Genomic DNA, 57,671 nt, shown 5'->3' with positions numbered 1-57,671 from the left:
GTCTGGAAAAGCGACGACTGTTCACATACTTACGCATCCGTCGCCTGCGCAAGAACTGCGAGGTCGCGCAGCCTTGCCACGCCGGACGTGCGTGAGCCTGGCGCCAACCCGGGCGCGAAACTACATGTGCGCGACTGCACGGTAATGCAGCGCGCGCTGCACCAACATCGACGCTGGCAGAACGCAAAGGGCGGCCATGGCGCGACCGGGGAAGACGGAGCTCGTGACCGCGGATTCCGAAAACACAACCGAGGATTGAGCGATGAGCGACCAGATTCTGGCAGCACTGATGAACGCCCCGAAGTGGGGGCAACTGTTTCGGCACATCGACGGCGGCATCTACCGCTTCGCGGGGTTGGCGCAGCACGCCCACGACAACTCACTGTTATATCTCTACTACCACGTCTGGCCGTTCGAGCGCCCGGCGATACCGTGGGCACGCCACTCAGACCAGTGGGGCTCGCACTTCACGCCCATCACTGAGCAGGACCTGGCGGAAGCCATGCGGCAGGACCGCATGCAAGCCCAGCAGGCCGTGCGCGGCGTCGATACCGACTCGCCCCGCGCGCCTGAGACACTCTAGATCACCGGCCGCCGCGCTCGACCGGCAACCACTAATCGACGACAATGATCGACGACCATGAAATGCGCTCCGCCCTCGCGGCGGGAACCGCTTGCTGCCTCACTCTTCGACACGACATACATCCCTGATGCCCTCTCTGCACGTCAACGCGCGCGCCTTCGACACAATCATCATCGGCGCTGGCTCGATGGGCATGGCTGCCGGGTATTACCTCGCCAAAGCCGGCAACCGGGTGCTCATGCTCGACGCCGGCGATCCGCCTCATGACATTGGTTCGCATCATGGAAGCACGCGCCTTATCCGTCATGCCTACGGAGAGGGTGCCGCTTATGTCCCGCTGGCGTTGCGGGCGCAGCAGCTCTGGACCGAACTGGAGCTCGAGACGGCTACTCCCCTCTTCGTGCGCACCGGTGTGGCCAACATCGGTCTGCCCGGCGACCACTTTCTGGATGAGGTCAGGCAAAGCGCCATCCGGTACGGGCTGACGCTGGAGACACTCGACGGCGCCGAGGCACGCAACCGATGGCCAGCATGGCGACTTTCCGAAGAGCATATCGTTCACTTCGAACCCGACGCTGGCGTGCTGTATTGCGAACGTGCGCTCAGCGCTTACCGGACACTCGCTTCCATGCATGGCGCGGCGCTGCGTACGAATGTGACGGTCAGCGGCATCGAATGGCGTGCGCCGGACAGCGTCGATGTCGTGACGCGCGAGGGAGAACGGTACTCCGCGCAAGCGCTCATCGTGTGTGCGGGCAAATGGACGCGTACGTTGCTGGCCCCGCTAGGCATGGCGCTTCCTGTGACTCGCGTACGCAAGAGCTTCGCCTGGTTCGAGCCCGCGCCGGACTTCGGCCCGGATCGTTTCCCCGGCTTCGCGGTCACATCGGCGACCGGCCAGTTCTACGGCTTCCCCGACCTGGGCGGCGAGGGACTCAAGCTCGGCAGGCATGACGGGGGACAGCACATCGCGGCAGACGCAGAGCTCAACCCGTTCGGGTCCGAACCGACCGATCTCGGTGATCTGCGGGCCTTCCTGCAGCAATTCCTGCCGGGAGCCGGAGCGCTTCGAACGGGAAGGATCTGCGAGTACGACGTCACACCGGACGAGCATTTCATCATCGATACCGTGCCTGCCTGCCCGAACGTCCTGGTCGCAACCGGCTTTTCCGGACACGGATTCAAGTTTGCCAGCGCTATCGGCGAGGCACTGGCCGAGCGCCTCACACAAGGTGTGAGCCGTGCGGATTTATCGCTTTTCTCATTCGATCGCTTCACTGGCGGCCCTGCATAACAACCGTAGCTGTCACCAACTACATGGGCAGCCTGAAGCGGTCCAATCGGACTTCCGCAGCGCTCGAACTAACCATACTATCGCGCGAAATCAGGCGATTCCTGGCGAACAGGTGGCGGCCGCTTCGCATGCGATCAGTTCAGCTTCGATTCGATCCGGTCCTTGGAGTCGGCCCCGCCGCCTGCGTGATGCCCTTCACCGCCCATGGGTCAGGAGGTCGTCTGGAACGAAGCAATCTTGTTCCGGCCGGTTGTCTTCGCGTCATACAACGCCTCGTCGGCCGCCTTGATCACCGCGCCGGCGTCGCCATCCTCTTCCGGCGTCCAGCTAGCCATTCCGATGCTGGCAGTCACGCGCCCATACTCGCTGCTCACGTGCTCGATGGCGAGTCCGCTGATCGCGGCCCGGATTTTCTCCGCGATCGCAAAGGCCCCGGTCATTGACGTGTTGGGCAGCAACACGACAAACTCCTCCCCGCCATAGCGGGCAGCGATATCGCCCGGACGGCGGATGCTCTCGCCGATGCACCGCGCGACGGCTGCCAGCGCATCGTCCCCTGCCTGGTGACCATACGTGTCGTTGTACGCCTTGAAGCGGTCGACATCGACAAACAACAGCGAAAACACGCTGCGTGCGCGACGCGCCCTGCGCCATTCCTGTTCGAGGATCTCGCCGAACGTGCGGCGGTTGTTGAGTCCGGTGAGACCATCGGTCCGGGCCAGCAGCACCAGTTCCGATTCTGCCCGCATGCGGCGACGCAACTGGACGCTCAGTAGCACGGACAGCGCAATAAGTGCTGCGCCAAACGCTGCCACCAGCAGGCCAATCGTCAGGGCGCGATGACGCCACGCTGCATAGATATCCTGTTCGGCTTCCGCGACCATGATGATCAATGGCAGATTCGGCAGGTTCTTGAAGTAGTAAAGCCGTCGAACGCCATCAATCGATGCCGTCTCGATAAACGTCCCTTCCGACGCGGACACAAAACGACGGAAGGTGCTCGCCTTGCTGATATCTCGCCCGGGAATGCGCGGGTCGTACGGCTGGCGCATGACCATGATGCCGTCCTTGCCAATCAACGACATCGAGCCATGCGGGCCTAGCGACAGGCCGGAGAACAGGCTGTGAAAATACTCGAGATTGATCGCCAGCAGCACAATGCCGGCAAACGTGCCGTCCGGATGCGAGAGTCGTCGCGACAGGGCGATGCTGGGTGTGCCGTTGCGTAGTCGCGAGTCGTACGGATCGCTAACATAGAGACCGACGTTCGGATTGTCGCGCTGGACCGTGAAGGATTTGCGGTCGGCAAAGTTGCCCTTGCGCGGCACGTCGTTGGCCGAATCCAGCACGATGTTGCCGGCGGCATCCATCACCAGCATCGAGCCGAGAAATTTGGCTGTCATCGCGTGATCGAACAGCACATCATGCCGCAAGTGCGGCGGCAACGCCATCACGTCCGCCCTTTGCAGCCCTTGTGCCACCTCCTGCAGCGACAGATCATAAAGCTCAAAGTTGCGCTCGATGTCGCGCTCGGCGACGAGACCGAGATTGCGCGAGGTTTCGCTCGCCCGGTCAAGCGCATCCTGCCGGCTTTGCAGCAACTGCAAGACGCAAAGGCCGACTAGCGCGCAGGCGATCAGGATGCCACCCACCACGATGGCGTAAGGGGCTGTTTCCCGAGTCTTCATTGTCTTTTACGGGCGGGGGAGCCTATGTGGCACTGGTTTCCGCATACTAAAAAGAGCGCGCCCAGGGTGCAAGCGGCTTCTCACCACGGAATAACGGTTCAAAACGGCCCGACCTTGAGGGGGCCACATCAGTCAACAGCAAACCAGGCGGCACCAGCTTCCCGCACGATTCCCGCTGCATGCCTTCGGGTTCGCGAATTGCTTCCGTCACGTGGCACTTTACAGGAGAGTCGGAATGCCAACTGGCCAACTTCCCGCCGGGGTCGTCCAGGCGCCCCATCCGGGGACGATTTTGCGTGACTGCGTGCTGCCAGGATTGAGTTTGACCATCAGTCAGGCCGCGCGGGAACTGGGCGTTTCGCGCCAATCCCTGCACCGCCTGCTCGGCGGCACGTCAGCGTTCACCCCGGGAACGGCTGCCCGTCTCGCGAGACTGTCCGGTGTGCCTTCGATGTATTGGCTACATCTGCAGTGCGAGTACGACCTTGAGCGCGCCCAGGTTTCGCTGGTGAACGTCCTCCCCGCGATACCGCGGCACCGTCTTTCCCCGGAAATCCTTAAACAGCTGGGAGCGATTGATGAACGCTGAGACGGAATGCGTGCGCAAAGCCCGGACCGGCGTCCCCGGGCTCGACGATGTTCTGATCGGGGGCTTCACTGAAGGACACCTTTTTCTTCTGGAGGGTGCTCCCGGGACCGGCAAGACGACAATCGCCCTGCGATTCGTCCTTACCGGTGCGCAAGCGGGCGAGCCGGGCCTCTACATCACCCTCTCCGAAACGGAAAAGGAATTGCGCAATGGCGCCCTCTCGCACGGATGGCGTCTGGGCGAGAACATCGAGGTGTTCGAGGTGACTCCCCCGGAGAGCCTGGTTGATGCCAACCAGCAGCAGAGTCTGCTGTACTCGTCCGACCTGGAACTGGGCGAGACCATCAAGGCAATCCTGGGCGCATTCGAACGCGTCAAGCCACGACGCGTTGTCCTCGACAGCCTGTCCGAGATTCGTCTGCTCGCCCAAAGCTCCCTGCGTTACCGCCGACAGGTCCTGGCCTTGAAGCACTATTTTTCGCGGTACGGCGCAACGGTTCTGTTGCTCGACGATTTGAGCTCGGAGGCTACCGATAGAACTGTCCATAGCATCGCCCACGGCGTTATCAAGCTGGATGAACTCGCGCTGGACTATGGAGCCGAGCGGCGCAGGCTGAAAATCTCGAAGTACCGTGGCCAGGCTTACCGCGGCGGCTATCACGACTTTGCGATCAGAACGGGGGGCGTTCGCATCTTCCCGCGCCTCGTCGCCGCCGAACATCGCAGCCGGCTCGCGCGAGAGAGCGTCAGCAGTGGCGTCGCGCAACTCGATACGCTGCTCGGCGGCGGCGTGGAACAGGGGTCCAGTACGCTGATTCTTGGGCCCGCCGGGGCGGGCAAATCGACCTTCGCGCTGCAGTTTGTGTGCGCGGCGCTTGAGCGTGGCGAAAAAGCCGCCCTGTTCGTCTTTGACGAGGAACTGGGGCTGCTGTTCGATCGCACCCGAAAGATGGGATTCGACCTGGAGACCATGTTCGAGGCGGGCAACCTGCACATCGCTCAGGTGGACGCGGCGGAGATGTCTCCCGGAGAGTTTGCCTGCAGCGTGCGCGCCGCCGTCGATGAGGCGCAGGCTAAAACGGTGGTGATCGACAGCCTCAATGGCTATCAGGCAGCCATGCCAGAAGAAAACGCGCTTGTGGTTCACATCCACGAGTTGCTGCAATATCTGAACCGCCAGGGTGCGACCACCTTCCTCACCGTTGCGCAGCATGGCCTGGTCGGCGACATGAAGGCCCCGGTGGAAGTCACCTACCTCGCGGATACGGTCATCCTCCTGCGCTACTTCGAGGCGCTTGGCCGGGTGCGCCGCGCGGTGTCCGTGATCAAGAAGCGCACCGGTCGCCACGAAGAAACGATCCGCGAGTTTCGCATCGGCCAGGGCGGGCTGACAGTGGGCGCCCCTCTAGAAGAATTCCAGGGCGTATTGCACGGCGTGCCGTCGTTCGTCGGAAACATCGGACCGCTGCTGAACCCCGGGCTCACTGGCGATGGCAACGTCTAAGCGAAATGGCTGTCCTGCGTTGATCCTGGCGCCGCTCGGGCGAGATGCAGCCGTCGCGGCTACCCTTTTGCAACAGTCCGGGATTGAGTCGATTGTTTGCCAGGATCTGCCGCAATTCGCAGCGCTGCTGGGCGACGGAGTCTGCTCTGCGGTCGTGACCGAAGAGGCACTGCGCGGCGCCGATCTCGCTGCCGTCACGGCCTGGGTGGCGGGGCAACCGAGCTGGTCGGATTTCCCGTTTATCGTCCTGACGCAGCACGGCGGATTTTCTGATCCGTACCCTGGCGCGGAAAGCCTCTCGAAGCGGCTCGGCAACGTCATCTTTCTCGAACGCCCGTTTCACCCGATGACATTTATCAGCGTGGTGCGAACCGCACAACGAGGACGTTCCCGGCAATACGAAGCGCGTTCCCTAATTGAAGAGCTGCACGAAGGTGAGGCACGACTGCGGACGGCGCTGACCGCGGGCCAGCTTGGCGCGTGGGAACTGGACCTGCCCATGTTCAGGTTGAGCGCGTCCGCAGCCTGCAGGGCCGTATTCGGCCGGCCGCCGGGCCGGTCCTTTACCTATGGAGACCTGGAGGCGAGCGTTCACAGCGACGACCGGGCCCGGGTGCGCGAGGCCGTGCGTCAGAGCATGGGGACGGGCTGTGACCTCGCTTGCGAATGCCGCAACTTTTGGCCTGACGGCACGCTCCATTGGGGGGAGCTTCGAGCCCGGCTAGTGCGTGACAGAACGAATAACGCCATGCGTCTCGTTGGCGTCTGCTCCGACGTCACCGCAAGAAAAACCGCTGAAGAACACCTGCGGCGCCTCAATGAGACGCTTGAAGCGAAGGTGCTCGAGCGCACGGCGCAACTCGAGCGCGCACATGAGGCCGTCCTCGAGGAAGCCCGCCAGCGCGAGCGCACGGAAGAAGCGCTGCGCCAGGTTCAAAAAATGGAAATGATCGGGCAGCTGACGGGTGGCGTGGCCCACGACTTCAATAATCTGCTCATGGCGGTGATGGGCAACCTCGAACTATTACGCAAGCAACTTTCCGGGGAAAGGATCGTGCGCCTGATCGATGGTGCGCTTCGGGGCGCACAGCGCGGCGCGTCACTGACCCAGCGTCTGCTCGCATTCGCCAGGCAGCAAGACCTCCGGATAGAACCGAGTAACTTGTCCAGCCTGATTCGTGGAATGACCGACCTGCTCGAGCGTTCTGTGGGGCCGGGCATCGAACTGAAGTTCGGGTTGCCCGACCAGTTGCCACTCACGCTTGTCGATGCCAACCAGATCGAACTTGCTCTCCTCAATCTGGTCGTCAATGCGCGTGACGCGATGCCTGACGGCGGGACGATCATGGTCCGCGTCGACGCGGTTTCGTCAACCGGTTGCGTGGATCTCACCGGGGGCGACTATGTGCGCGTCATCGTGAGCGATACCGGGTGTGGAATGGATGCGGAAACGCTCTCCAGGGCCACCGAGCCTTTTTTCACGACGAAGGAAGTCGGCAAAGGCACGGGACTCGGCCTTTCCATGATCCATGGCCTGGCGCGCCAGTTGAACGGCGCGTTACGGCTCAACAGCGAGGCCGGCCACGGCACACAGGCTGAGCTGTGGCTGCCGGTCACCTCGCGGGCGCCCTGCGCGCCGGAGCCCCCCGAAAGGGCCTCTCAGGAAAGTGCGCAGCTTGCTGGGCGCGCCACCATTTTGCTCGTAGACGATGATGCGCTGATCTCGACGAGTACCGCATATCTGCTCGAAGACCTGGGGCACGAGGTCATCGGCGCCAATTCGGGCGAGGATGCGCTGGACGTCCTCAGGAACGAGCAGAAAGTGGACCTTCTCATCACCGATTACTCAATGCCCAAAATGAATGGCGCGCAGCTGGCGCGCGCTGCACGTGAGCTAAGACCCGGTCTCCCGGTTCTCATCGCCACAGGATACGCAGATCTGCCACAGAACACGAACATGGATATTCCACGGCTGCGCAAACCTTATCAGCAGAAGCAGCTCATAGCGGAGATTGCCAAAGCGCTGTCCTTCGCACGATCTCGCTAACCTCATCAAGCGTGCAGGCCTCTCGCGACGTGAGGGATTCATGGCATGGATGGTCAACACTCCAGCGCCCGGCCCTGCCCCCTTCTTGATGAAGTTCTCCTCGCCTTTGAACCATACATGCTGAGTCCCAGAGCGACGCCACGAACTACACCGCTGAGTTCAAGGTAGCCGCCGTGCAACGAGTCAAGGACGGACAAGGCCTGAGCGCCGTATCCCGGGAATTGGGTATGTCGATGCACTCCCTGCGCAACGGGCTGAAGGCCTCCGGGCCGGCAAGCTCAATGGTCCGGGGGCGAAAGTCGTTACGGCGGAGCAAATGGAGCTCTCGCGGCGGCGAGCGGAGTACGGGTTGGGCATCGCGACCGCACATGCGAGGTTGTATCGCGATGTATCTGGCGCGCTCCGCGACACACGCTGTTTCGTGGGCGAGCGGGCCAGACATCTGCCCGATACACGTGCACCCCACTATGGTCGAACACTTCATCAAGGAGACGTCCCCATGTTCGATCGACTGAAGATTGCGGCGGCCCTCGCCACGTTCGCCGGGCTGGCCGCCACTGGTGCCTGGGCGGCTTTTGCATCCGACCCGAATCCCGAGTCCGAACCGGCGCCCGTGCAAACCGGCGCGATCGCGCCCGACTTCACTGGCACCGGCGCGTGGCTCAACAGCGTGCCGCTCGACCTCAAGCAATTGCGCGGCAAGGTGGTATTAGTCGAATTCTGGACGTTCGATTGCATCAACTGCGCGCACACGCTGCCCTATGTGAAGGACTGGTACGCCCGCTATCACGACAAGGGGCTAGTGGTGATTGGCGTGCATACGCCCGAATATCCGTTCGAGCGCGACACGGGCAATCTGAAGAAAGCCATTGCGCGGTTCGGCATTCAGTATCCGGTCGTTCAGGACAACCAATATGCGACGTGGAATGCGTATGGGAACCAGTATTGGCCCGCGCTTTATCTCATCGATAAAAGCGGCAAGGTGGCTTACAAGCGCGTTGGCGAGGGGCGCTACGACGAGACCGAGCGGACGATTCGGGATCTGCTGGGAGTGGATGGCAAACACGGGTGATACGTTATTCTGAAAGAAAAAGCACCGGCAACGGTGCTTTTTTTACATCCTTACGAATAATCGCGACGAACCCACATCACAAATGCGTCACTTGCAAAATAGCTTCGGCAAATGCCTTGGGTGCTTCCTGCGGCAAGTCATGACCAATGCCGCCGGCAATATCGCGGTGGACATACTTGCCCGTAAACTTCTTCGCATAAGCGGCCGGTTGCGGATGCGGCGCGCCATTGGCATCGCCTTCGAGGGTAATCGTGGGCACCGAAATAGTGGGTGCGGTGGCCAGTTTCTGCTCGATGCTGTCGTATTTCGATTCACCCTGTGCGAGGCCGAGACGCCACCGATAATTGTGGACGACGACCGCCACGTGATCCGGATTCTCGAACGCCGCAGCTGAGCGCGCGTAGGTCGCATCGTCGAAATTCCATTTGGGCGACGCCAGTTTCCAGATCAGCTTGTTGAATGCTTCACGGTTTTCCGCGTAACCCCGCTCGCCGCGTTCGGTCGCGAAATAATACTGATACCACCACTGAAGCTCCGCCTCCGGCGGCAGTGGCTTCTTGTTCGCCGCCTGGCTGCCGATCAGGTAGCCGCTCACCGAAACCAGCCCCTTGACCCGTTCGGGCCACAGCGCGGCGATGATGTTGGCCGTGCGCGCCCCCCAGTCGTAGCCGCCAAGCACGGCCTGATCGATCTTCAGGGCATCCATCAGCGCGACGATGTCGACGGCGGTCGCGGCCTGCTGCCCGTTGCGCGGCGTATCCGCTGAGAGAAAGCGCGTCGATCCGTAGCCGCGCAGATATGGCACGATCACGCGATAGCCTGCCCCCGCGAGCAGCGGCGCGACCTCGGCATAGCTATGGATATCGTATGGCCAGCCGTGCAACAGCAACACCGGAATGCCGTTCTCCGGCCCCACCTGCGCGTAGCCTACGTTGAGCACGCCGGCATCGATCTGCTGGATCGGCCCGAATGACACGCCGCTACCCGTGCGCGCGCCCGACGACTGCGCGCGCGCAATGCTGCTCATACCGAGTTCCGCGAGGCTGACGCTCGCCAGCGCGGTGCCAAGAAGGCGGCGACGGCGGACATTGACGGGATCTGACATGACTCACTTCTCCTTTTTGATGGTGTTAGAGGGCTGCAACGGATTTATAGCCGAGTCATAAGAGAACGTTGTATGCCAATGTATCTGCCTTATCTCTGTACACACAACGAATCAATAACGCCACGTTCAAGACCTGCTGGACTTTAAGAGGGCGTTGGAGATTCCAGCCGTAGAAGGCGTATTCGAGTCGCTCGTCACACGCGCAATCCGGTCGCCGAATCGAAGAAGTGCAAATGCTGCGGCTGCCATGCGACGTTGATCCGTTCGCCCGGCTGCGGCCGATGCGCCGCCGGCAGACGCCACACGATTTCCTGATTGCCGAACCGGCCGTGCGCGAGGTTGTCGGCGCCCAGCAGCTCGCACGTTTCGACCTCCACGGCGATCGACCGCAGGCCGGCAGCGGGCGTCATGTGCTCGGCACGCACGCCCAGCGTGTATTCGCCTCCAGGTACCAGCTTGGCGAGAACGGATGGATCCAGCTGAAACGCGCCTCCGTCCGCGCCGATCGGCAGGTGCGGACCGTTGCCCGCGACCTCGAAGCAGCACAGGTCGTTCGAAAGACGCCCTTTCAGCAGGTTCATTGCGGGCGAACCCATGAAGCTCGCGACGAATTCACTCGCTGGCGCCTCGTACACTTGGCTCGGCACGCCGATCTGTTCGATGTGCCCGCCGTTCATCACCACGATCCGCTGCCCGAGCGTCATCGCCTCGACCTGATCGTGCGTCACGTACAGGCTCGTGGTCTTCAGCCGCTGATGCAGCCGCTGAATCTCGAAGCGCATCTGTACGCGCAGCTTTGCGTCGAGGTTCGAGAGCGGCTCGTCGAACAAAAACACCGACGGCTCGCGCACGATCGCGCGCCCCATCGCGACCCGCTGGCGCTGGCCGCCGGAAAGGTCGCGAGGCCGCCGATCGAGCAGTTTGTCCAACTCGAGAATCTTCGCAGCGTTCGCGACGCGCTGCTCGATCAGCCCACGTTCGATGCCGCGGATCTTGAGTCCGTACGCCATGTTCTGCGCGACGCTCATGTGCGGATAGAGCGCGTAATTCTGGAACACCATCGCGATATCGCGGTCCTTGGGCTCCAGCGTGTTGACGACGCGATCGCCGATGGAGATCGTGCCGCCAGTCAGGCTCTCGAGCCCGGCGACCATCCGCAGCAATGTGGACTTTCCGCAACCCGAAGGGCCGACGAGGACCACGAACTCGCCATCGGCCACATCGAGGCTGACCGAGTGGAGCACCGTGTGCTTGCCGTCATAGCTCTTGTGCACGGCGTCGAGTGTCAGGGCCGCCATGCGTCGCCCTCCAGCGTCGATCGAACCATTGGAACGTCTGCCGCGAATCCGCTCATGCCCCTCCCTTTTGCACTCATTTTTCTGAATCGACCAACCCACGCACGAACCAGCGCTGCATCGTCAGCACCACGACGAGCGGAGGCAGCATCGCGAGCAGCGTTGCGGCCATCACGCGATGCCATTGAGTCGCGGCGTCCCCGCTCGCGATCATGCTCTTGATGCCAACGACCGCCGTCGTCATCGACTGCGAATTCGTAATCAGGATTGGCCACAAATACTGGTTCCATCCGTAAATGAACGTGATGACGAAAAGCGCCGCGATATTTGTCTTCGAGAGCGGCAGCAGCACGTCCCAGAAGAAGCGCATCGGACCTGCGCCGTCGATACGCGCCGCCTCGACCAGTTCGTCGGGCAACGTGAGAAAGAACTGGCGAAACAGGAACGTCGCGGTGGCCGACGCGGTCAACGGCAGCGTCAGGCCCGCGTAGCCATCGAACATGTTCAGCGTCGACACGACCTGAACGGTCGGAAAGATCCGTACTTCGACCGGCAGCATGAGCGTCGAGAAGATCACCCAGAACGACACCGTGCGCAGCGGAAACCGGAAAAACACGATCGCATACGCCGATATGATCGACACGGCGATCTTGCCAACCGAAATCACGAGCGCCATCACGAGGCTGTTGGCGAGCATCCGCCCGAACGGCGCGGCGGCATTGCCGCTGCCGGACGTCCACACCGAGACGATGTTCTCGACCAGGTGCGTGCTCGGCACCAGGCGCAGCGGCACGGAGAATACTTCCGACTCGTTCATCGTCGCTGCGCAAAAAGCCACATACACCGGAAACGCAATGATCGCGACGCCGCCAATCAGCATCGCGTGGCAGAACAGATCGAAGCCGCGCCGGTTCTCAATCATGAATATTTCACCTTGCGTTCGACGAAGCGGAATTGCACCACCGTCAGCCCGATGACGATCAGCATCATGACCACTGACTGTGCGCCCGAGCTGCCGATGTCGAGTCCCTGAAAGCCCTCGGTGAAAATCTTGTAGACGAGCGTCTTGGTGGCCTGTCCCGGTCCGCCGCCGGTCGCGGCGTCGATTACCGGAAGCGTGTCGAAGAACGCGTACACCAGGTTGACGACCAGCAGGAAGAAGCTGATCGGCGACAACAACGGCAGCGCAATACCGAAGAAACGCCGCACGGGTCCCGCACCGTCGATCGCAGCCGCCTCGATCAACGAGCGGGGAATGGCCTGCAGGCCCGCGTAGAAGAACAGGAAGTTATAGCTCACCTGCTTCCAGACCGACGCCACCACGACGAGCGCCATCGCCTGGCCGCCATTGAGCGCGTGATTCCACGTAATGCCCGCTTGTGCCAGCACGAACGTGACGATGCCGATGCTCGGATTGAACAGGAATCCCCATAAAACCGCGGCAATCGCGGGCGCGACCGCATAAGGCCAGATCAGCAATGTCCGGTAGACGAGCTTGCCGCGCGTGATGCGATCGGCCATCGCCGCGAGAAACAGCGACACCACGAGCCCAATCGCGGTGACGAGCGCACTGAAAACCAGCGTCGTGCGAAATGAAGCGAGGTACAGCGGGTCTGCAAACAGGGCTTTGAAGTTCGCGAGCCCGACAAATACCGTGGAAATGCCGAACGCATCCTGGGACGAGGTGGACTGCCAGAGCGCGACGCCCGCGGGCCACAGAAAAAATACGACCGTAATCGCGAGCTGCGGCGCTATCAGCAGCCAGGGTAGCCACCCCGCTCCAAAATTCGTCCGGCGTTCCATGTATCGAGGTATCCGCTTACGGGTTTGCTGTCTTCTCGAAGCGGCGCAGCAAGTCGTTGCCGCGCGAGTTCGCGCTGTCGAGCGCTTCCTGCGGCGTCTTCTTGCCTGCCCAGACCTGCTCCAGTTCCTCGTCGACGACCGTGCGGATCTGCGGCATGTAGCCCAGACGCAGGCCGCGCGTGTACGGCAGAGGCGGCTTGTTCAGCATCTGCCTGGTCGCCGTATCGGCGCCGGGATTCTTGTCGTAGAAGCCCTGCTGACGCGTCAGGTCGTAGGCCGCCCTCGTGACCGGCAGATAGCCGGTGTCCTGATGCCACTTCGCAGCAACGGGCGCCGACGTCAGATAGGACAGAAACTGCGCCACGCCCTTATAGGTATCGGCATTCTTGCCGCCCAGCACCCACAAGCTTGCGCCGCCGATGATCGCGTTCTGCGGCGCGCCCTTCACGCTCGGGTCGTACGGCATCATGCCGGTGCCGTACTTGAACTTCGCGTACTGCCGGACGTTCGCGAGTGCTCCCGACGAGCCCATCATGATGCCGCAGTCGCCGCTATAGAATTTGGCGGTGGCTTCGTCCTTGCGGCCCACGTAGGTGAAGGTGCCCTGCTTCGCCATGTTCTGCAGGAAGGCGATGTGGGCGACCTGCAGCGGCTTGTTGATTTCGAGCTGGGCGTCGGTTCCGTCGAAGCCGTTGTTGCGCGTTGCGATCGGCGCAGCGTGCCATGTGCTGTAGTTCTCGATCTGGATCCAGCCCTGCCAGCCGGTCGTAAAGCCGCAGGTCATCCCCGACGCCTTGAGCTTCGCGGCATCGTCGGCGAGTTCGGCCCAGGTCTTCGGCGGCACGTCCGGATTCAGGCCGGCCTTTTTGAATGCGTCCTTGTTGTAGTAGAGCACCGGCGTCGAGCTGTTGAACGGCATCGACACCAGATGGCCCGTCTTCGCGTCGCTGTAGTAGCTCGCGATGGTCGGCACGAACGCCTTCTCGTCGAACGCCACGCCGGCCTTCGTCATCACGTCGTACACCGGCACGATCGCCTTTTTTGCGCTCATCATCGTGGCGGTGCCCACTTCGTACACCTGCAGGATCGCCGGCGCGTCACCGCTGCGATACGCGGCAATGCCTGCAGCCATCGTCTGGTCGTAAGTGCCCTTGAAAACCGGCACGATCTTGTACTGGCTTTGCGACGCATTGAACTGCTGTGCGATCTCGTTCACGCGCTCGCCAAGCTGGCTTTCCATCGCATGCCAAAACTGGATTTCGGTTGCTGCGTGAGCGCCCTGCATCAGCCCGGCGAGCATCAGCGCCGCAGACGCCGCTCGCAAACCAACGCCGAACCGGCCATTGCGCTGTTGAGTGGTTTTCATGAGAGTCCTTTTATCCGTTGAGGCTTTATTGAAGAATGATGCGACGCACAACACGACAAGTGCTTCCCCGATCCCATGCATTCGGCCAGATGAACGCGCAGCCTAGCATGAAGCATTATTCCCGGCGCGCTGGACGCGCGCGCTGCGCTTGCGCGACGAAGCATACTTCATGCCATTCAGATGATATGCGGCAGTCATTTCGTGTTCGTGACACAAAAATCAATACGGCGGCAATTCACTTATTAAGGGTGCTCCAAGGCCATTTGAAGTGAGGCGAACATAATGTGTGCAATAAAAAAGGGCGGCGTGCATTTGCTGCACGCCGCCCTTTTAGCATCATTCCACCCGAATCCTAACCGCTCTTTACCACCTTCCCGCGTTGCAAGACCACCTCGACGCGCTCGCCATCGTTGGCCACCACCCCGATATCAGCGAGCGGATTGCCATCGAGCACGAGCACATCGGCAATCGCCCCCTGCGCGATCACGCCCAACTCGCCCTTCATGTTGACGATATCGGCGGCCACGCTCGTCGCGGAACGCAGCGCTTCCAGATTGCCGAGGACCTCGGCGCGAATGCGGAATTCGCCGCACTGGAATGCATGCATTTCACCCAGCAGATCTGAGCCGAAACCCATTGGCACGCCCGCCTTCGCGTAGATCTCCAGCGATTCGCGCCCCGCGCGCTGTACGCTTGCGACTTTCGCCACGGAATCGGGCGGCAGCCCGAACTGTGCGCCGTGTTGCGCGAGCGCGTCATAGGTGACGAGCGTGGGAACCACGAATGCGCCGTGCTCGTGCATGACGCGCGCCGCCGGCTCATCGACGAGATTGCCGTGTTCGATCGTCCGCACGCCGCACCGCACGGCACGCGCAATCGCACGCGCCGTATAGGCGTGTGCCATCACGTAGGTGTTGGCCGCCTCGGCCTCGGCAACGATCGCGCGAATTTCATCTTCGGAGTACTGGGTATTGGAGATGGGATCCACCGGCGAGGCCACGCCGCCCGACGCCATGATCTTGATCTGCGTGGCGCCCTTCTGGACTTCTTCGCGCACCGCCAGACGCACGCCTTCCACGCCATCCACCACTCGCGCAATCGCACCCGTGCGGAAGCAGCACGAGCAAGGTTCGAACAGGTCGCCGCGCGGACGAAAATCGCCGTGGCCGCCCGTTTGCGAAAGCGCCTTGCCGGACGGGAAAATGCGCGGCCCCGGCACGAGCCCCGTCTCCACGGCCTGCATCAGCGCCCAGTCGGCGCCGCCTGCATCGCGCACGCTCGTGAAACCGCGCGAAAGCATGGCCTGCATGATCGGCAATGCGCGAATGGCCGCCAGGATATTCGGCTGCCCGGCGTTGATGCCCAGATTCGCATTGGAGGCCAGCACGTGCACGTGACAGTCGATGAAGCCCGGCATCACGGTTTTGCCGCGCGCGTCGATCACGCGGGCGTTGGGATAATCGACCGGGCGATCCGTGACTTCGACAATCCGCTCGCCGTCGATCACCACATGATGATGGTCGAGCAGCACGCCGCGAATGAGGTCGAGTACGTTACCGCCGTGAATTACGGTTATGGACATATTCGTCATCCTTATTGAATTGCCGCGCCCGCACGTCCTGCGCTGTGCCGTACGTCCTTGATGAAAAACGTGCCGACCAGACTGATCGCCGCAGCGACGATCACGTACAGGGCGGGCGCCATGTTGCTGCCCGTGCGGGCGATCAGCCACGTGATCAGGAACGGCGCGAAGCCGCCGAAGATCGTGACCGCGAAATTGTAGGCAACCGAAAGGCCGGTCGAGAGCACCCTGGTGGGAAAGAGCTCGGCGAAAGCCGCGAGAATCGGCCCGGTGTAAGCGGCGATCAACACGCCGAACACCGTCTGGAACACGAGCATCGACATCAGTCCCAGCGCCCGGTTGATCCACGTGAACATGGGCCACGCGAGCACCAGGATCGCGAACGCCGAGCCGCAAAGAAACACGCGGCGGCCCCAGATATCGGCAAGCTTGCCGACCACGGGCGAGCAGCACATGATCATGAGGCCGCCCATCATGCCGGCGAAAAAGCCCGTCGATTGCGGCAGGTGCAACGTGCGCACCGAATAAGTCGGCATATAGAAGAGCAGCACGTAGGTGCACACGGTCCAGAGAATCACCATCGAAAAACTCGCGAACGTCTCGCGCGGAAAGCGCGCGAGCACTTCCTTGAGCGGCGAATGCTCCTTGCCCTGCTCCTCGATGGCGCTGAACGCGGGCGTTTCGTCCATCTGGCTGCGGATGAAATAGCCCACCGGTCCGACCAGAATGCCGAGCAGGAAAGGCACGCGCCAACCCCAGCCATAGAGGGCCTGGGTGTCGAGGAAGGTAGTGGCGAAGGTGCCCGTGGCCGCGCCCAGCAGCACCGCGAAGCCGATGCTCGACTGGATCCAGCTCGAGTAATACGCGCGCTTGCCGGGCGGTGCGTACTCGGTGAGAAACGCCGTGGCGCCGCCCATTTCGCCGCCGGCGGAAAAGCCCTGCAGCAGCCGCGCAACGACGATCAGCAACGGCGCCGCGAGGCCCGCCTGGTCGTAGGTGGGCGCGAGGCCGATGATGGCCGTGCCCAGCGCCATCAGCAAGATGGTGAGCGAGAGCGCGGCCTTGCGGCCTGCCTTGTCGGCGTAGACGCCCAGCACGATGCCGCCCACCGGGCGCATGACGAAGCCCACGCCGAAGGTCGCTACGGTGAGCAGCACGGAGCTCAGCTCGTTGCCAGTTGGGAAAAACAGCTTCGCGATGATGACGGCGAAGAAGCTGTAGACAGTGAAGTCGAACCATTCGAGGCCGTTGCCCAGCACGGTCGCGATAATGGCGCGGCGGCGCTGCCGCGCGGCTATGTGGACTGAGGGCGCCGTTCCCTGAGAAAGCGTTCCTTGCATCGTCTCCTCCCTTTTTGATCGAAGCGGGGGCTTGCCCGCATGGAGGACATGCTAAGGACACTCGCGCTTATCTCCGAACGAAAGATTCGCATGCATGCATGCGCCAGGCGCATGCGAGAAGTTTCTACGCCGTGCTCATTTGGGGCGACTGCGCCGGCATTTGCGCTTGGGCCTGCTCGAACAGCCAGCGTGTGAACAGGCGCGCCGCCTGGTTCTCCGCGCGATCGTTGGGCGAGAGCACGTAGTAGCCGCCGCCGTGGCTGGCCATTGCCGGCGAGACCCTCGTGAGCAGGCCTGCGTTCAGGCACGCGTCGATCATATAGCGCCAACCGAGCGCGATTCCCTGGCCCAGGATCGCCATCTGCACGATTTGCGGGTAGTGGTTGATCGTGATGCTGCGCGGGGCCTTGGGCATGTCCACCCCGTTCAGGCCGAGCCATTCGGGCCACGACATCCACTGGCGCTGCCCGTCTTCGAGCAGCAGCAATGTCTCGTTCGCGAGGTCGCCGGCATCGAGCGTGCGCCCCGCCAGATACGCGGGCGAGCAGACGGGAAAGACCTCTTCGTGAAAGAGCCGGCGCGCGGTATAAGCGGCACTCGCCTGCTGGCGCACGTAATACACGCCCACGTCGAATTCCGCCGGCGACATCGACGCGAGGCCGTCGCGCACGATCAGGCGCAGCTTGATGTTCGGATGGGCCGCGATAAAAGCCGGGAGCCGTGGCGTGAGCCAGAGCACCGAGACGCCCGATGAGCACGCAACGGTCAGCTCGAGATCGCCGTAATGCTTCATGACGTCGCGCGTGGCGTCGGCGCATTGCGCAAGCAGGCGCTGGATTTGCGCGGCATACTGCTCGCCCGCGATCGTGAGGCGCAGCGAACGATGCTCGCGCACGAACAACGAGCGCCCGAGAAATTCCTCGAGCTGCTGGATCTGGCGGCTGATCGCGCTTTGTGTCAGGTGCAATTCGCTGGCCGCCCGCGTAAAGCTCGCGTGCCGCACGGCGGCTTCGAAAGCGACCAGACAGTGAAGAGGCGGCAAGGGAGCGATACGCATGGCGGGCCCAACATGGATTGCAATCCCGGCATGATAGATCGTCGCTTCGTCCATGCGCGGCGAAATCGCAGACAATAGGCACATGGACATCAACCGCGCGGCCCGCCTTTGACCAGCAAGGGGCAACGCGCTGCAACCGGAGGTCGCATCATGTCACCCACACCGAACTACTGGTTTCGGGCCAAACGTTATGGCTGGGGATGGGGCTTGCCGACGCGCTGGCAAGGATGGGCGGTCCTGCTCGTCTACTTCGCGCTGATCGGCGCAACCGTGCGCCTGGCCCCGCCCGACCAGCATCGCGCCGCCTTCATCTCGCTGTTCGTGCTGTACAGCGTCGTCCTCGTTGCCGTGTGCTGGCTCAAGGGCGAGCCGCCCCGCTGGCGCTGGGGCAAGCATTGAGGCCGCTCGCCACGACAACTTCGTTCACACTCTGAACACCGCCTCGAAGCGCGCGGCGAAACGATCGAATTCAGCCTCGGGCAAGTGGTTGATGCCCGCGGCGCGCTTTCTTCCACCGCCCGTTTCGAACTGGCGACAGAAGTCGTCAGCGCCGGTCGCACAGCCGGCCGGCACCCGCAAGCTCACGACGAAGCCGCCGCCCGATTTCGGCGAAAGCACCGCAAGCGCACGGTCAGGTTCGTGCTGCAATCGCTCGTTGGCAAGCGTGCCCGTTGCGCGGCGCGCCCATGTCGCGTCCGGCAGGCGGATCAGTTGCGCACCCGGCGCGTCGCGCTCGGCACGCAGCGCGCGCGCCTTCGTCATGTCGTCGCGATAGCCGTCGCTCAGCGCCGCGAACACGCCACCGGCACCATTCGTGCCATCGGCCGCCGTAAACGCGAGCGGATCGGCGAACGGCAGCAGCGCATCGGCCAGCGCTTCTGGTGCGAAATGCAGGTCGTCGACTGTCTCGCCATAGGCGTTGTAGTTCAACAGCAGACCTAGTTGCGCGAGTTGCCCGAGTGTCTCGGCATCGATGTCATGCGCGCGGCCGAGCGCTTCGCCAAGCGTGGTCAGCGCGTCGCCATACGCGCCCACGATTGCCCAGCGCACATGTCGTCCACCAAGGTAACCATTGACGAGCGCGCTCGTGCACACGTCCGGCGCCGTGTTGATGTGCGCCGTGAAGCGCGGATGCATAGGCAGCTCGCCAGCGAAATGGTGGTCGAAATAGCGCAGCGACGCGCCTTCGTCGAGCAGCCGCTGGACGTCATCGCGGTTCTGGTCGTGCGAGACATCGAGCACGGTGACCTGCTCGCGGTGCTTCGCCGATACGCGCTGGAGCAAATGGATGTCGCGCTTCACGCCGGTGATCAGCCGCGCCTGCACGCCCTCGGTCAGCCGCAGTTGCTGCAACGCGCAGAGCCCGTCCGCATCGCCGTTGAAGGCGTAAATGGGCGGCGCGATGCCCGCACGCTCCGTCATGAATGCGGCATGGCTCATGGCATGAAGTCCCCGCCGTTAGCGTCGAGCGCAGCGCCCGTGATGGCCTTCGCGTAATCGGAAACGAGGAAGAGAGCGGCCTTCGCACAATCGTCGTCATTCGGAATCGCGCCGAGCGCGATGTTCGCCGCAATCGGCGCGACGATCTGCTCTTCGGGCACGCCGTGCTCGGCCGCCGCATGCCGCACGTAGCCCTGCACCGGCGCGCCCCACATCCAGCCCATATGAATCGTGTTCGCGCGGATGCCGTGCGGGCCGAGCTCCTTCGCGAGGTATTTCACCGCCACGGCAAGCGCGCCCTTCGACACCGCGTAGCCCGCCTCGCCCACGAACGGCTTGCGCACGGCCTGGGTGTTGATCATCACATAGCGCCTCTGCGCTGCGCCTTCATGCGCGCCACCACCTCCTGCGTGATCGTCATCGTGCCCACGAGATTGGTGTCGAACACCGCGCGCCAGCCGTCGAGATCCGCGCCGTCCACCGGCTCGGGAAAGTTGCCGTGCACGAAGGCGCTGTTCACGAGCGCGTCGATGCGGCCGAAGCGCGCCACCGTCGCCTCCGCGAGCGTGCTGCATTGCGCGCGATCCGTAATGTCCGTCACGCATTTGAAGACTTCACAGTCCACATTGAGCTCGCGAATGCGCGCTTCCGCGACATCGAGTTTCGCAGCCGTGCGTGCGGCAAGCACCACCGCGCGAGCGCCTTCACGCGCTGCTTCCACTGCGAGCTTCATGCCCAGCCCGGGCCCGATGCCGGACACGATCACCACCTTGTTGTTCAAAAGCATTTCAAAGTCCCCTCTCGTAATTGTACGAATAACCGAGTTCCAGTTCGCGATGGCGAATGCGCCAGCCCTGGGGCGTGCGCACGAGCGCGTCCGCGTACCAGATGCCGAAGAACATCACGCGTTCGCTGCCGTCGGGCGCACGCCACACCATCGGGTTGTGGCACATCGTGCGGGCGCGCGCCGTCTCCCCGTCGATTTCGATGCGGATATTGCCCATCATGTGCTGGCTGCGCGGAAATTGCCGCAACGCCTTCGCAAGGAACTGCTGGGCTTCGCGCAGCGTGCAGAGCGGTCCGCCGGTGGCGCGATAATCGATGGCGGCGTCTTCGGTAAAGAGGCGCTCAAGCACGGCGAAATCACGCCGATCGATGGCCGTGCCGTAATCGATCAGCAGATCGCCGATGTCCGCGCGGTCGAGCAGATACTGGAGATCACCCGCCATGGCCGGCTCCGATATGACGCTCGCGATAGCGCGCGAAATCGCGCTGCAACTGCTCGACGCTCAGGCCGAACTGCTCGAGCGTGTAGTCGTGCGGCGCACGCTTTTCGCGCCCGTTCTGCGCGAGCCACGCCTGCATGCCGGCGCGCACGTGATCGGGGAACGTCATGTCCGCAAACGCATACACCCGCTCGACTACGCCGAGCGGATCGGCCACCGTGTCCTCGAAGCGCACATCGAGAAAGCGCTCCGCCGGCAGGCTCGCGCGAACGTCCATCGCGTGATGCACGGCGCGCTGCATCTGCGCGCTCCATTGCCGTCCGACCTCGCGTGCGTCGGGTTCGTCGGCGTAGAGCTTCCAGAGCGTATGCGCCATGCTCGCCATCGACGCGATGGTTGCGGTGGGGTCACGATGCGTCAACACCACCTTCGCGCGCGGGAACACCTTGAACAGCACTTCGAGCGCGTGCAGGTGCTGCGGGGTCTTGAGCACCCAGCGCAGCGCGCCCGGATCGCCGCGCTGCGCCTTCTGCCATTGCAGGAACTGCAGCATTTTCTTCAGATACGCGTACACCTCGGTATGATCTTGCTGGGCGAGCCATGCGGTGTAGCGCGGCACATTCACGTATGAGTCCATCGCGCACAGGAACGAATGCTCCATCAGCATGAATTCTTCGTCGGGCTGCATGGCGTCCAGCGGATGGATCGCGAGAATCTGCGGGATATGCCGGATCATCTGCTCCACTTCAGCGCGCGCGATTGCGATGCGCCGCGCGCTCTCGCCAGGCGGTTCGCCGGGCAGCGGCGCGGGGTAGCGTGTTTCCCACCACGCCGCCGAATGAAAGCGCGCGTCGGTGGCGAGCAGGCGCTGCAACAACGTCGTGCCGGTACGCGGCAGTCCTACGACCACGACGGGATCGTCGATGGACCGCGCGAGAATCTCGGGATATCGCTGGCAATAATCTTCGATCACGAGCCGATTCACGAGTTGCGCGCGCACCTTTTCGTGCATCATCGCTTCGCCTTGCGGCGAAAGGTTTGCCTGCCCGGCGAGCGCGTCGAACAACACCTCGAGTGCCACACGATAGCTTCCCTCGCCAAAATTGCTCAGCCCTCCTGAGCGCTCGATGGCGGCCTCCATGAGCTGACTGACGAGGTGCTGAGCGTCCCGGCGCGGCGCGATGGGGGCGGCGGCGTTCATGCGGTCTCCTTGAGCGTTTCGAGCTTGACCACACGCGTGACCGGATGCACGGGCGTTTGCGCGCCCACCCAGCGCAGGCATAAAGTGCCCTCGCGATGGCCCGCGGTTTCCAGCCAGTTCGGCACGGCCGGGTCGCGCGCGCTCAGCACCAGTGTGACGCCGCCGTCCTCGCGCAGTTGCGCCGAGTGCTTGTTCAGGCAGATGCGGTGATAGCGATAGTCGAGCGACTCCATCCAGTAGTTATTCACCTGGACGTTCCAGAAGTCGCATTCTGGCGCGTGCGCTACGTCGATCACGAGCGCCTCGTCGTCTGCGAGCGCCCAGTACGTGTGGTAGTAGAAAATGTTCGGGTCGCCGCCCGCGGCCTGGCACACGGCCTGATCGGCGGGCGGCAGCGCGTTCGCATGCGCCTGGTAGCCCTGCGCCCAGTCGGCAAAGATGCGCGAGGTCTGCTCGACGAATGCGGCAGCGCGTTGGAGGCCGTTATGCAAACGCATCGGGTCGAGCGGCGCGGGCTGGCTCGATGCGCCTATGCGCTCGATCTTCAGTTGCGCAGGCTTCTCGGTCTTGCGGTCGAGGAAGGTCTGGCGCACGACCAGTGCGTTGGTGGCCGGGTCCATCGGCAGCCAGTTGCCCCCTCGGCCCTCCCGGCCTTCGTGCCGTTTGGCACTCAGGACAATTTCGAAGCTGCCGTTGGCTTCGACGCGCATATGGTCCGCGTCGATAAAGCCGGTTTGCAGCATCTTGCCATCGGTTTCGTAGCCGCCTTTCTGCGTGCCGAAGCTCAGATACGCGACCGTGCCGCGATGACCGCTCACACGGTATTCGTGCGCACCGTTGAGGCGCGCGTACCGGTAGAGATTGTCGGGATTATCGGCGCCGATTTTGGCGGTCTCGTGCGAGGGCGAGAAAAAACCCGGAAAATCCGCATCCGCGAATTCCACGTGCATTTCGAGCCCAACGCGCAAAAGCCGGCTCAGATAGCGGAACCCTTCGGCGCGCGTGAACGCGTCTTGAGGCGCCTCGGGTCGCAGGATCTGCTCGCCGCTGCGCCGCAGTGTTTCGCAAAAGGCTGCCCATGTCTCGCCCGATAGCAACTGTGCTTCGCCGGTTGGCGTCGTCATGCTCTGTCTCCTCCGTTGTGCCGTGGGGAGACGATACCGACACCGATGCGCGGCGTTCTTCGTCCAGGTGGACTACCCAGGGTTTGCCTGCCCGCCCCGCCTACCTCAAAAGGACGATGCGGGCAGCGCGCGCGTGCCTATCATCGTCACAGACGGCTACTCGAACCGAAGGCCGAAACCCGCCGCAACGCCACGGAGGCAAACAACGTGTCGACGGAAATAGCAGCCGACTACGAAGGCATTGCCCCCGCAAGCTTCGCGGCGGCCGGCCTCGCACCGCGCGACGTGAGCGCGCTGCTGGCGCTCGTCTACCGCGGGCCGGTGGAAGCGACGCCCTGGGCGGCCCTGCTCGAATACATCCGCCAACGGCTCGATGCGAGCTTCGTGACGCTCGTGCTGCGCAATCCGGCATCGGGGCATCCTGGCCTGATCGTCAACGCGTCGGTCCATGGCCCGCTGCTGCCTGGCGAGCCCTCCTATAGTGAGCATTACTACTCGATCTGCCCATTCACCACCGTGCCCCCGGGCCAGGCGGTGACGGCCGACGAGCTCTTCGGCTCGCAGGCATGGTGCGAGCACGAGTTCTATCAGCAATACCTGAAGCCGCTCGACCTGCGCTATATCCTCGTGGCCAACATCCGCACGCACGACGCCGTGGATTGCGCCTTTTTCTTGAGCCGTCGCCACGACGCACACGATTACGATGCAGCCGACAAAGCGCTCGTGGCCGTGTTGCTGCCGCATCTGCAACGCGCGGTCGACCTGCATTCGACGTTCGACGTGCTCGAATCGGAGCGCACGCTGTACGCCGGCACGATGGACCGCATGCTGGTGGGCACCGTGATTCTGGACGAACACGGCAAGAGCATGAAGAGCAATGGCGCGGCCAACCGCCTGTTTGCCGCCGCCGACAGCATCACGCTCGTGAACGACGGGCTGCGCGCGCGCTGCCCGGTGGAGGATCGCCGCCTGCAGAAGGCCATTCAAGCGGCGATCCATCACCACCTGATGGCCGCGACCTCGTGCATCGAGGCCAGCACGCTGTCGCGGGCCTCCGGCGAAATCCCGCTCAGCGTGCTGCTGCGGCCGATTCCACTGAACTACCGCACCGATGAACGCGCGCGCCGTCCGGCCGTGGCTGTTTTCATCCGCGACCCGGCTTCTTCGCCGCAGCATTCACGCGCGATGCTGCGCTCGCTTTATCGGCTCACGCCGACGGAAACGGAATTGGCGCTATTGCTCGTGGATGGGCTGACGCTCGACGAAGCGGCGGAAGCGCTGGGAATCGCGAAGAATACCGCGCGGGCGCATTTGCGCGGCATCTTCGGAAAAACCGGCGCGACGCGCCAGGCCGTGCTCGTGAAAACGCTGCTCAACAGCGTGGTGTCGATGGTGTGAGTGCGTCAATTCGTGGGGTTTGCGCCCCACTCCCTCAATCGGCCACCGATTGCGCAGGCGCCTTGGCAACGAATTTTCGCAGGCGATGCGCGAGCTTGTGCGACGGCCGTTCGACGGCGCAATAAAACGCATAGCTCGTTGCGATCGCAACAGCCACAGTTGCAAGCCATGCGAGCGTCTGCCCCTGCGGATAGCCGGTCACGCCAAGAATGGCAAGCGCCAGCTTATGGCACAAATACAGGCTATACGACCACGCTCCGAGCGCGCCCGCATATCGCCAGAACGCACTGTTACCCTGGGTGGCCGTTTCTGCTGCGATCCAGCCAGCCACGACGAACTGAAACACCGGCAGCGTGATATCCGGCCCGATGAACGGCAGAAAAGCCGGCTTGATATGCGAGGTGGACGCGAGCAGGAACGTAAACGACCCAGCGGCCACGATCACCACGCGCGCAGCAGCCAGATGCTTCGCGAGCCAGCCCGACACAGCCCCGATGCATCGCGCAATGCCCGCCGTGAGCGCCGACGCGCGAAAGCTCGAGCGGCCGTCCAGGGCGGTGCGGTGCATCTCGGCCACGAGACAGCCGAGCAGCCAGCCCGGCAGATACAGGAACGCGGTACCCGCCACGCCATAGTTTTCGTAGACGCAATGCGCGCACACGAGTTGGGTATGCGTGTGCCGGTACCAGACCATCACCGCAGCGGCCAGCGCCACGCCGACAATCATCTCGCCCACATAGCGAAAGCGGCTGCGCAGCAGCGGGTAAATCGTGTAATAGACGATCTCGCAGTAAAGGGACCAGAGCACCGATTCCAGCAGATTGGCCGCATTGCCGAGCGGCTGGCAGAGCAGCGCAACAACGGCGAGCGGCAATCCAATACGCACATAGCGTGATGCGAAATAATTAATGGGCCGCAGCGTGGCGTCGCGGTGATATGCGTTGTGAATGCAATAACCGGAAATAACAAAAAAAACGATCACGGCAGCCGGTCCCGCGAACAACAGCACGGAGCCGGACCACAACGCGCCGCCGACACCCGCCAGCGAGACCGGAAAGAATGCCTTGAACGGCGGCGGACCAAAGTGATAGAGCATCACCCAGAGCGCCGCCATGAACCGGATCGCGTCGATCTTCAGCGATTTGGCCGACGGTGCGCGGGACGCAGGCGCTCCGGACATGATGTGCCCCTTTTGCTAGTCAATGGCATGGAGCCTACCTGCGCCGGTGGTTAAAAAAAACATAAATAAATCGATGGATAAATCACCGGGAAAAGGGTGTGAGACGCGGAGCGCCCAGACCACTCAGTTCGTGGACGAAGAAAGGGGTTCGCTGCGGGGTTCGTTGTGCCGAACCGGAACGAAACCGACCTGCAAGCCGAATAGCTTTGCAATGCTGTTAAGAGAGTCGACGGTCGGATTCCCGGTGCCTCGCTCGATGTCCTGAATGACACGGCGGCTCACGCCACGGTGCGCGGCAAATTCCGCCTGGGTCAGGCCAGTCATCTTGCGCATCGCCTTCATCGCCTCGGGAATGCTCATGTCACCCCGATTGATCCTTTCGTAGAAGGCCGTGCGCAGGGCATTCTGCTCTTCATGGGTGGGGCGTGTCCGGCGCGGCATGATGATCCTCTGGCGGTTGAAGGGCTTTGAGTTGTCGGACCTGCGTATCGATGGACGGCACCAGGAATTCCACTGGCAACGGCTGCCGCCGGGCTCGACCTGCGCACAATCGACCCAGTGACCGTTCAGGAATATTTGCAGGGTGCAATCCGCGGATCATCTCCTTTGCCTCATAAATGTAGGACAAGTGGACTCTGATTCTCTTAAACGCCTCTTATACGAAGCATTTTCGTGTACCAGGCCACCCGGCTTGCCTCCCCGATCACCACCACGCCACAGCCTCCTGGGGTTTGCCCGCCTTTAGTCCGTCCGGACGAGGAAGGCGTGGCCCTTCGGGTGACACGATGTCGACGCGTGAGGCGGGCACGCCTCGCACAACCCCTTTCCACTCCAAGGAGCCTTGCATGCCCGACTCGCCCTACCTCGTCATCTCGGACAAGGTCGAAATCGATGCGCCCGCATCGTTCGTCTGGGACATCCTGATCGATCTCCCGCGCTATCCCGAGTGGAACCCTTACACCGTGAAAGTCGAATCGACGCTGCGCATGGGCGAGCCGGTCAACCTGTATCTGCCCGACCCGACGCGCAACGGCGAGTTGATCCACGTGGTCGAGCACCTGGCCGCGTTCGACCACCCGAAACTGCTCTCGTGGGAAATGATTTCAAGCGCGGACAATCCCGACGCGGCACGCCGCGACCAGATCATTGAGGTGCTGGACGAAGCGCGTTGCCGCTATCACTCCACCGATCTGTTCATCGGGCCGACCGCGCCCACCGTGATGGCGCAGCACGGTGAATGGGTGCATCAGGGATTCTCCGCCGTCGCACACGCGCTCAAGCAGCGCGCGGAAACGCTGTACCGCGAGGCCCGCGCGGCACAAACCGCCTGATTTTCAGGCATGCAGCCAGCTCCTGCGCCGCGCGCACGGTCGGCGGACCAGGCGCGGCGCTTCCCCTCATCCCGCCACTCCAACCGAAGAGCCCACACATGAAAACCGCAGTCATCACCGGCAGCGCCTCGGGCATCGGCGCGGCCGTTCATCGTCAATTCGCCGATGCCGGCATGCACGTGATCGGCGTCGATATCGCGCGCGCCGACGTATGCGCCGACCTTTCGCACGCCGCCGGCCGCGCAGCCGCCCTCGATGCCGTGCTCGCGCGCAGCGGCGACGCCATCGACACGCTGGTCTGTTGCGCGGGCCTCGGTCCGCAGGCCGAGCCTGCTACGTTGGGCGCAAGCGTCAACTACTTCGGCGCGCTTGCGCTGCTCGACGGCCTGTTCGAAGCGCTCAAGCGCGGCAGCCAGCCGGCGGCCGTGGTGGTGTCGTCGAACTCCGCGACACTGCAACCGTGGAGCGGTCATCCGTTGCACGAAGCCTTTCTCGATGGCGACGAGGCTCGCGTGCACGCTCTCGTCGATGCAAGCCCCGCCGACCAGGCCGGCTACCTTGCCTACGCCAGCTCCAAGCACGCCCTCGCCGTCGCGGTGCGCCGCCGCGCCGACTCATGGGGCCGTGCCGGCGTGCGCCTGAACGCTGTCGCACCGGGCGCGGTGCAAACGCCGCTGCTCGAAGCGGGCTTGCGCGATGCGCGCTACGGCGAGGCCATCCGCCAGTTCGTGCCACCGGTCGGGCGCCGCGCCGAGCCCGGCGAAATCGCTTCGCTGATCCACTATGTTTGCGGCGAGCAGGCCGGGTTCATGCATGGCAGCGTGCTCTTTATCGACGGCGGCCACGACGCGACGGTGCGCCCGGACGCTTTCTGAAATCACCACGGAGTGAGCGACATGCACAAAGAACACGCTGGCGATCCGCCGCCCTCGCCATTTTCTCCGGTGCGACTCGGCCCGCTCACGCTGCGCAACCGCTTCATCAAGGCGGGCGCCAACGAGGGCATGACGCCCGCCGGACTGCCCACCCAGGCGCTGCTCAAACACCATCGCGACCTGGCTGCCGGCGGCATCGGCATGACGACAGTGGCCTATGCGGCCGTGGCCGCCGACGGCCTGACGTTCCCGCATCAAATGCATATGCACGCAGGCATCGTGCCGCATTTGCGCGCGCTGACCGATGCGGTGCATCGCGAAGGCGCTGCCGCGTGCCTGCAACTGACGCATGCCGGCTCGTTCACGATGATGCGCCACGGCGGCAGCCGTGCGCCGGGTTCGGCGTCCGGCGGACTGAACGCATTCGGCATGCTCTACGGCGTGTATTTCCAGCGCGCGATGAGCGAGGTCGACATGGTGCGCATGGCCGCCGAGTTCGCTCGAGCGGCGCAGCTCGCGCGCGAGAGCGGCTTCGACGCCGTGGAAATCCATATGGGCCACGGCTATCTGCTCAACCAGTTTCTCTCACCGCTCAGCAATCGCCGCCACGATGGCTTTGGCGGCAGCGTCGAGCAGCGCAGCCGCTTTCCCGTGCACGTGCTCAATCAGGTCAAGGACGCCGTGGGCGCGCAACTCGCGGTCACGTGCAAGCTGAGCGTGAACGACGGCGTGCCGGGCGGCAACACCGCGCACGATTCGGCGGTGACCGCGCGCCTGCTGGAAGCGGCCGGCGCCGATCTCCTCACGCTGAGCGGCGGGCGCAATGTGGAAAGCCCCTGGGTACTGTTCGGCAGTCCCATGCCCACTACAGCGATGAAGGCCGCCGCGCCGCATGCGTTCGCGCGCTTCGGGGTGAAGGTGCTGGAAATGCGCACGCCGCGGGATCTGCGCTTCCGCGAGCACTATTTCCTTGAGGATTCCAGAACGATACGCGATGCCGTGAAAATGCCACTTGCCTATGTCGGTGGCGTGCTGTCGATCGACGGCGTCGGGCAGTTGATGGCCGAAGGGTTCGACTGCGTGGCGCTCGCGCGGGCGTTGATCCACGATCCCGCATTGGTCACGCACTTTCGCGACGGCACCGTCACGCGCTCAGCGTGCAATAGCTGCAACGCCTGCGTCGCGAGAATCTACGACCCGGCGGGCGTGAGCTGCGTGCTCGGCCCCGCCAACGATCCCGCGCTCACGCAGCAACTCGCCGCAAGTTGATCCTGCCCGTCCGATCGCGGACCGCCGGATCTTAGTCCGGTCGGACGAAGAATTCACAGCCCCCAAGCCGGTAAGTTCTCCTCCATGCAGCCGCGTGTTTCGATTCCCCCGTCGATTCCCCCGTCGATCAACCCGAACCGCGAGCGATGCATGAAAAACAGGAGACTATCGATGTTGAGCCCGACGTTGACCCATCTGGAGCGCCTCGAAGCCGAGAGCATCCACATCATGCGCGAGGTCGTGGCGGAGTGCGAGAAGCCGGTCATGCTGTATTCGATCGGCAAGGACAGCTCCGTCATGCTGCATCTCGCCATGAAGGCCTTTTACCCCGCCAAGCCGCCCTTCGCCCTGCTGCACGTGGACACCACGTGGAAGTTCCGCGAGATGATCGAGTTTCGAGACCAGACTGCGCAGCGCCTCGGCCTCGACCTGCTGGTTCACGTGAACCCGGAAGGCGTCGCAAAGGACATCAACCCGTTCACGCACGGCTCGGCGGTCCACACCGACGTGTGGAAGACCCAAGGCCTCAAGCAGGCGCTCGACCACTACGGCTTCGACGCCGCGTTCGGCGGCGCGCGCCGCGACGAGGAAAAATCACGCGCGAAAGAGCGCGTGTTTTCGCTGCGCTCCGAGCAGCACCGCTGGGACCCGAAGATGCAGCGCCCTGAGCTCTGGCATCTCTATAACGCCCGCAAACGCAAAGGCGAAAGCATTCGCGTCTTTCCCATCTCCAACTGGACCGAGCTCGACATCTGGCAATACATCTATCTGGAGACTATTCCCATCGTGCCGCTCTACTACGCGAAGAAGCGCCCGGTGGTGGAACGCAACGGCACCCTCATCATGGTTGACGACGAGCGCCTGCCGCTGCGCGAAGGCGAAGTCCCGCACATGAAGAACGTGCGCTTTCGCACGCTCGGCTGCTACCCGCTCACCGGCGCGATCGAAAGCGAGGCCGACACCCTGCCCGGCATCATCGAAGAAATGCTGCTGGCGAAGACGTCCGAGCGCCAGGGCCGGCTGATCGACAGCGACTCGGCAGGATCGATGGAAAAGAAGAAACAGGAGGGCTACTTCTAATGTCCACAGTCACCACCACGATCGCCGACGACATCGCGCGATACCTGAGCGCGCAGCAGGAAAAGAGCCTGCTTCGCTTCATCACCTGCGGCAGCGTGGACGACGGCAAGAGCACGCTGATCGGCCGCCTGCTCTACGAGTCGAAGATGCTGTTCGAAGACCAGCTGAGCCAGCTCGAAGCCGATTCGAAGAAGGTCGGCAGCCAGGGCGGCAATCTCGACTTTGCGCTGCTCGTGGACGGCCTCGCGGCCGAGCGCGAGCAAGGCATCACCATCGACGTCGCCTACCGCTTCTTCGCGACGGACAAGCGCAAGTTCATCGTGGCCGACACGCCGGGCCACGAGCAGTACACGCGCAACATGATCACGGGCGCCTCCACGGCGGACGTGGCCGTGATTCTCGTGGACGCGCGCAAGGGCTTGCTCACGCAAACGCACCGCCACAGCTATCTCGTCTCGCTGATCGGCATTCGCCGCATCGTGCTCGCCGTGAACAAGCTCGACATGGTCGGGTATTCGCGGGAGATATTCGAAAGGATCACGAATGAATATCGCGCGTTCGCGGCGCAGATCGGGCTGCACGACATCGTGAGCATTCCGCTTTCGGCGCTCGCGGGCGACAACGTCACCGACTCCAGCGCCAGTACGCCGTGGTACAGCGGTCCCTCGCTGATGGCGTATCTGGAAAGCGTGCCCGTGGAAGACGACGCGCGCCTGAACCAGCCGTTCCGGCTGCCGGTGCAGTGGGTGAATCGTCCAAACCTGAATTTCCGCGGCTACGCGGGCAACATTTCGGCGGGCGAGATCCGCTGCGGCGAACGCGTGCGCGTACTGCCGTCGGGCCGCGATAGCCGCGTCGCGTCGATCATCACTGCTGCAGGCGAAGCGGCCAGCGCGCGCAGCGGCCAGGCCATCACGCTCACGCTCGAAGACGAAATCGACATCAGCCGTGGCGACGTCATCGCGCGCGCCGACGCGCCACCCGCCGTCGCCGACCAGTTCGAAGCCACGCTGGTCTGGATGAACGAAGAGCCGATGCTGCCCGGCCGCCCCTATCTGCTGAAGATCGGCACGCGCACCGTGGGCGTGACCTGCCAGCAGCCGAAATACCGCGTGAACGTGAATACGCTCGAGCACCTGGCCGCGCGCACGCTGGAGATGAACGAAATCGGCGTGTGCAACCTGAATCTCGACCGCGCCGTGGCGTTCGATCCGTATGCAGAAAACCGCGAAACGGGCGGCTTCATCGTGATCGACCGGCTCACCAACAACACCGTGGGCGCGGGCATGCTGCACTTCGCGTTGCGGCGTTCGCAGAACGTGCACTGGCAGGCCACGGTCGTCGACGCCGGCGCACGCGCTACGCTCAAACATCAGACGCCGCGCGTAGTGTGGTTCACGGGGCTCTCGGGCGCGGGCAAGTCGACGATTGCCAACCTCGTCGAGCAAAAGCTGCATGCGCTCGGCAAGCACACGTATCTGCTCGACGGCGATAACGTGCGACACGGCCTGAACAAGGACCTGGGCTTCTCCGAAGCCGATCGCGTCGAGAACATCCGGCGCGTGTCCGAGGTGGCGCGGCTCATGATGGACGCCGGGCTCATTGCGCTCGTCTCATTCATCTCGCCGTTCCGTGCCGAACGCGACATGGCGCGCGCGCTCGCGGGACCGGACGGCTTCGTCGAGATCTTCGTCGATACGCCGATCGCCGTGGCCGAAGAGCGCGATCCCAAAGGGCTCTACAAGAAGGCGCGCAGCGGCGAGTTGAAGAACTTCACCGGCATCGACTCGCCGTACGAGCCGCCCGAGCATCCCGAGATCCGCATCGACACGACCGCCGACACGCCGGAGCACGCGGCCGGCAGAATCGTCGACTGGCTCCTGCATCGTTAAAGCGGCAAGCACCGGCCCGCCTCGTCCAGCACTCGCGGACGAGGCGGGCCACGTCGTTTGCCTCGCGGAAAGCACAATCTGCCGAGCGCGCCGATGCGCGCCCGGCAGGTTTTCAGATCAGGCAGAAATCACACGCCGGGACCGCGGCGTGCGTCACATGCCGTGCAGCGCGGCAATGGTCAGACGGGATCGGTCGAGCGGCGCGCAGCCCTGGGGCTGCCCGCTGGCATCGGCCGGACGGCACGGCGATGCGCCGGCGGCATACCGATCCTGATCGGGCGCGCCCATCGAGTAACTCACGGCCGCGACAGTAGCGAGTGCCGCAACGGTAAGCGTGCACACCTTTTTCGTCAGCTTCATGGACCGTCTCCCGATTAAAACGTGCGGGGCATTCGTGGCTTCGAGCCAGTGGCGATTCGGCATCGCGACGAATGTTGACAAGTTAGTGGGACGCCCCTGCCGCGCCATCGTCCATTCAGCCTAAGGTCTAACGTGGGCTACCAGAAGCCGCATGTTTATAAAAATATATATTGCATGCAAAATCCAATTCGACTCATTTGTAGATGCTCTCGCTGGTCACCCCGAGGACCGGCGCGGCAGCACTGACGTATCTGATAACAGGACAAGGGAGACGCGGCGGAAACCACCGCATTTTCTTCATCGGCTGTTTTCTGTTCGAAGTACCAAGTAATCTCGCGCTGCACCTGGTTCGGCGCGAAGATCTGGATCGGCCGCATCATGGTGACGTGGGGCCCGCTCTCGGCGTGCTTCGTGTTCGTGAAGACCCTTGCGGCCTTCTACACGCTGCGCTTCTTGCCCGGCCTCGCCGAGGTGTGCTTCACGATATCGTCGTAGAGATTCGCACGCGTATCGATCGGGCTGAACGCATTCAGCGCTCGCGCCACGCGGTGTCCTCGTCGAGCGGATAGACGGGGCGCTCGAGCCGCGTGTAGCGGAAGAGCCCATAGTCCGATCCCGTGACGCCACGGCTGTCGCATTCGACCAGCCCCGCCGCGATCGGCACGAATACCGGCCGGCAATACATGCGCGACTTCAGCAGCAGAAAGCGCGCGCGGCGCGGATCGATGCCCACGCTCTCGAACACGCCGAGGTCCCACGGTTCGTGCGTGCGCTCGGTCACGACCAGCGTCGCCGCGCCCGTGTCGAGCACCGCCGCGCGTCCCATATACGCACGCTGGCCGGTATAGGTCGGGCCGGTGATTACGTATTCGCCATCGGTAATGGCGCGCACGACGCCGGTGGCCATGAACGGCGCGCGCGGCGCAGCGCCCTCGCGCGCGAGCTTGTTACCGATGCCGAGCGTCACGCGCGCGCCTACGCCCGCTTCGATCAGCGCGGCAACGGCCTCGGGATCGCACAGCGGACCGCTCACCATGCCCGTCAGCCCCTGCGCGAGTGCCGCCTCGAGCAGATCCATCGTGTCGCATGTTCCGCCCGACATGCAGTTGTCGCCGTGATCGAGCAGGAGCACGGGCTTGCCTGTGCCTTCGGCATCGTGCGCGTCCTGCGCGAGCCGCGCCGCTTGCGCGACCGACTCCGCGAGCGGCGGGCTGCGATAGACGAACTCACCGCGCTCGTCCCAGATCTGCCGCGCAATGCGTTCGGCCACCGCTTCCGCCGCTGCGGCATCGCCGTCGCCCACCACTACCACGCTGATGCACGGCGCGGGAATGTCCGCGAGAGAAAAGCCGGCGAGCACCGATACGGCCAGCATGCCCTCGGCCTCGGCAGCGCGCGCGGCCTCGACGGCGCGGTGCATCGCGCCATCGGCGCTCGCGCTGCGCAGGGTCGACGTGAGCAGCGGCGGACGCCGCCATGCGAGCACCGGGCGCGCGCGCCCCTTCACGCGCGCGAATAGCAGGCGCGCGGCGTGCTCTCCCGTCTCGTACATGTCCACGTGCGGATAGGTCTTGAAGCTCACCATCACGTCCGCGTTTTCGATCATCTTCTGCGTGACGTTGCCGTGCAGATCGAGCGCGACTGCGATCGGCGCATCGGGCAAGGTCGCGCGCACGCGTTCGAGCAGATCGCCTTCGCCGTCTGGCGTTTGCTCCGCAACCATTGCGCCATGCAGGTCGAGCAAGACCGCGTCGCAGCCCGGCGCGGCCGCAACGATCGCCTCGCAGATCGCCGCATAGGCATCGGCGGCCACCGGCCCGCTCGGATTCGCCGATGCCGACACCGGCGTGACGATTTGCGCGCCCTCGCGCTCGGCCGCGTCGATGAACGCCGACATCGCCGTGCGCATGCCCTTGTTCTCGCGATACGCGTCCTCGCCCCACGCGGGGCCGTTGCCGCCGAACGCGGCCAGCGGCGTCGCCACCGGCGAGAACGTGTTGGTCTCGTGATTCATGCGCGCGATGAGGATTTTCATGCGAAAGCCTGCTATTCCCGTCAAAGTCTTATCTGTATTGGACGTGGGCGTTCGTGCAATTGTTGGACCACCATCTGACCCACCACAATATCGTGGCTTTACCCGGTACGTCTGGACGCCGGCGATAACCTTCGGACCCCACCCAGTGCGCCGGGTGAACCTCGAACGTTCATCCCGCAGCGCCGGTAAGCGCGAAGAGTTCTGAGCGCAGCGCCTTGGCGCGGTCGCGCTTCATGTGCTGCTCGAATTCAGCCTGCGCGTCGAGCCACAGCGAGTGCGCCTTCTCGTAGCGGCGCACGCCGTCCGCCGAAAGACGATAGACCAGTGTGCGCGTGTCGTGCTCCGCCGCGAACGCGAGCACGAGGCCGTCGCGCTGCAAGGGCTTGAGCGCACGCACGAGCGTCGTGCGGTCCATCACAAGGTCGTCGGAGAGTTCCGCAGCCGTGGCGTCCGGACGGCCCGCGAGACGCGAAAGAATCGTGAATTGCGCAGCCGTGACGCCCGCCTGCGAAAGATGGCGCTCATAAAGCTGCGTAACGAAGCGCGCCGCCTGCCGCAACGCGAAACAATTGCATTCCTCACGTGCCACTCGCTTTGCCATCTGTGATTACCTCGATTTGCTTCGTCCATCATGCGCCCTGCTCGCCTCGCTCGGCCCCGTCCGCGCCCGGCCATCATACTGTCTCGAGCGCGAGCGCGATACCCTGGCCGCCGCCGATGCAAAGCGTCACGACCAAATCGCGCCCAGTTCCGTCGCCTGCACGCTTTTTTGTGCGCCATTGTATGCGCCGATGGCGGTACGTACCGGGTGGCAGGCTGCTTTCGCCGAATCGATGCTCGTGATTCGTGGCACGTTTTATGGCACGCCATCCAGGCAGTGCGAAATTCCAGCGCGCGAGCGTCGCTATGCAATTACGCCACTGCCGGGAAATCAAGCGTCGTATCGTTGACCCGGTTTACGAGGTTCGTGAATGTGATCGACGTGATGGCAAGCGCAATCTCCACGATCTGGCGCTCCGTATAGCCTGCGCCGCGAATCGCATTCACCTCGGCTTCGGCAACCGTGCCGTGCGTGCGCACCAGCACGCGCACGAAATGCACCAGCGCATCGCGCTTCGCGTCGCCGGTTGCAGCGCCGGCGCGAAGCTGCTTCATGGCTTCGGGGGAAAGACCCGCGGCCTTGCCTGCCAGCGTATGCGCAGCGATACAGTAGTCACAGCCCGCTACTTCGCTCACCGCAAGCTTGACGGCTTCGATATCGGGCTTCGTAAGCGAGCCGCCGGCCAGCACCGCATCAACGGCCAGCATCGCGCCGAGTGCTTCGGGGCTGTGCGTGCCGATGGTGGCATAAGCGTTCGGCACCTTGCCGATGGCCTTGCGGATCTTCGCGAAGATTTCGGCGGCTGCGCCCGTGGCGGCTTCGGGACGAATGGCGGAAAGACGGGACATGATCGACTCCTTGAGTTGAATTGCACTGACTGCGTTGCGTAGCCATCGTCGATGGCATGCAGTCACTTTAGTCGCGCGCCCCCAAGCTATTAATGCCAGAATGACGCGACTTCATGCCCATTCGTCTCATCCATGCCGCCCATGGACATCCTCAGCCGCCTGCTCACGCTCATGCCCGTCGCGGGCCGCCTCGACGTGCGCTGCCACTTCGGCGCGCCGTGGCGCATCGATCAGCCCGCCGCCGACGCGCGCGAGATCCGCTATCACGTGATGTTGAGCGGCAAGGCCATCGTCGAGGATGCGCACGGCGCACCCACGGCCCTGCATGCGGGCGACATCGTGCTGTATCCTTCGGGCGCGCCCCATCTGCTGCACGATGGCAGCGGCGCGCCGCCGGCCGCTGTCGAACGGCGCTTCGAGCACGGTCATGCGGTCGAAACCAACCTTGCCGAAAACCGCGCCGCCGATGTGCTCTGCGGCAGCTTCCTGTTGCCCGCCGTGCCGCAGCGCCTGCTGCGCGAGAATCTGCCCGCGCGGCTCGTGGTGCACAGCGCCAGTGCCGGCGACAACCCGCCCGAGCGTCTCGTGCGCCTGATCGCGCTGCTGCGCGACGAGGCGCTCGACGCGCAGCCCGGCAGCGAATCGCTCGTCAACCATCTTTCGGGTGCGCTCTTCGCGCTCACGCTGCGCTATGCAAGCCGTGCCGATGTGCCGCCGCGCGGCCTGCTCGCGCTCGCACGGCAACCGCGCCTGCAACCGGCCATCGACGCCATGTTCGATGCGCCCGGCAAGCCGTGGACGCTGCCGGAGCTCGCCGCGCTGTGCCACATGTCGCGCGCGACGTTCGCGCGCCACTTCGACGAAGCAATCGGGCGCAGCGCAACCGAGGTCCTCACCGACATCCGCATGACGCTCGCCGGCCGCTTGCTCGCGCAAGGTGGCCAGCCGGTAGCCGAGATCGGCGAGTTCGTGGGCTATCAGTCCGATGCCGCGTTTCAGCGCAGCTTCAAGCGACACGTGGGGATGACGCCCGCGCAATGGCGCGCTACAGTGCGCGCGGGTACATGAGCGCCATGACCCAAACGACTGCTCCGGCCGCACGCAGATTCGCACGGCGGCGCGCATGGTCATCCGCCTCGAGCCGCGCGCGTGGCCGCCATACTTGCGCCCGCCGCGACCACCTCGCCGCTCTGACTCCAGCCGCCACCCAGCGACCGGTAGAGCGCCACCGCCGCGAGCGCGCGCTCGCGCTGCGCGTCGTTGAGCAGATCGGTATCGGCAAGCCAGGTCTGCTGCGCGCTCAGCACGTCGAGAAAGTCGGTTGCGCCGCCCTTGTATAGCTGATTCGCGAGTTTGAGCGCCTGCCCGGAAGACGCCACGGCGTCGCGCAACTGCTGCGTCTGTCCCGCCGTGCTCACGAGGTCGCTGCGGCTGTCCTCCACTTCGCGCAGCGCCTGCAACATCGTCTGCTGCAAGTTCAGTTGCGACTCGCGCATGCGGCTCTCGTTCTGCTCGATGTCGGCGGTGATGCGGCCCGCGTTGAAGATCGGGCTCGTGGCGCTGAGTGCCGCGCTGAAAAGATTGTCGGTAAGCGTGGGCAGGCCGAGATACGACGAAGCGAGCACGCCGTCCGTGAGATTCAACGTGAACTTCGGATAGCGCTCCGCGCGCGCGACGCCCACTTCCGCAGCGCGCTGCTGCACGGTCGCGTAAGCGGCCTGGATGTCGGGGCGGCGCAGCAGGGCCTCCGAGGGCAGCGATTGCGGCACGCTCGCGGGCGCGGCGGGAATCGGCGCGGGCTCAGCCAGCGCAAGCTGCGCAACCGATTCGGGTGTGCGCCCCGTATACACCGCGATCAGGTTCAGTTGATGATCGACGCTCGCCTGCGCACGCGGAATGCGTGCCTGCAACTCGCTCAACTGCGTTTGCGCGCGCGATACGTCGAGTTGCGTCGAAAGGCCATATTTCAGGCGGTCCTGAGTCAGCTGCCACGTGCGTTGCCTGATCGATACGTTATCCTGGAGTATCTTTAATTCGGCTTGTGCCCAACGCAAGTCCACATACGCCGACGCGGTGTCCGCCGCCAGCGCGAGCCGCACTGCGTCCAGCGCGTGTTGCTGGCCCACCAGATTCGCCTGAGCCGCGAGCAGTTCGAGGCGCTCGCCGCCGAATACGTCGGGCGACCAGCCCAACGCCAGACCCGCGCCCGCCTGCTTCACGTAGCCGAGCGGCGGCGGCGTGTTCTGCCGCGCGTACGCGCCGCGCGCCGTGAAGTCCAGTTGCGGCAGCAGCGCGGCGTGCTTCTGCGTCGTGATCGATTGCGCCTGCTTCACACGCTCGGCGGCGGCTTGCAGGTCGAGATTGCCGCTCAGCACGGTAGACAGCAGCGCGTCGAGCGTCGGGTCACCAAACTGGGCCCACCACGCGCGCACGTCGACGGCATCCGCAGGCGCGTCGATGCGCCATGCGGCAGGAGCCGTCGCCTGCACGGCGGCAGGCAGGTCGGCGTGCTGCGCGGGCTGCACGGCGCAGGCGGCCAACACGGCCGCCGCTAGCGCCGCGAGTCCCATGCGTGCCGAGCTCCGGAAACGTTGGTTTATCGATTGCATAGGAAACCTCATGAGCTCAGTGAGCATCGGGCGGCGGCGCCCCATGGATCGGATTTGAGAACGCCACACAGGCAATGGCAACCACGAAACACAGCGAGAGTACGAAAAACGTATCGGAGAACGTCATCACCTGCGCCTCGCGCAGCACGAGCGCATGCAGTTGCGCAAGGCTCGCTTGTGACGCGTCGAGCGTGTTGCCTGCTACGGAGGCCCAGTGGCCCGTGCTCCCCGCGAGCAAGGTCTGGACTTGTGGCACGCCTTGCACGACGTGCTCGTTCAGGCGCAGATAGTGGAAGTTGAGCCGGTCGTTGAGCATGGTCGAGCTGACCGCAATGCCGATTGCGCCGCCCAGATTGCGCATCAGGTTGAACAGGCCGCTTGCCGACTTGAGCCGCGAGGGCGGCAGCGAGCCGAGCGACATCGTGACGATCGGGGGAATCGCGAACTGCTGGCCCACGCCACGCAGGGCCTGCGGCAGCAGGAATTGCTGCCAGCCCCAGTCGTGCGTGATCGGCACGTACAAATAGCAGCCGAGGCCGAAGCAAACGAGGCCGAACAGCATCAACACCCGCAGGCTGAAAAAGCGCGTAGCGAAGGCATAAACGCCGAGCGCGAGCATCTGGAACACGCCCACCGAGAGCAGCGAAAGCCCGATCTGCAACGAGCTGAAGCCGCGCACTTCGGCGAGAAAGAGCGGCGTGAGGAACACCGCCACGAAAATGCCGATGCCCGTGACGAACGAAAGCAGGCTGCCGATGCCGAAATTGCGCACCGCGAGCGCGCGCAGGTCGACCACCGCATCCTTCGCGGTGAGTGCGTGCACGACGAAGAGAAAGCCGCAGATCGCCGAGATCCATGCGCAGGCCACGATGGCGTCGTCGCCGAACCAGTTCTTGCGCGGGCCTTCTTCGAGCACGTATTCGAGGCAACCGAGAAAGCCGCACATCAGCACGATGCCGAGATAGTCTCCGCGCTTGATGAGCGAGAGATCGGGCTCGTCGATATGCACGTACTTCGGCACGAGCGCGGCCACGGCGATGCCCGGCACGAGGTTCAGGTAGAACAGCCAGTGCCACGACCACTGGTCCGTGATCCAGCCGCCTATCACGGGGCCGAGCGTGGGTGCGAGCGAGGCGAGCGCGCCGATGGTCGTGGACGCCACAAGCCGCTGCTTGCCCGGAAACAGCACGAAGGCCGTGGTGAACACGGTGGGGATCATCGCCGCGCCCAGCGCGCCTTGCAGCGCGCGAAACATGATCATCGACTGGATGTCCCAGGCGAGACCGCACAGCATGCTCGTGATCGTGAAGCCCACCGCCGAGGCCACAAACAGCCAGCGCGTGGAGAACACCTTCGAGAGCCAGCCGGACAGGGGGATCACCATGATCTCGGCGATCAGGTAGGCGGTCTGCACCCAGGACAGCTCGTCCTGGCTCGCGGAAAGCCCGCCCCCGATATCGCGCAGCGAGGAGGCGACGATCTGGATGTCGAGCGTGGCCATGAAAAAGCCGATGCACATCAGCGCAAAGGCGAAGGCGCGCTGCGCCATGGGCTGCTCGTGCGGCGCGAGCTTGAGGTGCGCCGCGCGGGCCTCGTGCCCGGCCGTTACAGGGCGTACTTCGATGATGGAAGTCGTGTCGTTCATGGCGTGCCGCCCTCGTTCAGCGCGCGGAGGCGCCGGTCTGCGCGCCGTCGCCCAGATGCACCGTCACCGTGGCGGAAAGACCGGGCCGCAGCACGCCTTCCATGCCTTGCGGCACCTTCACGCGGATGCGCACCGGCACGCGCTGCACGATCTTCGTGTAGTTGCCCGTGGCGTTCTCGGGCGGCAGCACGCTGAAGGTCGCGCCCGTGGCGGGCGCGAGGCTTTCCACCGTGCCGTGCAGCGTGCCGCTCGCGGCGTCGAGTGCGACGTCGGCGCGGTCTCCTGCGTGAATTTTCTTGAGCTGGTCTTCCTTGAAGTTCGCGTCCACCCAGAGGTCGGTGGCCGGCACCACCGTGAGCAGCGGCGCGCCCGCGTTCGCGAGCATGCCCACCCGAGCCGTGCGGTTGCCGACGTAACCGTCCACCGGCGAGCGGATCGTCGTGTAATCGACGTTGAGCGCGGCGAGACGCCGGTTCGCCTCGGCGGTCGCCACGCGCGCCTCGCCGTCGGCGATCTGCGCGGCGAGCACGTCGAGCTGGCGTTGCGCGGCCACCACCGCTGCGCCGCTCTTCGCCACCGAGGCCTGCGCTTTCGCATAATCAGCATCGGCGCGCTCGACCAGCTGATTCGACACGGCATCGTCTTTCACGAGTTCGCGGTAGCGCGTCTGATCCTGCGCGCTGCGAATGAGCTCCGCGTCCGAGGCGCGCACTTCGGCCTGATGCTGGCCGATCACCGCGGCCTGCAGCGTGCGCTGCGCTTCGAGCTCCGTCACTGCGGCGCGCGCGCTCGCGAGCTCGGCGTCGGCCTGCGCGAGCTTCGCGTCGTAGTCTCGCGCGTCGAGCCGCATGAGCACCTGATTCGCATGCACGCGCTGGTTGTCCTGCACGAAGATCCCGGAGACGAAACCGCTCACGCGCGGCGCCATCACCGTGACGTTGCCGCCCACGTAGGCGTCGTCGGTGGTTTGTATGAAGCGCAACACGAAAAACCAGTAGCCACCCGCGATCGCGAGCACAAGCGCCACCGCGCCCACCGCGAGACGCCTCCAGGGCAGGCCGACGCGCTCGCGCCGCGATTCAGCCGGCGCGGGTGTGGAAGGACTCGACATGACGATCACCTGTGCATATGCACTATAAAAATTAAAAAAGCCGCCGAACAACTGAAAGCGGCCCATGCGTGAATCACCGGAAACTTCCGACCACGCGCGTAATTACCCTCGCGCCACGGCCACGCGACAGGCGGCATGCGGCATGCATCGCTCCGAAGCGCTGCTCGAACTCGTCTTGCGCCGCGCGCCAATGCACACCCGCTCGCCAAGCCGCGCAAGGCCCGCCGGCGCAAGTGCGAAGCGACGGCGGCGGCAATCGCTTGCGCCCGCCGTGTCCTTCACCAGAGCGTTGCACAGGAGCGGACGCAGTGCGCGCAAAAGTGTCGGGCATTTCTGTGTATATGCACAGATTAGCTGACCAGACGGCTCAGCACAACCGTCGCGCGCGGCATCACTCTATGACTGCGCCGACAACAATCGCCGCTGCACGCGCCAACAATCTTTCAGTTTTGTTTCTCAATCACGGTCACGATACAGATTTTGTATCCGCATGTATCCGCGCTGCCAGCCGATACACAGCGTTGCACCCGCCCCTCACTCCCGACACAAGCGAGATACGTGCGCGCAGTCAAATACTTCCATGGCAGGACGCAATGCAGCACCGAACGAAAACCGGAACGCGATACCCGCCTGCAAGCCCTTTAAATTTTCTTCTGGAGAACACCGTGAACCTCGTCAAATCGCTCATCGTTGCCGCCACCATCGCCCTGCCCGCTCTCTCGTTTGCCCAGTCGACCCAGCCGCTCACGCGCGCCCAGGTACATCAGGAACTGGTCGCACTGGAACAGGCCGGCTACAACCCTTCCGCAGACGAAACGCAGTACCCGAGAAACATCCAGCAGGCCGAAGCACGCCTGCACGCGCACGACCGTGTCGCCACGGCGTCTTATGGCGGCTCGGCCGCGGGCACTTGGGCCTCGGGTGCCCGCGTGGACGGCTCCGAGATTCCCGGTCTTGGCCCGATTTTCGCGCATTCGTGAGTTGACCTTGCTGCGCGAGAGGCGCAGCTTTCCTGCGCCTGGTGGGTACGCCTTATTGCAGCCACAGCCAATTTGCTTATGGAGGCCCAGCAGGTTTACTTCCTTCTGTCACGCTAACGATTCGTTGATCACTGTTTGCATCAGCGGGACTTTCCTGCATCGAGACCGAGGAACGGAAACGGCTGCGCGGGCTGAAAGTCTGCGGAAACTTCGCCACTGAAGGTATTGCGCTGATCCTTGCCGAGGTCGAGACGCCTGACGGGCGCGCCCGAGGAAAAGTCCACCTTCTTGAGGTCGACCCAGAACGTGTTGGGGGTAAGGGCCGATTCGAAGAAGTAGAGCATGCGCTTATGGTCGACAACGGTGCGCCAGCGCGTGGATGAGATATTCGGTTCATTCTCAGCGCTAATTCCGTATGGCACCGACACGTTGCGAATTACGCTGAAAACGCTGGCGAGTGCGATGTCAGGGTCTTCGCTCTTGGGGATCGCGTTGATGTAAAACGAGGCGCGCGCAAAGCGGTCGGCCGCGCGATTGGTGCCCGGTAGCCAGGCGGTGCCGCCGATCTGCTTCCAGTACGCGTTCTGGGCGAGTTGTTCGTCGAAGGTCGGTGAATTGGTCATGACCTGATACTGCCGGCCGTGGTGGACGACCTGCTTGCCGCCGATGTACTCGATGATGGCGCTGTCGCCGGTGGCGTCCGACATCGAGAGGTGCAGTGTGGCGAGACGCTGGTCTCCGGGGACGTTGTCCGTGACGATGGTGAAGGGCTCTTTCCTGAGCGCGTCCACGGCTTCCGAAACGGTAGCGAAGTTGTCGAGTACGTACTGCGCCCATGCGGCGATGGTCAGTCCGGGTTTCGAGTTCTTGTCGAAAGGCGGATATTGTGACTCGGCGAGCCAGAGCAGTTGCGCAGCGAGGCCCTTTTCGTTCATGCCGTCGGTGGTGGAGACGTCGTAGCCGGTTGCGACGACGCTGCCGTATCTGGCAACCCACTTCAGTGAGTTCGGACCGGCCTTGCCGTTGCGCGCGATACCACGCGGGAGAATGTAGAGATGGGTGGCGACGTCCTGCTTCCAGTCCATCGAGCGGCCCGTGATGACGTCGTTGTCGGCGCCCAGATAGACAACCCGCGTGCAGGCGAGCGACGCGGCCGGCGTGACGAGCAGCGTCGTTACAGCGACAAGACAGGACAAAACCGAACGAAGCGCGTGGCGCATGGCTACTCCTGCTCTGCTGAGGGAATCCCGGATGCCTCGAACGCTATGCTCGGGGCGCGCGCGGCCGCCTGCGTATTGATTGGCCCTCTGCATATCGGCCGACGAAAGCCAGGCCGGTCTACCTCAGGATTACCCGCAAACAGTCGTGTCCGGTCTATTTGCGGTGGGCGACTCCCTCAACCCCGCGAGGAGTTTATGCCAAAGCCGGGCCGACGGCTCCAATCAAGCGAAGCGCACTCAGCCCTTTTTTGTCTGCGCCAGCCATTGGTCGAGACTGATGCGGCCGATCCGTGCATCGCCGAGCGGGACAAGCGATTGTTCCTCGACACGGCCGCCGTAGTAGAGCGCATCGCGATCCGTCACGACCGGGCGGCCATCGCCCACCGATTTCAGATAGCGCGAGACGATCTCCGCGAACGGTCCGCGGTCGGGGCCGGCGATGTCGACCGAGCCGTTCAGCGGCGCGGCGAGCGCGACCTCAGCGAGGGCTGCCGCGACGTCATCCGCGGCTATCGGCTGAAACAGCCCGTCCCCAACACGCACCGTCCCGCCTTCTGTGCCGTAATCGGCGATGGCGCCGATGAATTCCATGAACTGGGTCGCGCGCACGATCGTGTAAGGCACGCCCGCCGCCTCGATCGCTTCTTCCTGCGCAACCTTGGCGACGAAATACGCATTCTCCGGTGTGCGTTCGCAGCCGACGATGGACAGTGCGACGTGATGGCGTACCCCAGCGGCCACTTCCGCCTTGCCGAGGTTGCGCGCCGAGTTGCGGAAAAAGTCGAGCACCGCCTGGGGCTCCCACGACGGCGCGTTCGCCACATCCACGACGACGTCCGCACCCGCTAGCGCGCCGCTCAAGCCCTCCCCCGTCACGGCGTTCACACCGTTACGCGGCGACGCGGCAAGCGCCTCATGTCCCGCATCGCCAAGCAGCTTCACAAGACGCGACCCGATCAGGCCGGAACCACCGATTACGACGATCTTCATGACAGATTCTCCAGATGAGAGGCAATGAACGCGCGAAAGCGCCTGGCGGGTCGCATCGACCGAAAGATTTCGCCGCCGGCGCATCGCGTGAGGCTATTGTGGGAAGATCATGAACCATCGAAAAGTGCCAAGAATTACCGTTTCGACCAGGCCAAGTCATTTCCGAGCTCCTTGCCAGCAAGACAGTCATGCCCGCGCCGCCCGCCACCTTCACCATCGATATCGATCGCCAGCAGCACTCGCCGATCTACCTGCAGATCTGCGAGCGCTTCAGAACGGCGATCGCTGCCGGGCACCTGCGTCCCGGCGACCGCGTGCCCGCCCTGCGCAGCCTCGCCACCCAGCTGAATACGGCGCGCGGCACGGTCGAACTGGCCTACACGATCCTGGTCGACGAGGGCTACCTGCAAATGCGCGGTGCGGCAGGCACCTTCGTGTCACCGTCGCTGCCGGCGTCGGTCACGCGGCATGCGCAGGTCGCGAGGGAGTCGAACGGCAGCCAAAACACGAAGGGAAAGGCCGCGCCGGAAGCACCGGCCGACGTGCGCGGCGCGCCCGTGGCGCCGCGCACGCTTGCCATCGCTGCCGCCATGAGCGGCGAGCCACGACCGTTGCAGCCCGGGTTGCCGGCACTCGACGCGTTTCCCATCAAGGTATGGAATCGTCTTGTTTCACATCGCGCGCGCAGCGGCGAGCGCGCGATGTTCGCGTACCCCGATCCGGCGGGATACCGGCCCCTGCGCGAGCACATCGCCACCTATCTCGGGTTGTCTCGCGGGGTGACCTGCCTGCCGGAGCAGGTGTTCGTGACCGGCGGCTATCGTGCGACGCTCGAACTCGTATTGCGCAGTCTCGCCCGCCCGAACGATCGCGTATGGTTCGAAGATCCGGGCTATCTGCTCGCGCGCGGTTTTCTGGCCGAGACCGGCGTTCAGCTCATAGCGGTACCGGCGGATGATGAAGGCATCGACGTCGAACGCGGCAAACGCCTGGACGCGCAGGCGCGCTTCGCGCTGGTCACGCCGTCGCATCAGAGCCCGCTCGGGCGCACGCTGTCTCTCGCGAGGCGCATGGCGCTGCTGGACTGGGCAGAGCAGGCATCGAGCTGGATCATCGAAGACGATTACGACAGCGAGTTCCGTTATCTCGGCCGTCCTTTGCCGGCGCTGAAAAGCCTCGACCGGCACGATCATGTGATCTATTGCGGCACGTTCAGCAAGGTGATGTTTCCCGGTTTGCGGCTGGCGTATGCGGTGGTGCCGGAGCGGGCCGTCGAGCGCGTCGCCAGGGTGGCGTACAGCATGAATGCCGGATCGCCGACGCTGTTCCAGGCAGCGTTGGCGGATTTCGTCGAGCGGGGGCATTTTGCAAGGCATCTGAAGCGCATGCGTGCGTTGTACGGGCAGCGGCGCGTGCTGATCGTGCGCGCTCTCGAGCAGGCTTTCGGCGAACGGCTGACTGTCGAATTGCCGCCGGGGGGCATCCAGTTCGCGGTGCGCTTCGCCGAAGGCCCTGATGGTCCGGTCGACGACGTCGCCGTTGCTGCGCGCGCACGCGAGGCGGGGCTCGCGGTGCTGCCGCTTTCGATCTGGTACGCGAATGGCCGTACGCAACACACACCGCGCGGCCTTGTAATGGGCTTCGCGAACGTCGCCGATGCGGGTGAGGCCGCCCGGCTCGCGCAGACGTTGCGCGAGTGTCTTGAGGAGTGACGCAGATGCCGGCCTCGCTTCACTTGACTCGACACGCCCGATTCGCTGCTGCCAGCATTCGACATATCCGCCAGTTGCCTCGCAGGGAAATTCGATCAACTCAAGCACAGCGGTTCGCGCCGTCCGCGGCGTGGAACGCACGGCAGTGCGATGGACGCGCCAAGGCGCCGGACGCGCTGCAGCTGTAAGCGGTGGATCGCTTCACCGAACGGCCATACGGACTCCGCCCCCGACGCTGAGCGCACAGGCCGGGGGGGCAATCATGCCCGGTGGCGGCTCAACGACCCGTTTCAGGTATCGCCCCGGCTGTGCTCTCGCTGTTCATGGCGTTGCACCTCCCACGTGTCCAGTTCGAGCAGCAGGGCGTCGATCGCGCATAACTGCGCTTTCGTGACGTGCCCCGAGTCGAGCAGCCGGTAGAGCCGCTGGCGCCAGTACCCGGCAGGCAGGATGGACGCGCCGGCGTCCCTCCAATCTGAGGACCGCACCGCGCGGGTGATGTGTGCAATTTCCTGGTCGAGCAATGTCATCGTGGTGCCCCTCCCTTAGGGTTACCAATGGCTTGTCGATGCCTTCGTCACCGCACTGCTCTCGCCTCACAGGCGATCGCCAGCGCGCTCGCGCGGCATGACAGCTCTTTTTCCTGACGCTCAGATGCCTCTCGAATATTTCGTTCGAACGAGCACCTCCTCAAGACGGACCGTCGCCTATGTGCACGAGGCTCCGGCATGATCGCGTGGCGCTGCCGGCAAGCCTGGGTCGCCGGGTCAGGCATTGTCCGGACGGCAAATTCCAAACGAGGGCTTCTCGGCGCCCCTTCGGCTCATACAGGCGTTTCAGGCAGCGTCGATTGATACCTCAGTCGCAGCCGCGGCTGTCATGAACCTGATCACCGGAAATCCTCAGGCAATTGAGAAGAGTATAGGCATAGCATTTCATCTGACAAGGCAAGCCACCCCCAAAGGTGTCACCGGCCTCGAACGGTTACGCTTTTTGCTGGACTTCGAGTATGTGATCGGCCCGCGAGCTCATCGGCGCAACGCTGGGACACCCAGAAACGGACCGGCGCGGCGACCACTAGCTGCACCTGACAGGAAAGCGAAGAAGGCGGGGGGAGACTGGTAGCGTGGCTGCCGCCGGTTCATTCCCTGAGGTGCTTCCTTCATGTATTCCGATTCGATTCGATGGCCGCCTGCCGCCATCAAATTGGCCATAGACCACTCTAGACGTTAACTCAACCTGCTAACTCCAACAGCTATTTGCATATTCCCTCTGAGGATTAGATTACGCAGCAGGTGTCGTTTTGACTGGACAAGGAGAAGCGATGAACCTGCCATTCCATTACCCCCACCCTCCTTAGTGCGCCGCGATTCCCCCATGCCATTGAGGCAGATGATTGCAAACAATTGCGGGCGCTGCTTATCCGGTTAGACCACACAGCAATACGATGATCGATTCACCATATTCAAAATTGCGAAGCTCGAACGTGGCTTATCCGGCGACGGCCTTTTCGTCACGCGTCGTTCAGCTATCGGCGTAAGCGGGCCGTGCCTGAAAGCTGTCAGTTGGGATCTTCCGGGTGCTTCGCGGCTCATTTTTGTTAGCAATCCATATTAAATCAATTAAGCGGATGAAATGCCCATAGCGGTATTGCCGTCTTGTGTGCGGGAAGAATTCCGACAAGGCCGGCACTTGACGAAGTATTGAAGAAACAAGAACAGCCGATGCACGGGTAACGGTTTTGTCACGCCGACCTGAGGCACTTAGACCAAGACATCCATTTCGTTTGCTCCGCCATGCTCTGGCGGATCTCGAAACCATCGGGGAGCACGGGGGCTTCATGCCTTTCCGGGTCTGCCCGACCACTTCAACAGGAGTTGTCAGCCATGACCCAGAAACCTCCCAGCATCAGGACGCCTGTGGCGCAAGCCGTGGCCAGGCCCTACGCCCGGTCAACCGGCGCTGCTTCGCCCCGCCTCGAGACCGAAACGAAATTCATGCAGCAATACCGGATCGCTGCGGCTGTACACGGCGGAGGAGACATTGTCGCCGTACGCAACGGCAACGGTCGGGTCGAAGCCTTCACCGTCGGCACCGACGGTACCGTCTGGAATTTTTTCCCTGACCCGGCGAGCGACACCGGCTACAGCGCAATAAGCACGGGCCTGGCCGCGCGCTGGGTGGTGGCAGGCCTGAATTCCGCGGGACGTATCGTGCTATTTGCGGCAAACAATCTGAACCTGAACTACGTCGTCGAGACCAGCAAGACAGGATCCGACCGCTGGTCAAGCGTGATGACCGCCACCTTGCCGCTGCCCGTCAACGCGACGGCCATCGCCGGCCTGTATGCCGCGCAGATAGCAGGCAAGCTCTATGTGGCTGCGCTCACCAAATTCCAGAGCGCGTCCCCCGGCAGCTCCTATTCCCTGGCGACGTCCATCTGGGATCAAAAACCAGGCGTATTCCAGTCCACTTCCGTGACCCTGTCTTCGCTCAATTGCGTCTGGTCCGGTTCATCAGCCAGTACCGCCGAATTCACGGTGCTCGATACGGTATTCCTCGGCTATAACGTCTCGACGCAGCAGGTCAAGCGCTATCCGTTCGCGGCCACATTCAAGTCCATTGCCGTCGCGACGAGCCTCGACCCCGCCGGCAACAACAGGTATTTCAGTGTGCTGTCCGACGGCAACCTTTACCAGATGGTGGGCGGCTCGGGCGGCCTCCCCTATAGCTGGGCTCAGGTGACCCAAAGCATGAGCTTTCGGGACGTGCAAAGCGCCGTGTCCGCGTCCGGGCAGATCGAACTCTTCACGCTCGACACCGGCGCGCGGCTATGTCATTTCGCGCCGGATCAGCAATCGGCCACGGGATGGTCCAACACCATGGCGATCCAGACGGGCGTGGCGTTGCTGGGGGTTACCCAACTCGACCAGGGAAACATCGAAGCCTTCACGGTAGGAACGACCCAGGCCACGCTCAGCCACCTGATCAAGGAGCAGGACAGCGGCAACTGGCAGATTTCGCCTCTGGAGGTGCCAACCTCGGGGCAGGTCGAGGAATTCATCTCCTACTCCACCGACCTGATGGTCTATGACGCCGCCGGCGCGCCATTGCCCAACGCCCCTGTACAGGTTTGGGCTTCGTCGCAAACCCAGATCGTCGTCAACGGCGCGAGCTACACCGTGGATGCCCATACGCCCGCCAACCTCACCTGTTCGCCCGGCGGCACCCTGAGCATCACGCAAGGCACAGGCATGCTCGGCATTCCCGCGCTGCAGATCAATCTGGTCAACCTGATGCCGTCGGGGCAAGCGATCGCACTCGAACAATACGCCGGGGTACAGGAGCAACTCGCCACGGTCAGCGGCACCGACCTGATGAACGCACGCACGGCCGATGGGCAGTACCTACTGCAAGACCAGTACCGCACCGTCGAACAGACCAATGAACTGGCATCGGCCTTCAACCAGTGCATGGCGATCACGCAGTCCGCTTATGTGAAGCGCGCGTTGCAGACGCCGGTTCTCGGGGCGGCGCCCAAGGTGGGTGTGTCATGTGTCGATGCCGACAGAACCACCGACCTCACCCGTTTGGGCGCGGCGACCCAAGCCCGGCATTGGCAGCTCGAATTCAGCGCTGGGAAGCCCAAATTCCGCACGATGACGGCCGAGCAGGCCGAACACCTGATCCACGAAAAACGTGCCCGGCACGTGTTGACCACGCAAGCAGCGGGTGGCATCCTGGACTGGTTCGGCAGCATCGGCGATTTCGTCGAAGGGGTGGTCAGCGGCATCGTGAACGTTGTCGACACCATCATCACCACGGTCGGCAGCGCCGTCAAAGCGGCCATCACCTTCGTGGTCAACGGCGTGCAGTACCTCTTCGAGACCGTGGTGCAGTTCGTGCAGGATGCCTTCGACCTTGTCGAAGTGTTCTTTGCCCAGGTGAAGGTGATCTTCGAGCAGATCTTCGAATGGCTTGGCTTCGTGTTCTCCTGGCCGGACATCCTGCGCACCCACGATGCGCTTTACTACACGCTGGAGCAATTCCTCGACTTCCTTCCCGGCGCGGTCGGCGGCATCCAGACCAGGTTCGACCAGGGCATCGCCCAGGTCAAGGACCAGATAAGCGCCATCTTCGACCAGTTGGTCAACAGCGTAGGCGGGACGTCGACGCTGGGCGGCTACACCGACTCGAAAACGCCGACAGCGCCGGTCTACAGCTCCGGCAACGCCAACAACATCGTGCTCAACGCCACCGTGGAAAACTCGCCCGCGGCGAAGCAAACCACGGTGGTGCCGCCATCCAACACCGGCCCATGGGACATCCTGACCCAGCAGATCCAGAACCTGGCAACTTCGGTGCAGAACGATCCGGCGTTCAATGATGCCCTCGCGTACATGAACAACCTGGGCGGCAGTCCGGACCAGATCTTCAGCCAGTTGCTCAGCGCGCTGTTGCGCGTCATGCAGGGTCTCGCCAACGCCATGCTTTCGGGCGTTCAGGCCGTCGTCGATGGGGTGCTGCAACTGGTGCAGACGTTCCTGAGCTCGCTCAAGGACCTGTTCACCGCCGACTGGAACATCCCCTTCGTGACCCAGTTCTACGGCTGGCTGACCAATGGATCGCAACTGAGCCTCGGTGACCTGTTCGCACTCGTGCTCGCGATTCCCTCGACCATCATCTACAAGGCAATCTACGGCAAGGCACCCTTCCCCGACCAGGCGAGCGTGGACAGCTTCAAGGCTTCTTTCAGCGCGCAAACGATGCTGGCCAACTCCGGCCTCGCGCCGACCAGCGCAACGGGCAAAGCCGTATCGGTCAAGGCAACCCGGGCACAGGCCACGCCCGCCGCGGAAAGTACGCCGAACGCCGCGCAAGAGCTCATGGGCATTGCCTCCGTGGTCTCCATGGCAACCTATGCCTTTATCTCCGCCGCCCTCGATGTACGGCCGACCACCGGGACAGGCGTGGTGGACCCGCTGACCAAGACGCTCACGAAGTTCGCCCTGGGCGGCGAGATTGTCGCGCAGGCCGCTGCCTGCCCGTGGATCTTTTCGTCCGGCGGACCGGACTGCGCAACAGCGGAGGGCGCAGGCAAGTGGATGTACATCTACACCTCCCTGGGTGTGGTGCTGGATTCGGCCTTCACGATCTACGACGAGGCCTTCCCCGAGAACAACGACACCATTTGGGGCATTGTGCTGGCCTCGCTCTATGGCGTGGGTCACGCGGTGGTCACCGGTGTCACTTTCACCAAGATGTCGGGCTATTCGCAGGCCGGCAACATCGTGATGCTCATCCCCGAGATCGGCAAGTTGCTCAAGCTGCCGGCTGTCGAAACCGCCACCAGTGGGATCTCGCTGGTCGTGATCGCAGCGGCGGATGCGCTATGCCTCACGTCTGCCGGCATCCTGGGCTTCGTCGATCTGAACAGCTCGAGCAACGCGTCACTTCGCGTAGCCGCCGTGCCTGGCGCCGTGCCTCGCCTCGGACTCGACGCCATGCTGACGGCCACGCGCGACCCCGCACCCGGCGCTGTGCCCGAAGCCGTGCCGGCGCTCGCCGTCTGATCCAGTTGAACCAGAGATGCCGGCAACCGTCGGCATCTCTGCCCGCGCCTCGTAACCATCGCTATCCACCGACTTTCTCACCCCTCCCAACAAGGAGACCGTCATGCTCGTTCGTATACCTAAGAGCTCCGCTTTCGTGAGCCGCACGCCTGTGGGCCTGCCTCTGGTGCTGGTCCAGGGCACGAGTGAATTCAACGGGACCTACCTGCGGCCCAATTCGGGCAACACCGGAACCGTTCCTGCCGGCGGGCCATACTCCGCCTCGCCGGACATCTGGTTCGCCGGCAGCACGCCCATCGCGAACTATCAAACAGCGCTCGCCACTGACGCGAGCTACGCCACGTCGTCGAACAACAACATCTACTCAGGCCAGACCAACATCCTCTACGTGCGCGGCAAGAACGGCGCCACCGCGAACAGGACCAACACGGTGCAGCTGTACTACGCCCCCTCCGGCATCATCAATGCACCGAGCCAGTGGCAGAACAACGTCATCAAGACGGACACCGGAGGCACCTACGGCAACATCGCCAACCTGGCTCCCGGCACCGTGGGCGTGTGCGATGCGACCTTCGTGTGGACCAATGTCGCCCCTCCCCCTCCGGGCAGCGACCACTACTGCGTGTTCGCCCAGTTCAACGACGCCAACAACAGCAATCCCTTCCCGAGCGTCGATACCGCATTGGACATGGGCGCCCTGATCATGAACAATCTGGGCTGGGGATGGCGCAACACGTCGATGATCTCGGCCACGCCGACCTGGCAGTACACGACGCCGCTAAACATTCCGAGCGACTATCCCACCACCAATAGCTATTCCATCTTCATCGCGCCCACGGGCTACGTGGGCTGGGATGCGGAGTTCTACAGCAGCCGCCCGGACTCCCAGGGCAATCCGATCAAGCTCGGCCGCACGAAGGTCACGCAGGACGGCATTTTGCTGGGCGTGGCATCCGCCGTTCTGGAGCCCGGCTACCAGTCACTCATGACGGTCAACATGTACAGCCCCGACGGCCGCGGTCCGGCGCCGGGGGCTCGTGTGCCGATGTCGGTCAATTACGTGGCCGGTGCGCAGAGCTATCTCGAAGCCATCTCGCGCAACCTCATCGATACCGAATTCATGTTGCGACTGCGCCGCAGCTGCCCTGAGCTAGTAGCGGTGGAGCCCACCGCCTGGATCATTCAGGGCACCTACAACTGGCAAGTCACGAACAACCCGGCCATCAAGTGACGGCCCCGGCGATTTTCGTCGCCCCCCAGAGCAAGGAGATACTCCATGAGCACAGCATTTGCGCACGACGCAGCGCCGGCGCTGCCGGGAACCGCATCGACCTACGATGGCCTGTACCTGCGGGACAACCTCAAGTCGCAGGGCACGCTTCCGGCCGTAGCGCCGTTCAACGCCTGCCCCGACATCATTCAGAGCAGCATGCCGGTTGCAGATCCTCAGAAGACATTCGGCACGGTCAGCAGCTGGAACACGATCTACCCGACCTCTCCCGCGCCTGGCAAAAACTACTACTACGTGCGCGGCCTGAACGGCTCGTCTGAAGACTTCGAAGGCCAGATCAGCCTGTTCTGGACTCCTGCACAGTTGATCCTGTTTCCTTCGACCTGGAAGAACAACCCACTGTTGACCGCATCGGGCAGTGAAGGCGTAAAGGTGCAGGCAGCGCCGGGCTTCGTCGGCGTGGGCAACGACGGCTTCGTGCTCGACACCGGCACCGTGTCACTGTCCAACCCGAACGCCTTCTACAGCTTCGTCGCCCAGAACAATGCAGCGCCCATCCCCACCATCAGCAGCTGGCTGGAAATGTCTCAACTGCTGACCCAGCAACTGGGCATCGGGTTTCGCAACATGATGACCTTTGACCCGGTCACCGGCCCCCTGCTCGCCCGGATGGGATTCAACATTCCCATGAGCGTCGGAGAATCCGCGACGTTGCAGCTCACGATATCCACCCAGGGCATCCCGGCTGGCGACACCATCGGCCTGATCGGCGACTGCTTCACTCCGGAGATGAAGTCCATCCTGCTGCAGCCGATCAAGACCACTGGCAACAGCTACGTGGCCGGCATCCAGTTCGACGTGGACCCTGGCTTCAATTCGTCCGTCGCACTCCAGTACTGGAATACATCGGGTCTGGTGCCTGCAGCGGGCAGCACCCTTACCCTGAGCGTGAACTACGTGGTGCCGCAAGAAAAATATGCTCGAGCGCTGACGCTTGGCGTGCTCGACTCGCGGTATGCGCAAGCTGCGCCGACGGTAGGTGTCGGGCCCCAACAGATCGCACCGGTTGGCCAGGTGACGTTCGTTGTGGCTGCTTCGACCTGAACAATGGTCCCTGAGCGTCTTTTCGACACGCCACTCGCGGCAGCGGGAGGCGTGCCTTTCAAATAATGCAATCACTGTTATGCGCGCCCCACGCCACGCCGCGTGCATCGGAAAAAACGCGCACGCGCGTGACCGCGTGCGGCTCTATGCCCGCAAGGTGGGCGCTCGCGAATGCGGGTGCATCGGTGTCGGTTCGTCGAGCATCAAAAGGCGTGGATGATTCACTCGTGGCATATACAATCCGACCGATGCCAGGTATAGCCGATCCAACTAACAATTGATCGAAATGCGAGTCGCCAACGCGAAGAATCGTGGGCACTCATTTGCGGCCCCCCCGTTCCCCCCGTACTCCAATCGCGCTCCCACTATTGCGGGATTCCTGCGTCGGATCAATAACGATTAATGCCTGGCGTGATAACGTCTCCCGCCAATTGACGCCCTCATAACCCCTGCTCGATCGCATTGGCAAAAAATCCCGTTTTTGCTGCTTTCGCAGGATTTCAATCTTAAGAATCCGGCTTTAAAACGCGCATTATTTCATCGCTCAATCCGGATTTCCATTCTGCACAACTGAATTATTGATAATCCGGTGAACAGACCGTGAACCACCCAGCCTTCCCACGCGTTTTCTCCGGCGCCCTGCCTTCTCAGGACCACCGCCCGTTCCGGCTACATTGGCGCCGTTCGCAAAAGGATCTGGCTGGTCTGCTGCTTATCCAGCGCCTCGATATTCGCGAGAATCTGTGCGGCGGCATCGAAGGACGCATTTCCTGCATCTCCACCACGATCGGCGCACCGCTATCGATGTTTCTCGGCCAGCCGCTGACGATCCAGATGGTTACCGACCGGAGAGCATTGCATTCAATCTGCGCAATCGTCACCGATGCCCTCGAGGGGGAATCCGATGGATCGCTCGCGACGTATCAACTAGTGATCCGTGACGCGCTGTCGATCATGGAACGGCGCATCAATACGCGCATATTTCGTGGCAAAAGCGTCATCGATATTTTCCATACGCTCGTGCAGGAATGGCGACGTAGAAGCTCGACACTGGGCGCAAGCTTCGATCTGGATATGTCTGGTCTCGATGCATCAAAATATCCCGTGCGCGAGCAAACGCTCCAGTTCGATGAAAGCGATGCGGATTTTATCCGCCGTCTGTGCCGCCGCGAAGGCATCGCCTGGTTTATCCGCGCGGGCGACGGTCGCAACAGCACCGATCTCGCGAAGCAGCCCTTCCACACGCTCGTACTGTTCGACAACGCGATCTCGCTCCAGCGGGCGAGCGTGGGCGGCGTTCCCTACCGTCCCGACGCGGCAACCGGAAAGCGCGATTCGATCACGCTCCTCGCGATGAATCGCCAGCTCGTCGCGGGCTCGATCCGGCGGGCAAGCTGGGACCTCAAACGTAGCAGGGTCGACCAGTTGGACGCGCCTACGCGAGTCGACCAGGGGCCGGCAGGCAATGATCTCGCGGCCCTGCTGTCCGACGCACGGATCGATTCGCCACATTGTGCCGATACATCGAAAGACTATGAGCGCCTCGGCATCGCGCGGCTGCTCGCCCACGGCGCGCGCTCGACAAGCGTCAGCGGCGCGAGCGGCGCGCGTGACCTTGAAGTCGGATTCTGGATCCAGGTGACGGGGCACCCGGAACTGGACGCGTTGCCCGAGCCGCAACGCCGCATCGTTATCACTTCGCTGCACCATGTCGGCGAGAACAACATGCCGAAGGCACTGAATGAGCGGGCGCAGGCATTGTTCGAGGCCAATCGCTGGCAGGCGGCTCACGCGCCGCTGTCGGTCGACACGCCGGCACGACCGACGGCATTCGATGGCTCGTCGCCGAGCCGCTACGAAAACACGTTCAGCGGCGTCCCGCAGGGCACGCCACTCACGCCCGCGTACGATCCGCGCATCGACCTGCCGCGCGTGTATCCGGTCACCGGAAAGGTCATGACGCCGGATGGCGAGCAGGTCTACACCGACGAGTACGGCAGGCACAAGGTGCAGATCCAGGGGCTCGACGCGGCAGACCACGCGCACGCCAAAGGCGCGGGCACCAGCGACACCGATTCGGACAGTGCATGGGTGCGCGCGCTGTCGAATTGGGCGGGAGACAATCTCGGCCATCAGACGCCGCTGCGCGCCGGCATGGAAGTCCTGCTGGACTTCGCCAACGGCGACCCGGACAAGATGTACATCGCCGGCGTGTTCAGCAACAGCGACAACATGCCGGCGACCTTCAGCCGGAAGGGTGCGCTGCCTGGCAACCGGTATCTATCGGGCATGCGCTCGCGCGAGATCAATGGCGCGCAGTTGAGCAGCCAGCACGGGACGTCCGAACTCAATCTGGGCTATCTCACGCAGCCGCGCGAGAACGGGCAAGGCGCCAACCGTGGCGAGGGCGCGGAACTGCGCACGGACGCCGCAGCAGCACTGCGGGCCGCACATGGCATCCTGCTGACGACGTACGCACGCGGCCAGGCGAGCGGCAATCAGCTCGATCGCGACGAACTCATCCAGCTGCTGGGCGAGTGCACGGAGCTGTTCAAGTCGCTGGGCGACTACGCGGGGCAGCACGGCAGCCAGGCGATGGACACCGCGGGGCAAGGCGCGCTGGCGTCGGCGTTCAAAGGCTGGCAGGCCTCGGGCGGTCAGCCGCTGATGGCGCTCGGCGCCGAGGCCGGCTTCGTGAACGTGACGCCGAAAACGCATGTGACCTATGCGGGCGAGAACATCGATCAGGTGGCGCAGCAGCACGTTCAGGTGAGCAGTGGGCAGCGCATCAATCTGCAGGCGGGCCATGGGGTTGCACTGTTCGCGCAGGCCAACGACATCTCGGCGCTAGCCAATCAAGGCAAGGTGAGATTGCAGAGCCAGGGCGACGACACGCAAGTCGATTCCGCGAAGAACGTTCAGTTGACCGCCGCTGGCGGCAAGCTCACCGGCGCCGCGAGCGATGAGGTGTTGCTGGTCACCTCGGGCGGCGCTTACCTGAAGCTGCACGACGGCGACATCGAACTCGGCGGTCCGGGCACGTTCACGGTCAAGGCCGCCGGGCACAGGTGGAGCGGCCCCGCGAGCATGAGCGCCGATATGCCGAAGTTCGATCATGCGCCGCTGGGACGCGTGCCGAAGCTTGTGCGCGCAACGGACGATCAGGCGGCGAGCGGCTTCGACGCCGAGGTCAGGAAGGCCTCCGGCGACTTGCTGAACCAGAAGACGGATAGCGCAGGCAGGCTTACGCCGCTCAGCGGCAACCAGTTCGAGCAACTGGCGGTGCAATTCATCAAGAAGAGCGTTTGAAC

At 63.5% G+C, this 57,671-nt stretch carries 45 protein-coding genes and 3 pseudogenes; 22 read left to right on the top strand and 26 right to left on the bottom strand.

Annotated features, from left to right (window positions below; translation table 11 throughout):
• Positions 1-262 precede the first annotated feature (262 nt).
• Both P5W99_RS25360 and solA read left to right on the top strand, forming a co-directional pair.
• Positions 263-583: a hypothetical protein gene (locus tag P5W99_RS25360; protein ID WP_434664876.1), complete on the top strand. Its 321-nt coding sequence runs from the start codon at positions 263-265 to the stop codon at positions 581-583.
• Positions 584-710: 127 nt separating this feature from the next.
• Positions 711-1,877 (top strand): N-methyl-L-tryptophan oxidase, encoded by a 1,167-nt coding sequence (gene solA, locus P5W99_RS25355; protein WP_434664874.1) that lies wholly within the window; start codon positions 711-713, stop codon positions 1,875-1,877.
• Between the two features lie 209 nt (positions 1,878-2,086).
• Here solA and P5W99_RS25350 read toward each other — a convergent pair whose 3' ends face one another.
• Complete coding sequence (locus P5W99_RS25350) at positions 2,087-3,565, bottom strand: sensor domain-containing diguanylate cyclase (RefSeq protein ID WP_421027639.1); 1,479 nt, start codon at positions 3,563-3,565, stop codon at positions 2,087-2,089.
• Between the two features lie 235 nt (positions 3,566-3,800).
• On the opposite strand from P5W99_RS25350, the gene P5W99_RS25345 reads away from it, so the two are divergent.
• The 5 genes and pseudogenes from P5W99_RS25345 to P5W99_RS25325 all read left to right on the top strand — a co-directional run bounded on the left by P5W99_RS25345 (position 3,801) and on the right by P5W99_RS25325 (position 8,777).
• Complete coding sequence (locus P5W99_RS25345; protein WP_421027638.1) at positions 3,801-4,154, top strand: HigA family addiction module antitoxin; 354 nt, start codon at positions 3,801-3,803, stop codon at positions 4,152-4,154.
• Positions 4,144-5,658, top strand: a complete 1,515-nt coding sequence (locus tag P5W99_RS25340) for an ATPase domain-containing protein (RefSeq protein WP_421027637.1) — start codon at positions 4,144-4,146, stop codon at positions 5,656-5,658. The genes P5W99_RS25345 and P5W99_RS25340 overlap by 11 nt, the downstream gene beginning before the upstream one ends.
• 19 nt (positions 5,659-5,677) lie before the next feature.
• Positions 5,678-7,705 (top strand): hybrid sensor histidine kinase/response regulator, encoded by a 2,028-nt coding sequence (locus P5W99_RS25335; protein ID WP_421027636.1) that lies wholly within the window; start codon positions 5,678-5,680, stop codon positions 7,703-7,705.
• Between the two features lie 113 nt (positions 7,706-7,818).
• Positions 7,819-8,048 (top strand): annotated as a pseudogene (locus tag P5W99_RS25330) (transposase); the annotation flags it as partial.
• A 156-nt stretch (positions 8,049-8,204) separates the two neighbouring features.
• Positions 8,205-8,777 (top strand): thioredoxin family protein, encoded by a 573-nt coding sequence (locus P5W99_RS25325; protein ID WP_421027635.1) that lies wholly within the window; start codon positions 8,205-8,207, stop codon positions 8,775-8,777.
• A 76-nt stretch (positions 8,778-8,853) separates the two neighbouring features.
• Here P5W99_RS25325 and P5W99_RS25320 read toward each other — a convergent pair whose 3' ends face one another.
• The 8 genes from P5W99_RS25320 to P5W99_RS25285 form a co-directional block, all read right to left on the bottom strand.
• On the bottom strand, positions 8,854-9,882 hold the full coding sequence (locus tag P5W99_RS25320) for an alpha/beta fold hydrolase (protein WP_421027634.1): 1,029 nt from the start codon (positions 9,880-9,882) through the stop codon (positions 8,854-8,856).
• Positions 9,883-10,076: 194 nt separating this feature from the next.
• Positions 10,077-11,180 (bottom strand): sn-glycerol-3-phosphate import ATP-binding protein UgpC, encoded by a 1,104-nt coding sequence (locus P5W99_RS25315; protein WP_421027633.1) that lies wholly within the window; start codon positions 11,178-11,180, stop codon positions 10,077-10,079.
• 73 nt (positions 11,181-11,253) lie between these two features.
• Entirely contained in the window at positions 11,254-12,099 is an 846-nt protein-coding gene (ugpE, locus tag P5W99_RS25310; RefSeq protein WP_421027632.1) for a sn-glycerol-3-phosphate ABC transporter permease UgpE, read from the bottom strand.
• On the bottom strand, positions 12,096-12,980 hold the full coding sequence (gene ugpA / locus P5W99_RS25305; RefSeq protein WP_421027631.1) for a sn-glycerol-3-phosphate ABC transporter permease UgpA: 885 nt from the start codon (positions 12,978-12,980) through the stop codon (positions 12,096-12,098). Before ugpA ends, ugpE begins: the two co-directional genes overlap by 4 nt.
• Before the next feature lie 16 nt (positions 12,981-12,996).
• A complete protein-coding gene (ugpB, locus tag P5W99_RS25300) occupies positions 12,997-14,280 on the bottom strand; it encodes a sn-glycerol-3-phosphate ABC transporter substrate-binding protein UgpB (RefSeq protein ID WP_421028029.1) in 1,284 nt (427 codons plus the stop codon).
• 418 nt (positions 14,281-14,698) lie between these two features.
• Positions 14,699-15,928: a metal-dependent hydrolase family protein gene (locus P5W99_RS25295; protein ID WP_421027630.1), complete on the bottom strand. Its 1,230-nt coding sequence runs from the start codon at positions 15,926-15,928 to the stop codon at positions 14,699-14,701.
• An 11-nt stretch (positions 15,929-15,939) separates the two neighbouring features.
• Entirely contained in the window at positions 15,940-17,268 is a 1,329-nt protein-coding gene (locus P5W99_RS25290; protein ID WP_421027629.1) for an MFS transporter, read from the bottom strand.
• Positions 17,269-17,392: 124 nt separating this feature from the next.
• Complete coding sequence (locus tag P5W99_RS25285) at positions 17,393-18,325, bottom strand: LysR substrate-binding domain-containing protein (RefSeq protein WP_421027628.1); 933 nt, start codon at positions 18,323-18,325, stop codon at positions 17,393-17,395.
• A gap of 150 nt (positions 18,326-18,475) precedes the next feature.
• Here P5W99_RS25285 and P5W99_RS25280 point away from each other — a divergent pair, with 150 nt between their 5' ends.
• Positions 18,476-18,724: a hypothetical protein gene (locus P5W99_RS25280; protein WP_421027627.1), complete on the top strand. Its 249-nt coding sequence runs from the start codon at positions 18,476-18,478 to the stop codon at positions 18,722-18,724.
• 24 nt (positions 18,725-18,748) lie between these two features.
• Here the strand turns inward: P5W99_RS25280 and P5W99_RS25275 are convergent, their stop codons facing one another.
• The 5 genes and pseudogenes from P5W99_RS25275 to P5W99_RS25255 form a co-directional block, all read right to left on the bottom strand.
• Positions 18,749-19,765, bottom strand: a complete 1,017-nt coding sequence (locus P5W99_RS25275; protein ID WP_421027626.1) for an acetyltransferase — start codon at positions 19,763-19,765, stop codon at positions 18,749-18,751.
• Positions 19,762-20,486, bottom strand: a pseudogene (locus P5W99_RS25270) (SDR family oxidoreductase). The gene P5W99_RS25275 and the pseudogene P5W99_RS25270 overlap by 4 nt, the downstream one beginning before the upstream one ends.
• A gap of 67 nt (positions 20,487-20,553) precedes the next feature.
• Positions 20,554-20,994, bottom strand: coding sequence for a nuclear transport factor 2 family protein (locus P5W99_RS25265; protein ID WP_421027624.1), 441 nt, complete (start codon positions 20,992-20,994; stop codon positions 20,554-20,556).
• A complete protein-coding gene (locus P5W99_RS25260) occupies positions 20,984-22,132 on the bottom strand; it encodes a sulfotransferase family protein (protein ID WP_421028028.1) in 1,149 nt (382 codons plus the stop codon). Before P5W99_RS25260 ends, P5W99_RS25265 begins: the two co-directional genes overlap by 11 nt.
• A gap of 56 nt (positions 22,133-22,188) precedes the next feature.
• On the bottom strand, positions 22,189-23,316 hold the full coding sequence (locus tag P5W99_RS25255) for a DUF1214 domain-containing protein (protein ID WP_434664869.1): 1,128 nt from the start codon (positions 23,314-23,316) through the stop codon (positions 22,189-22,191).
• A gap of 240 nt (positions 23,317-23,556) precedes the next feature.
• On the opposite strand from P5W99_RS25255, the gene P5W99_RS25250 reads away from it, so the two are divergent.
• The gene (locus P5W99_RS25250; RefSeq protein WP_421028027.1) at positions 23,557-24,714 is read left to right on the top strand and encodes a helix-turn-helix transcriptional regulator; all 1,158 of its coding nucleotides are present in this window, start codon (positions 23,557-23,559) and stop codon (positions 24,712-24,714) included.
• A 34-nt stretch (positions 24,715-24,748) separates the two neighbouring features.
• On the opposite strand, the gene P5W99_RS25245 is transcribed toward P5W99_RS25250, so the two are convergent.
• Positions 24,749-25,894 (bottom strand): acyltransferase family protein, encoded by a 1,146-nt coding sequence (locus P5W99_RS25245; RefSeq protein ID WP_434664867.1) that lies wholly within the window; start codon positions 25,892-25,894, stop codon positions 24,749-24,751.
• 123 nt (positions 25,895-26,017) lie between these two features.
• Positions 26,018-26,335: a helix-turn-helix domain-containing protein gene (locus P5W99_RS25240; protein WP_421027621.1), complete on the bottom strand. Its 318-nt coding sequence runs from the start codon at positions 26,333-26,335 to the stop codon at positions 26,018-26,020.
• Positions 26,336-26,739: 404 nt separating this feature from the next.
• Between P5W99_RS25240 and P5W99_RS25235 the strand changes: the two genes are divergently transcribed.
• The 5 genes from P5W99_RS25235 to cysN all read left to right on the top strand — a co-directional run bounded on the left by P5W99_RS25235 (position 26,740) and on the right by cysN (position 32,341).
• Positions 26,740-27,225 carry an SRPBCC domain-containing protein gene (locus tag P5W99_RS25235; RefSeq protein WP_434664865.1) on the top strand — a complete coding sequence of 162 codons (486 nt, stop codon included), beginning with the start codon at positions 26,740-26,742 and terminating at the stop codon, positions 27,223-27,225.
• Between the two features lie 98 nt (positions 27,226-27,323).
• Positions 27,324-28,100, top strand: coding sequence for an SDR family oxidoreductase (locus tag P5W99_RS25230; protein WP_421027619.1), 777 nt, complete (start codon positions 27,324-27,326; stop codon positions 28,098-28,100).
• Between the two features lie 21 nt (positions 28,101-28,121).
• Positions 28,122-29,369 carry an NADH:flavin oxidoreductase gene (locus P5W99_RS25225; protein WP_421027618.1) on the top strand — a complete coding sequence of 416 codons (1,248 nt, stop codon included), beginning with the start codon at positions 28,122-28,124 and terminating at the stop codon, positions 29,367-29,369.
• Positions 29,370-29,540: 171 nt separating this feature from the next.
• Positions 29,541-30,449, top strand: coding sequence for a sulfate adenylyltransferase subunit CysD (gene cysD / locus P5W99_RS25220; RefSeq protein WP_421027617.1), 909 nt, complete (start codon positions 29,541-29,543; stop codon positions 30,447-30,449).
• Positions 30,449-32,341 carry a sulfate adenylyltransferase subunit CysN gene (gene cysN, locus P5W99_RS25215; RefSeq protein ID WP_434664863.1) on the top strand — a complete coding sequence of 631 codons (1,893 nt, stop codon included), beginning with the start codon at positions 30,449-30,451 and terminating at the stop codon, positions 32,339-32,341. Before cysD ends, cysN begins: the two co-directional genes overlap by 1 nt.
• Before the next feature lie 153 nt (positions 32,342-32,494).
• Here the strand turns inward: cysN and P5W99_RS25210 are convergent, their stop codons facing one another.
• Positions 32,495-32,701 (bottom strand): hypothetical protein, encoded by a 207-nt coding sequence (locus P5W99_RS25210; RefSeq protein ID WP_421027615.1) that lies wholly within the window; start codon positions 32,699-32,701, stop codon positions 32,495-32,497.
• A gap of 290 nt (positions 32,702-32,991) precedes the next feature.
• Between P5W99_RS25210 and P5W99_RS25205 the strand changes: the two are divergent.
• Positions 32,992-33,184 (top strand): annotated as a pseudogene (locus P5W99_RS25205) (MFS transporter); the annotation flags it as partial.
• A 46-nt stretch (positions 33,185-33,230) separates the two neighbouring features.
• Here the strand turns inward: P5W99_RS25205 and P5W99_RS25200 are convergent.
• The 3 genes from P5W99_RS25200 to P5W99_RS25190 all read right to left on the bottom strand — a co-directional run bounded on the left by P5W99_RS25200 (position 33,231) and on the right by P5W99_RS25190 (position 36,185).
• Positions 33,231-34,736 (bottom strand): M81 family metallopeptidase, encoded by a 1,506-nt coding sequence (locus P5W99_RS25200; RefSeq protein WP_434664861.1) that lies wholly within the window; start codon positions 34,734-34,736, stop codon positions 33,231-33,233.
• Positions 34,737-34,905: 169 nt separating this feature from the next.
• On the bottom strand, positions 34,906-35,337 hold the full coding sequence (locus tag P5W99_RS25195) for a MarR family winged helix-turn-helix transcriptional regulator (protein ID WP_434664859.1): 432 nt from the start codon (positions 35,335-35,337) through the stop codon (positions 34,906-34,908).
• 311 nt (positions 35,338-35,648) lie between these two features.
• Positions 35,649-36,185 (bottom strand): carboxymuconolactone decarboxylase family protein, encoded by a 537-nt coding sequence (locus P5W99_RS25190; protein ID WP_421027612.1) that lies wholly within the window; start codon positions 36,183-36,185, stop codon positions 35,649-35,651.
• A gap of 141 nt (positions 36,186-36,326) precedes the next feature.
• Here P5W99_RS25190 and P5W99_RS25185 point away from each other — a divergent pair, with 141 nt between their 5' ends.
• Positions 36,327-37,253, top strand: a complete 927-nt coding sequence (locus P5W99_RS25185) for an AraC family transcriptional regulator (RefSeq protein WP_421027611.1) — start codon at positions 36,327-36,329, stop codon at positions 37,251-37,253.
• Positions 37,254-37,312: 59 nt separating this feature from the next.
• Here the strand turns inward: P5W99_RS25185 and P5W99_RS25180 are convergent, their stop codons facing one another.
• The 3 genes from P5W99_RS25180 to P5W99_RS25170 all read right to left on the bottom strand — a co-directional run bounded on the left by P5W99_RS25180 (position 37,313) and on the right by P5W99_RS25170 (position 41,550).
• Entirely contained in the window at positions 37,313-38,794 is a 1,482-nt protein-coding gene (locus P5W99_RS25180) for an efflux transporter outer membrane subunit (protein ID WP_434664857.1), read from the bottom strand.
• Between the two features lie 16 nt (positions 38,795-38,810).
• Entirely contained in the window at positions 38,811-40,343 is a 1,533-nt protein-coding gene (locus P5W99_RS25175; protein WP_421028026.1) for a DHA2 family efflux MFS transporter permease subunit, read from the bottom strand.
• Between the two features lie 112 nt (positions 40,344-40,455).
• Positions 40,456-41,550: an HlyD family secretion protein gene (locus P5W99_RS25170; protein ID WP_434664855.1), complete on the bottom strand. Its 1,095-nt coding sequence runs from the start codon at positions 41,548-41,550 to the stop codon at positions 40,456-40,458.
• 665 nt (positions 41,551-42,215) lie between these two features.
• Here P5W99_RS25170 and P5W99_RS25165 point away from each other — a divergent pair.
• The gene (locus P5W99_RS25165) at positions 42,216-42,530 is read left to right on the top strand and encodes a DUF4148 domain-containing protein (protein ID WP_421027608.1); all 315 of its coding nucleotides are present in this window, start codon (positions 42,216-42,218) and stop codon (positions 42,528-42,530) included.
• Positions 42,531-42,670: 140 nt separating this feature from the next.
• Here P5W99_RS25165 and P5W99_RS25160 read toward each other — a convergent pair whose 3' ends face one another.
• Together P5W99_RS25160 and P5W99_RS25155 are read right to left on the bottom strand one after the other, a co-directional pair.
• Complete coding sequence (locus tag P5W99_RS25160) at positions 42,671-43,750, bottom strand: linear amide C-N hydrolase (RefSeq protein WP_421027607.1); 1,080 nt, start codon at positions 43,748-43,750, stop codon at positions 42,671-42,673.
• A gap of 237 nt (positions 43,751-43,987) precedes the next feature.
• Positions 43,988-44,740: an SDR family oxidoreductase gene (locus P5W99_RS25155; RefSeq protein ID WP_421027606.1), complete on the bottom strand. Its 753-nt coding sequence runs from the start codon at positions 44,738-44,740 to the stop codon at positions 43,988-43,990.
• A gap of 188 nt (positions 44,741-44,928) precedes the next feature.
• Between P5W99_RS25155 and P5W99_RS25150 the strand changes: the two genes are divergently transcribed.
• Positions 44,929-46,452, top strand: coding sequence for a PLP-dependent aminotransferase family protein (locus P5W99_RS25150; protein WP_421027605.1), 1,524 nt, complete (start codon positions 44,929-44,931; stop codon positions 46,450-46,452).
• A gap of 290 nt (positions 46,453-46,742) precedes the next feature.
• Here P5W99_RS25150 and P5W99_RS25145 read toward each other — a convergent pair whose 3' ends face one another.
• Complete coding sequence (locus P5W99_RS25145; RefSeq protein WP_421027604.1) at positions 46,743-46,982, bottom strand: hypothetical protein; 240 nt, start codon at positions 46,980-46,982, stop codon at positions 46,743-46,745.
• Positions 46,983-48,371: 1,389 nt separating this feature from the next.
• Between P5W99_RS25145 and P5W99_RS25140 the strand changes: the two genes are divergently transcribed.
• The 4 genes from P5W99_RS25140 (at position 48,372) to P5W99_RS25125 (ending at position 57,669) form a co-directional block, all read left to right on the top strand.
• Entirely contained in the window at positions 48,372-52,025 is a 3,654-nt protein-coding gene (locus tag P5W99_RS25140; RefSeq protein WP_434664852.1) for a hypothetical protein, read from the top strand.
• A 103-nt stretch (positions 52,026-52,128) separates the two neighbouring features.
• Positions 52,129-53,256 (top strand): hypothetical protein, encoded by a 1,128-nt coding sequence (locus tag P5W99_RS25135; RefSeq protein WP_421027602.1) that lies wholly within the window; start codon positions 52,129-52,131, stop codon positions 53,254-53,256.
• A 45-nt stretch (positions 53,257-53,301) separates the two neighbouring features.
• On the top strand, positions 53,302-54,360 hold the full coding sequence (locus P5W99_RS25130) for a hypothetical protein (protein WP_421027601.1): 1,059 nt from the start codon (positions 53,302-53,304) through the stop codon (positions 54,358-54,360).
• 600 nt (positions 54,361-54,960) lie between these two features.
• Positions 54,961-57,669 (top strand): type VI secretion system Vgr family protein, encoded by a 2,709-nt coding sequence (locus tag P5W99_RS25125; RefSeq protein WP_434664850.1) that lies wholly within the window; start codon positions 54,961-54,963, stop codon positions 57,667-57,669.
• Positions 57,670-57,671 lie beyond the last annotated feature (2 nt).

Source organism: Paraburkholderia sp. A3BS-1L (assembly GCF_051125215.1).
In the GTDB taxonomy this organism is placed as follows: domain Bacteria; phylum Pseudomonadota; class Gammaproteobacteria; order Burkholderiales; family Burkholderiaceae; genus Paraburkholderia.
Note: the sequence above shows the minus strand (reverse complement) of the source record. Positions and strands in the feature narration are given on the sequence as shown.

Coding starts and splice junctions, on each gene's coding strand:
- P5W99_RS25360 (WP_434664876.1), top strand. CDS start 263: ATGAGCGACCAGATTCTGGCAGCACTGATGAACGCCCCGAAGTGGGGG.
- solA (WP_434664874.1), top strand. CDS start 711: ATGCCCTCTCTGCACGTCAACGCGCGCGCCTTCGACACAATCATCATC.
- P5W99_RS25350 (WP_421027639.1), bottom strand. CDS start 3,565: ATGAAGACTCGGGAAACAGCCCCTTACGCCATCGTGGTGGGTGGCATC.
- P5W99_RS25345 (WP_421027638.1), top strand. CDS start 3,801: ATGCCAACTGGCCAACTTCCCGCCGGGGTCGTCCAGGCGCCCCATCCG.
- P5W99_RS25340 (WP_421027637.1), top strand. CDS start 4,144: ATGAACGCTGAGACGGAATGCGTGCGCAAAGCCCGGACCGGCGTCCCC.
- P5W99_RS25325 (WP_421027635.1), top strand. CDS start 8,205: ATGTTCGATCGACTGAAGATTGCGGCGGCCCTCGCCACGTTCGCCGGG.
- P5W99_RS25320 (WP_421027634.1), bottom strand. CDS start 9,882: ATGTCAGATCCCGTCAATGTCCGCCGTCGCCGCCTTCTTGGCACCGCG.
- P5W99_RS25315 (WP_421027633.1), bottom strand. CDS start 11,180: ATGGCGGCCCTGACACTCGACGCCGTGCACAAGAGCTATGACGGCAAG.
- ugpE (WP_421027632.1), bottom strand. CDS start 12,099: ATGATTGAGAACCGGCGCGGCTTCGATCTGTTCTGCCACGCGATGCTG.
- ugpA (WP_421027631.1), bottom strand. CDS start 12,980: ATGGAACGCCGGACGAATTTTGGAGCGGGGTGGCTACCCTGGCTGCTG.
- ugpB (WP_421028029.1), bottom strand. CDS start 14,280: ATGCTCGCCGGGCTGATGCAGGGCGCTCACGCAGCAACCGAAATCCAG.
- P5W99_RS25295 (WP_421027630.1), bottom strand. CDS start 15,928: ATGTCCATAACCGTAATTCACGGCGGTAACGTACTCGACCTCATTCGC.
- P5W99_RS25290 (WP_421027629.1), bottom strand. CDS start 17,268: ATGCAAGGAACGCTTTCTCAGGGAACGGCGCCCTCAGTCCACATAGCC.
- P5W99_RS25285 (WP_421027628.1), bottom strand. CDS start 18,325: ATGCGTATCGCTCCCTTGCCGCCTCTTCACTGTCTGGTCGCTTTCGAA.
- P5W99_RS25280 (WP_421027627.1), top strand. CDS start 18,476: ATGTCACCCACACCGAACTACTGGTTTCGGGCCAAACGTTATGGCTGG.
- P5W99_RS25275 (WP_421027626.1), bottom strand. CDS start 19,765: ATGAGCCATGCCGCATTCATGACGGAGCGTGCGGGCATCGCGCCGCCC.
- P5W99_RS25265 (WP_421027624.1), bottom strand. CDS start 20,994: ATGGCGGGTGATCTCCAGTATCTGCTCGACCGCGCGGACATCGGCGAT.
- P5W99_RS25260 (WP_421028028.1), bottom strand. CDS start 22,132: ATGGAGGCCGCCATCGAGCGCTCAGGAGGGCTGAGCAATTTTGGCGAG.
- P5W99_RS25255 (WP_434664869.1), bottom strand. CDS start 23,316: ATGACGACGCCAACCGGCGAAGCACAGTTGCTATCGGGCGAGACATGG.
- P5W99_RS25245 (WP_434664867.1), bottom strand. CDS start 25,894: ATGTCCGGAGCGCCTGCGTCCCGCGCACCGTCGGCCAAATCGCTGAAG.
- P5W99_RS25240 (WP_421027621.1), bottom strand. CDS start 26,335: ATGCCGCGCCGGACACGCCCCACCCATGAAGAGCAGAATGCCCTGCGC.
- P5W99_RS25235 (WP_434664865.1), top strand. CDS start 26,740: ATGCCCGACTCGCCCTACCTCGTCATCTCGGACAAGGTCGAAATCGAT.
- P5W99_RS25230 (WP_421027619.1), top strand. CDS start 27,324: ATGAAAACCGCAGTCATCACCGGCAGCGCCTCGGGCATCGGCGCGGCC.
- P5W99_RS25225 (WP_421027618.1), top strand. CDS start 28,122: ATGCACAAAGAACACGCTGGCGATCCGCCGCCCTCGCCATTTTCTCCG.
- cysD (WP_421027617.1), top strand. CDS start 29,541: ATGTTGAGCCCGACGTTGACCCATCTGGAGCGCCTCGAAGCCGAGAGC.
- cysN (WP_434664863.1), top strand. CDS start 30,449: ATGTCCACAGTCACCACCACGATCGCCGACGACATCGCGCGATACCTG.
- P5W99_RS25210 (WP_421027615.1), bottom strand. CDS start 32,701: ATGAAGCTGACGAAAAAGGTGTGCACGCTTACCGTTGCGGCACTCGCT.
- P5W99_RS25200 (WP_434664861.1), bottom strand. CDS start 34,736: ATGAAAATCCTCATCGCGCGCATGAATCACGAGACCAACACGTTCTCG.
- P5W99_RS25195 (WP_434664859.1), bottom strand. CDS start 35,337: ATGGCAAAGCGAGTGGCACGTGAGGAATGCAATTGTTTCGCGTTGCGG.
- P5W99_RS25190 (WP_421027612.1), bottom strand. CDS start 36,185: ATGTCCCGTCTTTCCGCCATTCGTCCCGAAGCCGCCACGGGCGCAGCC.
- P5W99_RS25185 (WP_421027611.1), top strand. CDS start 36,327: ATGGACATCCTCAGCCGCCTGCTCACGCTCATGCCCGTCGCGGGCCGC.
- P5W99_RS25180 (WP_434664857.1), bottom strand. CDS start 38,794: ATGCAATCGATAAACCAACGTTTCCGGAGCTCGGCACGCATGGGACTC.
- P5W99_RS25175 (WP_421028026.1), bottom strand. CDS start 40,343: ATGGCGCAGCGCGCCTTCGCCTTTGCGCTGATGTGCATCGGCTTTTTC.
- P5W99_RS25170 (WP_434664855.1), bottom strand. CDS start 41,550: ATGTCGAGTCCTTCCACACCCGCGCCGGCTGAATCGCGGCGCGAGCGC.
- P5W99_RS25160 (WP_421027607.1), bottom strand. CDS start 43,750: ATGCGCCACGCGCTTCGTTCGGTTTTGTCCTGTCTTGTCGCTGTAACG.
- P5W99_RS25155 (WP_421027606.1), bottom strand. CDS start 44,740: ATGAAGATCGTCGTAATCGGTGGTTCCGGCCTGATCGGGTCGCGTCTT.
- P5W99_RS25150 (WP_421027605.1), top strand. CDS start 44,929: ATGCCCGCGCCGCCCGCCACCTTCACCATCGATATCGATCGCCAGCAG.
- P5W99_RS25145 (WP_421027604.1), bottom strand. CDS start 46,982: ATGACATTGCTCGACCAGGAAATTGCACACATCACCCGCGCGGTGCGG.
- P5W99_RS25135 (WP_421027602.1), top strand. CDS start 52,129: ATGCTCGTTCGTATACCTAAGAGCTCCGCTTTCGTGAGCCGCACGCCT.
- P5W99_RS25130 (WP_421027601.1), top strand. CDS start 53,302: ATGAGCACAGCATTTGCGCACGACGCAGCGCCGGCGCTGCCGGGAACC.